Origin of the sequence: Achromobacter agilis, from assembly GCF_900496965.1 — a bacterium.
GTDB classification, from domain to species: domain Bacteria; phylum Pseudomonadota; class Gammaproteobacteria; order Burkholderiales; family Burkholderiaceae_B; genus Achromobacter; species Achromobacter agilis.
Map to the genome: position 1 here is coordinate 1 of NZ_UFQB01000024.1, position 55,867 is coordinate 55,867.

Below are 55,867 nucleotides of genomic sequence, written 5' to 3' on the forward strand. Positions count from 1 at the left end.
ATCAACAAGGATCCGGAAGCCCCGATCTTCGGCGTGGCCGATTATGGCCTGGTCGGCGATCTGTTCCAGGTCGTGCCGGAGCTGGCCGGCAATTTGTAATCCCCGGCCTGCGCCCACGGGAAACCGGCCTTCGGGCCGGTTTTTCCATTGGGGCGGGATTTTCACTATATGGACCGGGTCCCCCGCCTGCTGCGTCCGCAAGGGCTCGCAACTTGCGTAGAGTGTCTACCATGCCGACAGCCTGTAACGCGAGGCGGCCGGATCACGCAAAACATCTCTTTGGGCCTGCACGATGCACACTCCGGACAGCTTGCCATTCGTCATGATGCGCGGCGGCACGAGCAAAGGAATCTTTCTCCGGGAATCCGATGTTCCTGCCGACCGTGAATCGCTGACGGCCCTATTGCTGGACATCTTTGGCAGCCCCGACCGCCGCCAGATCGATGGCTTGGGCGGAGCCGACAAACTGACCAGCAAGGCTGCCATCATGGGCCCGCCACGCCGCGAAGACAGCGACGTCAGCTACCTCTTCGGCCAGGTCGGCATCCTGACCCCGGAAGTCGATTACAACCTGAACTGCGGCAACCTGACGGCTGCCGCCGGGGTATACGCGATTGAAAGCGGCCTGGTGACGCCGCGAAACGGACATACGCTGGTACGAGTCCACAACCTGAACACGGATAGGATCGTCCATGTCAGCGTGCCCACAACGCCGACGCAGGTCATCACGCAGGGCGATTTGCAGATCGGTGGGGTTCCTGGGCATGGCGCGCCCATAGCGCTGGATTTCTCGCGGGCAGTCGGCGCAATCACGGGCCGGCTGCTGCCCTTCGGAGAAGTGCAGACAGAGATCGCCGTTCCAGGCAGAGAAAGCGTGACGGTATCCGTCGTGGATGGCGCGAATCTTGTCATTTACGCCCGCGCGGAGTCTTTCGGACTATCTGGCATAGAAGACCCGCAAACCATAGACGGCGACGTTGCGCTTCGCGCCCACATGGACGCAGTGCGCCGCGAGGTCGCCATCCGCCTGGGATTGAGCGACTATTGGCACCAGCGCAGCGCCCCTTCCACGCCGATGCTGGTAATGCTGCAAAAACCGCGCGACTACCATACGTGCACGACGGGCGAACTGATCAGCGCCGATCGCCTGGACCTCGTGTGCAGACAGTACGCCTCCGGCTCCGCCAGTAAAACCTTGGCCGGCACGGTCACGGTCACGACCGGCATGGCTTGTGGAATCGCCGGCAGCCTGCCCGCCCAATTGTGCGGCGAGCCGGGCCCCAGGCGTTATACCTTTGGACATCCCAGCGGCGTTATCCACGTCGACGCCAGCGTGGCGCGGCGCGGCAACGAATGGCATGTCGAACAGGCCGCAATAGAACGGACCGCAAGGCGCATCGCGGAAGGTCGTGTTTTCCTGCGCGGGAATACCCTGTAATCGGCGGACGGCGAGCACTGGACCGATACCGCCGCCTCGCTGACGGTCTGGTGGTCCGCCCTTCATGCGCTGTTAATTCGAGAAAGGCACGCGGCGGTCTCGGCGATTCAATCACAAAAAAAACTCCGTTATTCACCAACAAATACTCAGCAATACTTTTCTTTTGCTGAGATACGATTTTCTCGTTCCAAGACTCACCACCGCCGCAAGGCGGCGCGAGGCCACAAAGAATGAACGAGACAATCCCCCTCTTGCCGTTGCCCGCGGACGCCTGCGACGCGCACCTGCATCTCTACAATCCGGCGCTGATCGCCGCGCCGGCCGCGCCCAATCCGCTGGCCGGCTGCGATGCCGGGCGTTACCGCGCCATGCGCGAACCCATGGGGTTGCGCCGCGCCGTCGTCGTGACGCCGGCCCCTCATGGCGATGACAACCGCGTCACCCTGGACGCCATCCAGGCGCTGGGCGCGAGCCATACGCGGGGGGTAGCGGTTGTCTATCCCGAGGTTGCCGACGCCGAGCTCCAGCGCCTGCATGCGGGCGGCATCCGCGGCATCCGCTACACCATCGCCATTCCCAAGACCGCCGTCACGCGGATCGCTACCCTGCCGGCCTTGGCGCCGCGCCTCGATGCGCTCGGCTGGCACGCGCAATTGCACATGACGCCGGCGCAGATCGTCGAAAATCGCGACCTGCTGATGGCGCTGCCCTGCCCCCTGGTGTTCGACCATATGGCGCGCCTGGCCAATACGGACGCGGACGATCCGGCCTGGAACATCGTCGAATCGCTGCTGCGATCGGGGAAGACCTGGGTCAAGCTCTCCGGCCACTATCTTGCACGGGATGCCGCCACGGCGCGCGCCACCGCCGGCCGGCTGGCCGCGCTGGCGCCCGATCGCCTGGTGTGGGGCTCGGACTGGCCGCACCCGACCGAGATGCCCTCGCCGCCCGACACGCGCGACACCGTCGCCGCCCTGCACGATTGGCTGCCCAATGCCGCGCTGCGCCAGCGAGTGCTGGTGGAAAATCCGGCGCGGCTCTACGGCTTCGCCTAGGCGGAACGCGGCATGGAACATATCGATTGCGTCGTGATCGGCGCCGGCGTCGTAGGCCTGGCCATCGCGCGGGAGCTGGCCGCCAGCGGCCGCGAGGTCGTCATCCTGGAGGAAGAGAACGCCTTCGGCACGCACACCAGTTCGCGCAATTCTGAAGTAATGCATGCGGGGATCTCGTATCCCGCCGGAACCTGGAAAGCGCGCCTTTGCCGCCCGGGCAACGCCATGCTGGCGCGCTACTGCGCGGAACATGGCATCGCTCACCAGAGGCCGGGAAAACTGCTTCTGGCCGTGGACGCCGAGGAAGAGGACAAACTGGATCTGTACCTGTCGCAGGCGCGCGCCAGCGGCGTCGATGACCTGCGCCCGGTGTCGCAGGGCGAATTGCGGGAGCTCGAGCCTGCGCTGACCGGCCGCAAGGCGCTGTTTTCGCCATCGACCGGCATCATCGACGCGCACGGCCTCATGCTGAGCCTGCTTGGCGAGGCCCAGCAACACGGCGCGGCGTTGGCCTTGTGCAGTCCCGTAATGGCAGGACGGGCGACCTCCGGCGGCATCGAGCTGGAGATCGGCGGCGCGCAGGCCATGCGCATCCGCGCGTCCCTGGCGATCAACGCCGCCGGCCTTCGAGCCGCGGATATCGCCGCTTCCATCGACGGCATTGCGCGGCAGGCGGTACCCAAGGTGCATTACGCCATCGGGCATTACTTCACCTTGCGCGGCCCCAACCCGTTCAGGCATCTGGTCTATCCCGTGGCGCGCTCGAGCTGGCAACGGGTGCACGTGACGCTGGATCTGGCGGGCCAATGCAAATTCGGCCCGGACCTGCAGTGGCGCGACCAGGTGGATTACCGGTTCGACGAGACCCGCGCCGCGGACTTCTACCGCGGCGTCCGGCGCTACTACCCCGCGCTGGCCGACGGCGACCTGGTGCCGGGCTATACGGGCATACGTCCGCGGCTGGCCGGACCGGACGAGCCGCTCACCCTGAGCAATGGAGATTTCTGCTTTCAGACGGCGCGCGAACATGGCGTGTCCGGCCTGATCAACCTGCTGGGCATCGAATCGCCAGGCTTGACGTCCTGCCTGGCGATCGCCAGGCAGGTCCGCCTGCTTGCCCAGTCCGCTGATTGAAGCGCCCTCATCAGAGGCGCCACCCGCCCCATAGGAGACAACCACTATGAACCGCATTTCCCGGCTTGCCCAAAGCTTGCTGCTTACCGCCCTGCTGCCCCTTGGAGCCCAGGCCGCCTGGCCAGACCAACCCATCCGCCTGGTGGTGCCCTATGCCGCAGGCGGCGGCGCCGACAATGTCGCTCGCGCCGTCGCCGGCAAGCTCGGCGAACGCCTGGGCCAATCCATTGTGGTCGAAAACCGCCCCGGCGCGGGCGGCACCATCGCCGAAGGCATGGTGGCCCGGGCCGCGCCGGATGGCTACACCGTTCTCTACGACACCTTCACCTACGCGGTGAACAGCTCCCTGCGCAAGCTCAGCTTCGACCCCGCCCAGGACTTGTCGCCGATCGCGATGGTGGCGACCGCGCCGATGATCTTCGTGGTGAATCCGGCGGTGAAAGCCCAGAACATCGGCGAATTCCTGACGCTGGCCAAGACGCCGGGCAACAACGTGTCGTATGCCTCCTTCGGCGTCGGCAGTTCGGCGCACCTGGCCACGGAAATGCTGGCGCGCGACGCCGGCGTCAGCATGCTGCACATTCCCTACAAGGGCGGCGCGCCCGCGCTGGTCGACGTGGTCGGCGGCCAGGTCAATGCCTACTTCGCCAACGCGTCCTCCGGCCTGCCCTACGTGCGCAATGGTCAGCTGCGGGCGCTGGCCGTGTCGTCGGCCACGCGGCTGGGCACGCTGCCCGACGTTCCGACCGTGGCCGAAAGCGGCTTTCCAGGATTTGAAGTGCTGGACTGGCACGGCATCTTCCTGCCGGCGAAGACGCCTGATGCGATCAAGCAGAAACTGGCCGACGCCGTGCGCGCCACAGTGACCGATCCGGAGGTCGTCGAGCGCCTGAAGGGCCTCGGCATTGCCGCAAGCACCATGGAGCCTGCGGGATTCGGCGGCTTCATCGAAGGGCAGATGGCGCGCTGGTCGGCCCTGATCAAAGACCGCCAGATCGCGTTGGAGTGAGCATCAATGCAAGGCTTCGCTGAAGGCGCGCTGCACGGCCTGTATCCGGCGGTTCTCGCTATCCGCCCGGCGGCACACCAGCACGATATCGCGGCGCGCGCGAGCCCGGTCGAGGGAGATCTGCCTGAAGGGATAAGCCCGCGCAAGTTCGGGCCTGGGCGTCGGGATCACCGAAACGCCGAGCCCGTCGGCCACGCAGGCAATGATGGCGTCGGTGCCTGGCAGCTCCAGGATCGGCCGCTTGCCGGGCACCACGCTCTCGACATAGGCGGCGGCGATCCGCCCGCCGGTCGCGCCACGGTCGAAGCGGATCCATTCGTGCTGGCGCAGCAGCGCCTCGGCCGAATTGCCCCGGCTGTCGGGCGGCGAAACCAGCACGAAGCCTTCGGAGTACAGCGGCAGCCAATGCATGCGGCTGGAGCCCCCGCGCTCGGGGCGCACCAGGATGGCGAGGTCCAGGCGGCCGGCCTTGACCTCCTGCAGCAGGAATTGCGAGACGCCGCGCGTGATCTGCGCCTCGATGCCAGGCGCAAAGGCGCGCAGCCGCCGTATGGCCTTGGGCAGCACGGAAATCATGGCGGATTCGATGATGCCCACCCGCACATGCCCTTCGACCGCGATGTGATCCTGCAGACGCAGGCTGTCGACGCGGTTCAGGGTTTCGGTCACGGCCGCGGCAACCTGGCGCGCGAAGTCGGTCGGCCGCACGTGGCGCGCCGAGCGGTCGAACAGCGGACGCCCGAAGTAGGCCTCCAGCTGGCGCATCTGCAGGCCGATGGCGCTGGCGGTCAGGTTGACCACGGGCGCCGCTGCGGCGTACGAGCCCTCGCGGATGACGACTTCCAGCGTATGTAGAGCATTCAGTTTCATAAGTGGCAACCCGGCACGCGCACAGCTTCATTGACGTGCCCTATTTTATTTTTCGAGGTAGCAAATGTCCAAAGTCGGCTTTCGTGTTTTCAAGAAGATCCATCGCGCGCCGCGCGAACTGGTGGAGGGTTTCCGCGAGATTCCCGTCGCCAACATCGGCGATGTCGTCGGCCGCATGTTCTGCCTGGATGCGCGCATCCGCCCCATGAACAAGGCCCCCCTGCTGGGCACCGCGTTCACGGTGCGCGCCCGCCCCGGCTGCAACCTGATGCTGCACCACGCCATCGACACGGCCCAACCCGGCGACGTGATCCTGGTTGAAGACCAGGGCGACCTCACCAATGCGATTTCGGGCGAGAACATGATGCTGTGGGCCGCCCGCCGCCAGATCGCCGGCGTGGTGGTCGACGGCGCAATGCGCGACGCGGACAGCATCGGCGAAATGGCCTTTCCCGTCTATGCGCGCGGCATCACGCCCCGCGGTCCGCACAAGTCCGGCCCCGGCGAGATCAACGTGCCGATTTCCTGCGGCGGCGTGGTCGTCAATCCGGGCGACATCGTCGTCGGCGACGCCGACGGCGTGATCGTGATCGCCCGCCACGAGGCCGCCTCGGTGCTGGAAGACGCGCGCAAGAAGCTGGCGCAGGAAATCCGCACGCGCCAGGAAATCGAGGACGGGACCTGGAACCGCAAGGCCTACGACGAGGCCGCGCTGGCCGCATTGGGTTGCGAGATCATCGACGCCGCTTACGGGGAGCAACAGCAATGAGCGCGCCGCGCATCGGTTTCATCGGCATGGGCGAGGCCGTGTTCCACATCGCCAAGGGCTTGCATGATGATGGCCTCTCCGGCATCCAGGCGTACGATAAGATGTGGAACGTCGCGCCGCAGTCGGAACTGGTCGGCCGCCGCGCGCAGGAAGCCGGCGTGGCGCTGGCGCCCAGCCTGCAGGCCCTGGTCGAAGGCGTGGACATCGTCATCTGCGCGGTAAGCGCCAGCCTGGCGGTTTCCCTGGCGCGCGAGTGCCTCCCGTGGCTGCGCCCGGACCAGATCTATGCCGATTTCAATTCGGCCGGACCTCAGACCAAGATCGAGATCGCCGAGCTGGTCGCTCCGTCCGGCGCCCGTTTCGTCGACGGGGCCATCATGGGCACCGTGCCGGGCCTGGGCCATAAGGTGCCCACGCTGATCTGCGGCGCGGGCGCGCCGGCGCTGGCCGCCGCGCTCCAGCCATACGGCATGGAGCTCAGCGTTCTTGAAGGCGATGCCGGCCGCGCATCGGCCTCGAAGATGCTGCGCAGCATTTTCATGAAGGGTGTCGTGGCCCTGTTGCTGGAAACCGTGCTGGCAGGCCATCGCTACGGCCTCGAAGACGACTTGCTGCAATCCATCGCCGACACCTTCGCCAACGGCTCCTTCCATGACATCGCCAACGGCTTGATGGCGCGCGGCGTCATCCACGCCGAGCGGCGCGCCCACGAGATGGAGGAAGTGGTGGCGACCCTGCGCGCCGCCAAGGTCGACGCCACCATGTCGGAAGCCACGCACGCAAAGCTGCTCGCCATAGCCGCCGCGGGCTACAAGCAACACTTCGGCGGTGTCGCGCCCAAGGATTTCCACGACATTTTCCAGGTCGCCTATTGACCGGCCTGGGGCCTGCCGCAGGCCCCAGGCAACAATTATCCAGGAGACAACCATGCAATCCCTGAACATCGTGCGCCGGCTTGCCGCCGGCGCACTGTTGGCCGCTGCCGTTCTGCCCGGCCTGGCCGCGGCCGCAGGCTACCCCGAGCGCCCCATTACCATGATCGTGCCGTTTGCGCCGGGGGGCAACGTCGACGCCACCGCCCGCGCGCTGGGACCGGTACTGGCCAAGCAACTCGGCCAGGCCGTGGTCATCGACAACCGCGCCGGCGCCGGCGGCACCATCGGCAGCGCGCTCGTCGCGCGCTCGCCCGCAGACGGCTATACGCTCATGGTGGGCAGCACGGCCACCAACGCCACCGCGCCCGCCTTCATGAACGCCAGCTACGACCCCGTCAAGGACTTTACTTCGCTGGGCGCGATCAGCGTCACGCCTTCGGTCATCGTCGTCGCGGCCGGCAGCCCCGTCAAGACTTACGCCGACCTGCTCGCGCTCAGCCATGCCAGCGCCACGGGGCTCAACATGGGTTCGCCCGGCACCGGCTCGCTCAACCATCTCACCACCGAATTGCTGGAGCAGAAAACCGGACTCAACGCCACCCACATTCCGTACAAGGGCGCCGGCCCCGCGCTGACCGATCTGATGGGCGGGCAGCTGGACGCGATGGTCGACCAGCTGAGTTCCTCCAGCCCCCTCATCGCCTCCGGCCGTCTGCGCGCGATCGCACAGACCGGCGCCGCCCGCTCCCCTCTCCTGCCCGACGTTCCCACGCTGCGCGAACAGCAAGTGCATGACGTGGACGTGGCCGTCTACACCGGCCTCTTCGCCCCGGCCAAGCTGCCCGCCGAGGTGCAGGCCACGTTGGTGCAGGCCCTGCAGCAAGCGCTGCAAAGCCCGGAATTCCTTGAACGCCTGAAGGCCCAGGGATCCGAGCCCATGCCGATGAGCCAGACGGAATTCGCGGACTTCGTTTCCGCGGAAGCCGCGCGCTGGCGCAATGTGATCGAAAGCACCGGATTGGCGGGCAAGGGATAGACCGTGTCGACGGCCAACGTCCCGCCTTTCCCCGGGCCTCCCGCGGCAGGCCCGGTCTGCGATTGCCACCTGCACATCTACGACCCGGCCTTTCCCTATGAGCCGGACGCCGCCCTGCGGCCGCCACCGGCCACGGCCGCCACCTACCGGGCTGTGCGCGATGCCCTGGGGATCCGGCGCAGCGTCATCGTGCAGCCGACCACCTATGGATACGACAATCGCTGCACCCTGGACGCCGTCGCCCGCCTCGGCACGGAAAATGCCAGGGCCGTGGCCGTGGTGCCGGTCATGGTCAGCGACGAGGAGCTGCTCCGGCTCGACCGGGGCGGCTGCCGCGGCGTGCGCATCAACGCGCTGCGCGGCGCGTTGCTGGATACGGAAGCCGTCGGCGCCTTGGCGCGACGCATCGCGCCCCTGGGGTGGCACCTGCAACTGCACGTCGAGGGCGCGACGCTGCCAGCGCTATCGCCTTGGCTGCGCGCGCTGCCAGTGCCCGTGGTGCTGGACCACATGGGTCGGTTGAATCCGGCGCAGGGTCCGGAAAGCCCTCCCTGGCGAGCCTTGCGTGACTTGCTGAACGAACCGCAGATCTGGGTAAAGCTGTCCGCGCCCTATCTGCTGGATCCCGACGGCGCGCCCGGCTATCGCGCACTCGCCCCCTTGGCGGAAATCCTGCTGGGAACCGCGCCTCAGCGCCTGCTATGGGGCTCGGACTGGCCTCACCCCGGCTGGCACGCGCAAGGCCGCCCGCCGTTGGACGAAGCCGCGCTTCATGATTGGGCCTGGCGGCATCTCGACCGGAGCGGCGTCGCGCGCAAGGTGCTGATCGACAACCCCGCGCGTCTATATGGATTCTAGCGACGCTCCGGCCCCCACTACCCTTGCCCAACGCCCATCATCGAGCGCGACAGCCGGCTGGCCGTGGCCAGGATCGACTCCTTGTGCCCGAGGAGCACCGCCTCGGTGAGACGAGAGAGCGGGCCTGAAATGCAGATCGCCCCCTGCAGTGTCCAGTTGATTCCATAGACCGGCGCGGAGATGCTCGAAACCTCTGCGTCGCGTTCCCCCAGCGAAATCATGTAGCCGGCGCGGCGTATCGATTCGTAGGGTTCACCGGCTTCTCCGGAGAACGCCAGCAGGACCCGGCCCGGGCTGCCCAATTCCAGCGGCAGCGCGGCGCCGACGCGCACATGGTGGCGGATGGACTTGGGGCCTTCGACACGCGCCATGCAGATGCGCTGCTTGCCCTCGCGCACATAGAACGTCGCGCTTTCGCCGGTGGCGACCGACAGCTCGCGCAGCACGGGCTGTACCACCTCCACGATATTGAATGTGGCCTGGTAACAGGCGCCCAGCCAGCCTGCGGCGCGCGCCAGGCGCCAGGTGCCGTCCGGCCGCTGCGCCAGGTAGTCGTCCATTGCCAGCGTGCGCGCCAGCCTCAATACGGTGGAGCGGTGGCACCCCGTCCGCCGGCTCAGTTCGGCCAGGGTCAGGTGCGCGTCGTCCACGCCGAAAGCCTCGAGGATTTTCATCGCGCGGCGCACCGCCACCACGCCTTCTTCCGCAGGGGATTCGTCTGAATCCGGGGTTATATCTTCGATCATGGTACGGAACGTGTTTCGTTATACGAACTCGCATTGTATTCCTCGGAACACGCATCCACAATGCTCCCACCAAAAACAAGGATCGGAGACAAACCATGAAGCAGATCGCGCGCGTGCTGTCGGGCCTGGCCCTGATGTGCATGGCGGGCCTGAGCGCGGCTCAGGGCTATCCCAACAAACCCATCCGGCTGATCGTCCCGTTCCCGCCCGGCGGCGGCACCGACGTGCTGGCGCGCGAAGCCGCGCTCAAGGTGGCGACCAACACCGGCTGGAACATCGTCACGGAAAACCGGCCGGGTTCGGGCGGCAATATCGGCGTGGACGCGGTGGCCAAGTCGGCGCCGGACGGCTATTCGCTGGTGCTGGGCCAGACCAGCAACCTGGCGATCAATCCCACCCTCTATGCCAAGCTGCCCTATGACCCCGAAAAGGACCTGACCGCCATCGGCCTGGTCGCCGATGCGCCGCTGGTTATCGTGGTGCCGGCCAACTCGCCGCTGAAGTCCTTCGACGACATGATTGCCGCCGCCAAGGCCAAGCCGGGCGCCCTGAACTTCGCCAGTTCGGGCAACGGCACCGTGGCGCACCTGGCCGCGGTGCAATTGCAGAACGCCGCGGGCATCAAGCTCACTCATATCCCCTACAAGGGCGCGGCGCAGGCTTCCAACGACCTGATCGGCGGCCAGATCGACATGTACCTGTCGTCGGTGCCCACGCTCATCGGCCACGTGCGCAACGGCAAGATGCGGGCGTTGGCCGTGACCTCCGCGCAGCGCGTGCCTGACATGCCGGACGTGCCTACCATCGCCGAGCGGGGCTTCCCCGGTTTCGAAGCGGTGACGTGGTTCGGCCTGGCCGCGCCGGCCGGAACCCCGAAAGACATCGTGCAGCGCCTGAATGCCGAATTCAACAAGGCGCTGCAGGCCAAGGACCTGAGCGTGAAGTACCAGGAACAAGGCGCGCGCGTGCTCACCGGCACGCCGGAGAGTTTCGCCAAGCTGATCCACGACGACCGCATCCGCTGGGGCCAGATCGTCAAGGACTCGGGCGCGAAGGTCGAGTGATCCGCCATGCAGGCCCGCTATCCCTATTCCAGCGGTGACTCGCGGCCGGCCATCGCCGTCCCGGCCGGCGCGTGCGATTGCCACGTCCACGCCTATGACGCGCGCTACCCGGCCGTGGCCGGCGCAAAACTGCTGCCGCCGGATGCGTCGATGCCGCAGTACCGCGGCATCCAGGCCCGGCTGGGAACGCAGCGCGCCGTATTGGTCACGCCATCGACCTATGGCGCCGACAACCGCGCCATGCTCGACGGCCTGGGGCAACTGGGCGAGCAGGGGCGCGGCGTGGCCGTGATCGACGGCACCGAAAGCGATGCGCAGCTTCGGGCCCTGCGCGACGCCGGCGTGCGCGGCATCCGGTTCAATCTTTCGCTGGGCGTGACCAGCTCCGCCGATCAGATCCTGCCTTTGGCGGCCCGAATCGCGCCGCTGGGCTGGCACGTGCAATTGCTGATGGCGCCCGATCACCTGGCCGCCATGGCGCCGGCGCTGTCCGGCCTGCCCGTGCCCATCGTGTTCGACCACATGGGGCGCATCGCCCCGCATCAAGCCGGCGCGCATCCCGCCCATGCGTTGGTGCTGCGCCTGCTCGAGCGCGGCCGCGCGTGGGTCAAGCTGTCCGGCGGCTACATCGTCAGTGCCCGGCATTCCATCGAAGACACCGCTCTCGATGCCCTGGCGCGCAGCTATCTCGACGCCAATCCCGAACGCGTCGTGTGGGGCAGCGACTGGCCCCACGCCTCCGCGTCGTCGGGCATGCAGCCCATGCCGGATGACGCGCGCCAGCTCGACCGGCTGGCCGACTGGACCGGCAGCGCCCGGCTGCGCCAGGTCCTCGTCCACAACCCGGCAGCCCTCTACGGCTTTCCGGCATGAACAGCACACCACGGAGACACCCCATGCAAGCCCCATCCACCCTCTCCCGCCGCAGCTTCCTGGCCGCAACCGCGGCGCTGACCGCGAGCGCCGCCTTCGGCGTGCGCGCCGCGCAGGAATGGCCCGCCGGCAAGACCATCACCTGGGTGGTGCCCTACCCGGCCGGCGGCAGCACCGACGTGCTGGGCCGCGCCATCGCCCAGCAGCTCGACGCCTTGCTGTCCACTCGCGTGATCGTCGACAACCGCCCCGGCGCCACCGGCACCATCGGCGCGGCCCGGGTGGCGCGCGCCGACGCGGACGGCCTGACCCTGCTGGGCACGTCCATCGGACCGCAGGCGATCGCGCCGCACGTGATGGGCAAGCTGACCTACGACCCCGTGGCCGATTTTGCGCCCGTGATCATGATCGGCACCATCCCCCATCTGCTGGTCGTGGGCAAGGAGCAGCCCTTCAAGACGGTAGCCGAACTGGTCGCGGCGGCGAAGAAGGCGCCGAAAAGCCTGGCCTACGCCTCGGGCGGCACCGGCACCATCCTGCACATGCAGGGCGAGCTCCTGCAGCAGAAAACCGGCGCGCGCTTCCTGCACGTTCCCTACAAGGGCGACACACCCGCGCTGCAGGACACGCTGGCCGGCCAGGTCCAGTTCGCATTCATTCCCGCCGCAGCCGCGCTGCCGCACGTGCAGACCGGCGCGCTGCGCGCCCTCGCCGCCACGTCCGCGCAACGTCTGTCCGCGCTACCGGACGTGCCGACCATGGCGGAGGCCGGTTTCGACGATTTCGTGGTCGAGCAATGGCAGGCCGTGTTCGCGCCGGCGGCGACGCCCGCTCCCGTGATCGATCGGCTCAACGCGGATATCGGCCGCGCGCTGCAAAGCTCCGCGCTCGTCGCCCTGGCCCAGCAGCTTGGCATCACGCTGGCCGGCGGCACGCCGCAGGCGCTGGATCAGATCCGCAAGGCGGACTTCGACAAATGGGGCAAGGTCATCCGCGATGCTGGCATCAAGCCGGCCTGATCTCATCGATTCTCTACTCCGAACAGGAAACACTCATGGCCAATCAGGACATCATCAAAGACTTCCCCCGTGTCAGCGCCGACATCGTGCGCCGCGCCGCGGAACTGCAACCCGCCATCCTGGCCGACGTGGCCGGCCGGCGCGGCGCGCTCAACGGCCGCATCCGCCCCCTGCATCCCGGCATGAAGGTGGCCGGCACGGCGCTGACGGTCGAAGTGCGCCCGGGCGACAACCTCATGATTCACGCCGCGATTTCGCTGGCCAAGCCGGGCGACGTGCTGGTCATCGACGGCAAGGGCGACCTCAGCTCGGCGTTGATGGGCACCATCATGATGAACGCCTGCCGCAAGCTGGGCATCGTCGGCGTGGTGATGGACGGCGCCGCCCGCGACACGGTCGAAATCATCGAGATGGACTATCCGGTGTTTGCCGCCGGCACTAATCCCAATGGCCCGACCAAGAACGTGCCCGGCCGCATCGGCCACCCGGTGTCGGTGGGCGGCGTGACCGTCCATCCCGGCGACTTCGTCATCGGCGACGCCGACGGCGTGGTGGTGGTCGAGCGTGAAAAGATCGAGGGCCTGCTGCCCGCCGCCGAGAAAAAGGTGCGCGACGAGGCCGCGCGCATCGCCGCCATCCAGGCAGGCGACACGGAAGCCAAGTGGCTCAACGCAGCCCTGCGCGCAGCCGGCGTCCTGAAGGAAGGGGAAACGCTGTGAGTGCCGCCGCAACGGGCAAGCCCGTCATTGTCGTAACCGCGGCAGACCTTGCGCCGGAAGCGCTGGCGCTGCTGCAGGACTTCGAACTGGCCTTCGCCGGTAAAACCCCCACCGAAGAAGGCATCGTGACGCTGTGCCGCGAGCGCAATCCGGTCGCCATCATCGTGCGATACAGCAAGGTTGGGGCCGCCGCGATGGACGCCGCCCCCGCATTGCGCGTGATATCCAAGCACGGCAGCGGCACCGACACCATCGACAAGGCCGCCGCCGCCGAGCGCGGCATCCAGGTCGTCGCCGCCGTGGGCGTGAACGCCGCCGCCGTGGCGGAACAGGCCCTGGCGCTGCTCCTGGCCTGCGCCAAATCGGTGGTGGGGCTGGACGAGCGCATGCGCGCGGGCCACTGGGACAAATCCACCCACAAGAGCCTGGAGCTGGGCGGCAAGACCATCGGCCTGGTCGGCCTGGGCGCCATCGGCCAGCGCATGGCCGCCATGGCGCACGCGCTGAACATGCGGGTGATCGGCTTCGATCCGTACGCGAAGGACCTGCCCGATTACATCGAAAGCGTGCCTCTGGACGCCATCTGGCGCGAAGCCGACGCGGTGTCGCTGCATTGCCCGCTCACCGACGAGAACCGCGGCATGGTCAACGCCGCGACGCTGGCGCAATGCAAGCCCGGCGTAATCCTGGTGAACACGGCGCGCGGCGGCCTGGTCGACGAGGAAGCGCTGTTGCAGGCAGTGCGTTCGGGCCAGGTGCAGGCCGCCGGCCTGGACAGCTTCGCGGTCGAACCCATGACCGCCGGCCATCCGTTCCAGCAGGAGCCGCGCGTCATCCTGAGCCCCCATATCGGCGGCGTGACCAGCGCGGCCTACGTCAACATGGGCGTGGCCGCGGCGCGCAACGTGCTGGACGTGCTGGCCCGCGCCAGGGCGCAGGCCTGAGGAGGCGCGCCATGGCGCAACGATGGAAGCACGCGCCCGCCGGCAGCAACTGGGGCGAGTTCGGCCCCGACGACCAACGCGGCCGCATGAACCTGGTGGACCGCGCCAAGGTGCTGCAAGGCATCGCCGAAGTCCGCGAAGGGCTGACGTTCTGCCTTTCGCTGCCGCTGGACGTGCCGGGCGGCATGGCGCTGAATCCGCGGCGCCTGCCGCCGCAACGCTACGCCACGCTGCGCGATGGCAAGAGCGCCGGAGTCCAGGGCTTCTGCTGGTCGTATGCGTCCGAAGACCCGCTGCTCACCGACGTGGTGTGCGACGACGTGCTGCTGATGAATACGCAGTACTCGACCCAATGGGACAGCCTGGCGCACATGGGCAGCCGCTTCGACGCCGACGGCGACGGCGAGGCCGAGGCGGTGTTCTACAACGGCTTTCGCGCCGGCGCCGAGATCCGCGCAGCCGGCGAAGACGCGCAAGCGCCGGCGGACTGGGCCCGCTTTCCCGGCCCTGTGGCAGGCGCCCTGGGCATCGAGCAGCTGGCCGAGCACGGCGTACAGGGCCGCGCCGTGCTGGTCGACCTGGAGGCACACGTCGGCCGCACGCGGACCGCGGTCGGCTATGACGCCTTGATGCGGATCCTGGATACCGACTGCGTGCGGATAGAAGCCGGAGACATGGTGTGCCTGCACACCGGCTTCGGCGACACGCTGATGGCGATGGACCGCCGGCCCGATGTCGCGCGGCTGCACGCCACGGGCAGCGGCCTGGATGGCCGTGACGAACGCCTGTTGCGGTGGATCGTGGATTCGCGCCTCGCCTGCCTCATCGCCGACAACCCGGCGGTGGAGCTGGTGCAGCCGGTCAGCCTGCGCGGCGCCGCCACCCCGCTGCGCCGCCCGCGCCTGCCCTTGCACGAGCATTGCCTGTTCAAGAACGGCATCCATCTGGGCGAGCTCTGGTGGCTGACGCCCCTGGCGCGCTGGTTGCGCGCGCACGGACGCCACCGCTTCCTGCTCACCGCGCCGCCGCTGCGCCTGCCCGGCGCGGCGGGCTCGCCCGCCACTCCCATAGCCACCGTCTGACCCTCCAACCCTTTAGCCCATCGGGCGCAGCAGCCGGCACAGGCTGCGCGCCTACCCAACGAGGAGACACTTCGTGAAACGCATCCGCCTTCTGCCCGCCGTCCTGGCGTTCTGCGCCGGCGCTGCAGGACCCGGCGCCGCGCCACAGCCTGCAGGAACTCGGCGCCCAGCCGCGCGAACCCACGCATACGGAGACCTGCCATGAAATCAAAACTGTCCGCCCTGGCCGCCCTGCTGCTTGCAGCCGGCGCCGCCCACGCCGCCTATCCCGAGCGTCCCGTGCGCGTGGTCGTCGGCTTCTCGCCCGGCGGCCCCACCGATGTGGTCGCGCGCGCCTTCGCCTCGTATGCGTCGCAGGCGCTGGGCCAAACCTTCGTCGTGGAGAACCGGCCCGGCGCCAACACCATCCTCGCGGCCGAAGCCGTGGCCAAGTCTGCGCCCGACGGCTACACGCTGTTGTTCGGCGCCACCAACCACACCATGATCCCGGCGCTCTACGCCGACCGGGTCAAGTTCGACGCCCTCAAATCCTTCACGCCGCTATGCGCCGTGGCGGTCAGCCCCACGGTGCTCGTGACCGGCCCGGCCCTGAAGGTGGGCACGCTGGACGCCTTCCTTGCCCGCGCGCGCGCCGAGCCAGGCCGGCTCACCTATGCAACGCCGGGCACCGGCAGCTCCGGCCATTTTGCCACGGAGCAGTTCCTGCGCCAGACCCGCATCAGCATGAACCATATCCCGTACAAAGGCGCGGCGCAGGCCATCTCCGACCTGATGGGCGGCCAGGTCGACAGCTCGCTGGCGACACTGGGCTCGGTGCTGCCGCAAGTGCAATCCGGCAAGCTCACGGCCCTGGCCGTGGCCACGCCCAGGCGCCTGCCGCAATTGCCCCAGGTGCCGACCTTCGATGAGGCCGGCGTGCCCGGATACACCGCCGACGCCTGGTATGGCGTGCTGGCGCCTGCCGGCCTGCCGCCGGACGTGCGGTCCCGCCTGGAGGAAACGGCGCGGGGATTTTCACAGGCCGACGCCACCGCCAAGAGCCTGGACGCCCTGGGCATGCAGCCGCGTCAGACCTGCGGCGACGCATTCACCGCCCAGCTTTCCAACGAAATCGATACCTACCGCAAGCTGGCCCGGGAACTGGGCCTCAAGGCGGACTGATTCTTACACGACAATGGAGGAAGACATGACCTACCGTATTCGAACCTCGCCCGCCGTCCGGTGCGCGGCGCTGGCGTTTGCCGCCGCCTTGCCCCTGCTAGCCTGCGGCATCGCCCAGGCCGCGGAAGCCTGGCCCAGCCGCCCGGTACGCGTGGTGGTGCCCTACGGCCCCGGCGGCGCAGTCGACGTGGCGACGCGCAAGATGGCGCAGATGCTGTCTACGCAGACCGGCCAGAGCTTTGTCGTGGAGAACAAGCCCGGCGCCACCGGCACGATCGGCGTTAGCCAGGTCGCCCGCGCCGCGCCCGACGGCTACACCCTGGTGGCGAACGACACGACCTATTCGCTGCTGCCCCACATCTTCAAGCAGCTGCCCTTCGATCCCGCAAAGGACCTGCAGCCCATCTCCGCCTTCGTGTTCGCGCCGATGGCACTGGCCGTATCGAACGACAGCCCCTATCGCAAACTGGACGACCTGATCGCCCAGGCGCGCGCCAAGCCCGACACCATCACCTATGGTTCCGGCGGCCCCGGCACCACGCCCCATTTCGCCGCCGAAGGCCTGGCGCTGGCAACGAACGTGAAGTTCATGCACGTGCCGTTCAAGGGCGCGGCCGAAGCCACGCAGGCCGTGCTGGGCAAGGTGATCGACTTCCAGTTCGCTTCCACCACGGGCGTCATGGGTCCGGTGCAAGGCGGGCAGTTGCGCCTGCTGGCGGTAAGCGGCGACAAACGCCTGGCCGTGTTGCCGGACGTGCCGACCTTCACCGAGGCTGGCGTGAAGGATTTCGGCGTGGTCAACTGGACGGGCCTGTGGGCGCCCAAAGGCACGCCGCCGGAAGTCACGGAACGCCTGCAGCGCGAGATCGCCAAGGCCATGGCCTCGGAAGAAATGCAATCCTTCGCAACCAAGATGGGCGCCGAACCGCGGGCAGCCGATGCCGCCGAGTTCGGCCGCATCCTGGCCGACAGCAGCGTGATGTGGGGCAACGTCGCCCGCAACATCGGCTACGACGCCAAATAGGCTTCAAGGAGACGCCATGTTCTTGTTGCAGGCGCCCGCGGTGGCGCAATTCGATGTCTGGTCGCCCATGCCCGAGCGCTTCCGCCGTCCCGAACGCAGCGATTGGGCGGACGCCAATCGTGGCGGCGTGCCCGTCGACTCGTTTCTGGAAGGCCCCGTGTTCGACCGGGAGGGCAACCTGTACGTGTCGGACATCCCCTGGGGCCGCGTGTTCCGCATCGGCCCGGATCGCGAATGGTCGCTCGTGGCCGAGTACGACGGCGAGCCCAACGGCATGAAGTTCCTGGACGATGGCAGGCTTCTGATCACCGATTACAAGAACGGCCTGATGGCGCTGGACGTCGCGAGCGGCCGGGTCTCCCCTTACCTGGCCCGCCGCAACAGCGAGCGCTTCAAAGGCGTGAACGACCTGATCTTCGACGCCCAGGGCAATCTGTACTTCACCGACCAGGGCCAGAGCGGCCTGCACGACCCCACCGGCCGGCTGTATCGCCTGCGGCCCGATGGCCAGCTCGACTGCCTGCTCCACAACGTGCCCAGCCCCAACGGTGTGGCCCTGTCGCCCGACGGCAAGGTGCTGTACCTGGCGGTGACGCGCGGCAATTGCGTGTGGCGCGTGCCGCTGATGGCCGACGGCAGCGTCAGCAAAGTGAGCCAGTTCTTCACGTCGTACGGCCCCAGCGGGCCGGACGGCCTGGCCGTGGACCGCGAGGGCAATCTGCTGGTCTGCAATCCCGGACTGGGCTACGTGTGGCTACTCAACCACCGTGCCGAGCCGCTTAACGTCTGGCGCAGCCCCCTGGGCACGTCGACCACCAACCTTGCCTTTGGCGGCGGCGACCGCCGCACGGTGTACTGCACCGAGTCGGTGTCGGGCGCCATCCTGTGCGCGCGAGCGCCACACCCGGGACTGGCATTGGCCAATCCACGACATTGCTGATACGCGGCGGAAGGGGATTTGTTCTCTTCAATATGCCGCCGCGGGCTTGCACGGCGGATGGACCCTGGCGGCCCTTGCTGGCGCAGGGGTCTGGCGCAGGGGCTTGGCGTTTCGTGCCGCGCGATGGCGGTACGCCGAGCCTAAGTCCTTGATTCGATGGCGCGCCCGACAGGAATCGAACCTGTATCAAGAGCTTCGGAAACTCTCATTCTATCCATTGAACTACGGGCGCAGTGCAAGGAGGCGGTATTGTACCTAGTTTTCAGGGAACTGCATGAAGCGGAGCGAATCTTCCGGGAAACTCAGCGAAAACCCCGTCAGTTGCAATGACCCCCTGTCTATGACACCGTTATATAATCCAGCGTTTGCTTGCAAGGCGGGCCCTCATTGCCGCCTACTTGTGCAGTACTGATTTTCTGTTGCCGCCGCCAGGCGCCCCCGGTACCCGTTAGCAGGATTTGGTCATGAGCAACGAGCAGGAACACATAGAAGAGCACTCCTCCCCCATCAAGACCCCGAAACAACTGATCGTCACGGTCGTACTGTCTTTCGTGGTTCCCATCGCCATCATCATCCTCCTGGTGAACATGGTGGCTTCCGGTTCCAAGGTCGGGGCTGGTTCAGATACGCTATCCAACGAAGCCGTCGCCAAGCGCATTGCGCCGGTCGCGGGTTTTGCCCTCGTCGACGCCAACGCCCCCAAGGTCTTCAAGACCGGTGAACAGGTGTTCGCCGCCGTCTGTACGGCCTGTCACACCGCCGGCGTGGCGGGTGCCCCGAAGGTCGGCGATAGCGGCGCCTGGGCGCCGTTCATCAAGGCCGGCTACGACGCCATGCTGAACGTGGCCCTGCACGGCAAGGGCGGCATGCCCGCCAAGGGCGGCAACCCCACGCTGTCCGACTACGAAGTCGCGCGCGCCGTGGTCTACATGGCCAACAAGTCCGGCGGCTCGCTGCCCGAACCCGCCGCTCCGGCCGCGGAAGGCGACCAGAAGGAAGCCGCTGCCGCCCCGGCGGCGGCTCCCGCAGCAGCTGCAGCCGCCGCGCCCGCGCCGGCCGCTGCTCCGGCGCCGGCTCCGGCTGCGCAAGCCCCGGCTCCCGCCGCTGCCGCCCCGCAAGCCGCCGCAGCCGTCAACCCTGCCGGCGAAAAACTCTACAAGAGCGTCTGCTTCGCCTGCCACGCCACCGGCGTAGCCAACGCCCCCAAGTTCGGCGACAAGACCGCCTGGGAGCCCTATATCAAGACCGGCATGGACGCCATGGTGAAGGTCGCCATGCAGGGCAAGCCGCCCATGCCCCCGAAGGGCGGCGCGGCCGATGCCTCCGAAGACGACATCCGCGCTGCCGTGCAATACATGGTGAACGCCGCCAAGTAAAAGGGCCGAGCCCGCGCAAAGAAAAGCCCCTTGAGCGATCAAGGGGCTTTTTTCATGCCGGCTGCGGCGCGTTGCGCGCCCGGGGCCAGCGCCGCGGCGCGTTGCCCCGCGCCTGCCGGCTTCCTAGGCCGTGGCCTTGGTCAGGGACATGCCCAGCTGCACGCGGCGCTGCAGCCAGAGGCTGGGACGGTAGCGGGGGTCGCCGGTCACGCGCTGCATGCTCTTCAGGATCTCCAGGATGCGGTCGGCGCCCAGCTTGTCGCCCAGCGCCAGCGGGCCCACGGGGTAGCCCAGACCCAGCGTGACCGCCTGGTCGATGTCTTCCGGCGTGGCGATCTGTTGCTGCGCGATGTCGCTGGCGATGTTGACGATGGTGGCCACGATGCGCTGCGCGATGAAGCCCGGCGAATCCTCGATCACGGTCACCGGCACGCCATCGGCGGCCAGCAGCGCATGCGCGGCGTCGCGCCACTTGGCTTCGGTGGCCGGCGACACCATGAGGGTGCGGCGCTTGGCGGTATCGAAGGCGTACAGCGTGTCCAGGCCGATGCTGCGGGCCGCATTCAGGCCCTGGGCGGACACGGTCGTGGAGACGTCCTCGCCGAACGGCGTGACGACGATCAGGGCGTCGGCGTCGGGCGTGGAGCCGGTCACCAGCGTGGCGCCCAGTTTCTCCAGCAGCGCCGCGGCGCGCGCGTAGCCTTCCGCATGCTTGGGGCTGACCCAGACCTTCAGGTTGGCGGGCAGCGCGGGCACCGGCGGCTCGGCCGGCACCTGCTTCTGGCCATCGGCGTAGACGTAGAAGCCCTCGCCGGCCTTGCGGCCGATCAGGCCGCCCGCCAGGCGCACGGTCGTGATGGGCGACGGGCGGAAGCGCGGCTCGTCGAAAAACTGTCGGTAGATGGACTCCATGACGGGGTGGGACACGTCCAGCGCCGTCAGGTCCAGCAGTTCGAACGGGCCCATACGGAAACCCGCCTGCTCGCGCATGACGGCGTCCACCTGGGCGAAGGTGGCTACGGCTTCCTGCGCCACGCGCAGGCCCTCGGTATTCATGCCGCGGCCCGCGTGGTTCACGATGAAGCCCGGCATGTCCTTGGCGCGCACGGGCGTGTGGCCCATGCGGCGGGCCAGATCGGCCAGCGCGTCACCCACCTCGGGCGCGCTGCGCAGGCCGTCGATGACTTCCACCACCTTCATCAGCGCGACCGGGTTGAAGAAGTGGTAGCCGGCCACGCGCTGCGGACGCTTGCAGGCGGCCGCGATGGCGGTGATGGACAGCGACGACGTATTCGACGCCAGGATGCAGTCCTCGGACACTACGCCTTCCAGCGCGGCGAACAGGTCGCGCTTGACGTCCAGCCGCTCGACGATGGCTTCCACCACCAGCTGGCAATTCGACATGTCCGTCAGGGCGGTGGCCGACTCCACGCGCTCCAGCGCGGCCTGCGCGTCGGCGGCGCTCAGCTTACCCTTCTGGGCCAGCTTTTCCCAGGTCTGGCGCAGCGACTCGCGCGCGGCGGCGATGGCCTCGGCACTGGTGTCGTACAGGCGCACACGCAGCCCGGCTTGCGCCGCGATCTGCGCAATGCCGCGCCCCATGGCCCCGGCGCCCACGACGCCGATGGTTTGAATCTCCGTCATCAACACTCTCCTGCCTATTGCCTATATTGGATTGGAGTCAGGGCCGGCTTTGCGCCAGCGCCTGGATTTCTTCGGCCGACAGCCCCAGCCGCTCGGACAGGACCTGCCCCGTGTGCTCGCCCAGCATGGGCGGCGGGCGGCGGTATTCGACCGGGCTGCCGGAAAATTTCAGCGGGCTGGCCGCCATCGGCACCTTGCCCGCGGCCGGATGGGGCAGCTCGCGCCTCATGCCGCGCGCAAGGACGTGTGGGTCTTCGTAGACCTGGTCCAGGGTATTGATGGGCCCGGCGGGAACGCCGACGCCTTCCAGCGCAGCCAGCCAGTGGTCGCGCGCGCCCGTGGCCATGCGCTCGGCCAGGAGCGGCACCAGTTCCTCGCGGTTCTTCACGCGCTGCGGATTGGTGGAGAAGCGCGGGTCCGCCGACAATTCCGGCAGGCCGATCGCGCCGCAGTAATTGCGGAACTGGCTGTCGTTGCCGACGGCCACGATCAAGTGGCCGTCGCTGGCCGCGAACACCTGGTACGGCACCAGGTTCTGGTGCGCGTTGCCGGCGCGCTTGGGCGCCACGTCCGAGGTCATGTAGTTGAGGTTCTGGTTGGCCAGCATGGCCACCTGGCAATCCAGCAATGCCATGTCGATGTGCTGGCCCAGGCCGCTGCGGGAGCGTTCATGCAGCGCGGCCAGGATGCCCACCGTGGAATACATGCCGGTCATCAGGTCGGCCACGGCGACGCCGGCCTTCTGCGGGCCGCCGCCGGGCAGGTCGTCGCGTTCGCCGGTGATGCTCATCAGGCCCCCCATGCCCTGGATCATGAAGTCGTAGCCGGGGCGGCTGGCGTAGGGGCCGGTCTGGCCGAAGCCGGTGATCGAGCAGTAGATCAGGCGGGGGTTGATTTCCTTCAGGCTTTCGTAGTCCAGGCCGTACTTGGACAGGCCGCCCACCTTGAAGTTTTCCACCAGGATGTCGCTCTGCAGCGCGAGTTCGCGCACCAGCTCGGCGCCGCGGGGCGAGGCGATGTCCAGCGCCACGGACAGCTTGTTGCGGTTGGCCGACAGGTAGTAGGCGGCCTCGGTGGTGTCGTTGCCGGCCTCGTCCTTCAGGTACGGAGGGCCCCAGGCCCGCGTATCGTCGCCCGAGCCGGGACGTTCGATCTTGATCACTTCGGCGCCGAGATCGGCGAGGTTCTGGGTGCACCAGGGGCCGGCCAGGACGCGGGTCAGGTCGAGCACACGTATGCCGGTTAGGGGAGCGGGACGTTGCGACATCTGTAATCTTTTCGCTAGAAGAGAAATGAGGACGCCCGGCCCGCGGCTGCGCGCGGGCCGGACCGGATCACCGTAGGTCAAGCTGGATATTAGCCCGGACGCGTGTTCAGGAATGCGCCTTGATGGTTTCGCGGGCGATCACGAGCTGCTGGATCTGCGAGGTTCCCTCGAAAATGCGGAACAGGCGCACATCGCGGTAGAAGCGCTCCACCGCGTATTCGGACATATAGCCCGAGCCGCCGTGGATCTGCACCGCGCGGTCGGCGACGCGGCCCACCATCTCGGTCGCGTACAGCTTGCAGCAGGCGGCCTGCATGGTAGTGTTTTCGCCGCGGTCGCGCATGCGGGCGGCGTCCAGCACCATGCAGCGCGCGGCATAGAGCTCGGCCTGGCTGTCGGCGATCATGGCCTGGATCAACTGGAATTCGGCGATGGGCTGGCCGAACTGCTTGCGCTCCAGCGCGTACTTCACCGCGTCGCGCAGCAGGCGGTCGGCGATGCCGACGCAAAGCGCGGAAATGTGCAGGCGGCCCTTGTCCAGCACGCGCATCGAGGTGCGGAAGCCGTTGCCTTCCTCGCCGCCCAGCAGGGCGTCGGCCGGAACGCGGCAGTTGTCGAACACCACATCGCTGGTCAAGGCGCCGGCCTGGCCCATTTTCTTGTCGGGCTTGCCGATGATCAGGCCGGGCGTGCCGGCCTCGACCAGAAAGCAGGAAATGGAATTGGCGCGGCGCTCGGGCGCGGTGCGCGCCATGACGGAGAACAGCCCGGCGATCGGCGCGTTGGTGATGAAGCGCTTGGTACCGTTGAGTACATAGCTGTCGCCGTCGCGCACGGCGGACAGACGCAGGGCCATCGCGTCCGAGCCGGCATCCGGCTCGGTCAGCGCGAAGGAGCCGATCAACTCGCCGCTGGCAAGCTTGGGCAGGTAGCGGTTGCGTTGGTCGTCGGTGCCGGCCAGCACGATGGCCTGCGAGCCGATGCCGATATTGGTGCCCGCCAGCGACCGGAACGCGGGCGAGGTCTGCCCCAGTTCGAAGACCACGCGGACTTCCTCTTCCATGGTCAGGCCCAGGCCGCCGTAGTCCGGCGAGATGGACAGGCCGAAGAGCCCCAGGTCGCGCATTTCGGCGACGATGTCGGGCGGGACCTGGCCGCTCGCGGCCAGTTCGTCTTCGGCGGGGATCAGGCGCTCGTGCACGAAGCGGCGCACGGCGTCCAGCAGCAGGGTCAGGGTTTCGGTGTCGAGGGCCATGATGGAAGTCTCAAAGAAAGGCAATGCGGGTTCGGGGCGGCGCGCTCAGGCGCGCATGCCGCCGACCAATAAATCGAAATAGCCGGCGGCGATGCGTTCGGCGCTGTCGCCCTGGCCCGGCTTGTACCAGCGCACCATCCAATTCAGCATGGACAGCACAGCGCGGCCGGTGGCGGGTACATCCAGCGGCCGGAACACGCCCTCGGCGACGCCCTGGGCGATCAGTTCGCGCAGGCGCTGCTCGTAGCCGTCGCGCAGCCGGGCGGCATCCTCGCGTTCGGGCAGTGCCATGCCGGAATAGCCGATCAGCATGGTGACGAACTCGGCATGGTGCAGCTCGAAATAGCGCGCGTGCCCCACCATGAAGGCCCGCAGCCGGGCGGCCCCGCCGTCGGCCCGGGCCACTTCCTGGCCGACGGTCTGCGTCAGGCCGCTCAGCACGCCGAGGATGATGGCGTCGTAGATGTCCTGCTTGGTGGTGTAGTAGTGATAGATGGCCGCCTTGGACACGCCGAGCGCAGCGGCCAGATCCGACACGGAACTGCCGTCGTAGCCGCTGCGGGCGAAGAGCTTGGCGGCTTCTTCCAGGATGCGTTCGCGCGGCGCCGCCAACGAGGGCGGCCGGCCGGCGCGGGCGCGTTTCTGGGCAGGAGGGGCGGAGGTCGCCATGGCAGCCTTTGAAGAGCCGCGCCCGCGGCTGCCAGGGGTTCGAACGAACCTCCATTGACAGCGCTTCGGCGCATGCCGTTTAATAAAGATTAATTAATTACCGGACGGCCGGTAGGTAATTATAGGCACACCCGCCAACGATGCTCAAGCCCTCTTGGGACCTTTTTCGCGACGACGCCCATGCCCCACTCTCTCGTGACTGATTTGTACGGCCAGATGTCCCTCCCGGTCATCTGCGCCCCGATGTTCATCGTGTCCAACCCGAAGCTGGTGGTCGCACAGTGCACCAGCGGTATCGTGGGTTCGTTTCCGGCGCTGAACGCGCGCCCGCAGAGCCTGCTCTCCGACTGGCTGGACGAGGTCCAGGCCGGCCTGGCCGCCTACCGCGAAACGCACCCCGGCGCGACCGTGGCGCCGTTCGCGGTCAACCAGATCATCCACCAGTCGAACGACCGCCTGGAACAGGACCTGGCGGTGTGCGCCAGCCACCGCGTGCCGCTGATCATCACCGGCCTGCGCGCGCCCGGCGACCTGGTCAAGGGCGTGCACGACTGGGGCGGCAAGGTGTTCCATGACGTGACCACCCTGCGCCACGCCGAAAAGGCGCTCGAGGCCGGCGTGGACGGCCTGATCCTGGTGTGCGCCGGCGCGGGCGGGCACGCGGGCACGCTCAGCCCCTTCGCCCTGGTGGCCGAAGTGCGCCGTTTCTACGACGGCCCGCTGATCCTGTCCGGCGCGATCACGTCCGGCGCGCACGTCCTGGCGGCGCTGGCCATGGGCGCGGACTTCGCCTACATGGGCACGCGCTTCATCGCTAGCGAAGAAGCCAACGCCAGCGACGGCTACAAGTCGGCCATCGTGGACGCCAGCGCCTCCGACATCCTCTATACGCCGTTCTTCACCGGCATCCCGGGCAACTACCTGAAGGCCAGCATCGCCGCCGCCGGCCTGGACCCGGCCAACCTGCCGCTGCCCGAGAGCGGCGCGTCCAATTTCGGTTCGACCCGGGTCAAGCCGTGGAAAGACATCTGGGGCGCGGGCCAGGGGGTGGGCGGCATCGCCAGCGTGCAGCCGACGCGCCGGATCGTCGACGCGCTGCGCGGCGAGTACGCGGAGGCCAAGGCCCGCCTGGACGGCAGGGCCTTCTTCGCATGAGCGCCGGGCTGAAAGTCTCCCGCGAGGGCCCGGTCCTGACGCTGACGATAGACCGCCCGGACCGCCGCAATGCGCTGGACGTCGCGACCTACGCCGCGCTGACCGAACAGATCGCCCTGGCCGGCGCCGACCCGACGCTGTCCGCGGTGATCCTGACCGGCGCCGGCGGGCACTTCACGGCCGGCAACGATCTGCGCGACTTCCAGGCCGAACGCGGCGCGGGCGACAGCGCGGGCCTCACGTTCCTGCGGGCGCTGACAATGGCTGACGTGCCGGTCGTCGCCGCGGTCGAGGGCTATGCCATCGGCATCGGTGTGACCCTGTTGCAGCATTGCGATTTCGTCCACGTCGGGGAAGGCGCCACCCTGCGCATGCCATTCGTGGCGCTTGGGCTGTGCCCCGAAGGCGCGTCCAGCCTGCTGATGCCCCGGCTGGCCGGCGCCCGCCGCGCCGCTGAATGGCTGCTGCAGGGCAAGGCGTTCTCGGCGCAAGAGGCCGTTGACGCCGGGCTGGGCACCTCCGTTACGCCCGCCGGGCAGGCGTTGGCGGCCGCGCAGGCCACCGCCGCCGACCTGGCGCGCCAGCCGCCCGCCGCCCTGCGCCTGACCAAGGCGATGCTGCGGCGGCCGGACCGCCAGGCCATCCAGGAAACGCTGGATTACGAGGCCCAGCAGTTCCGCGCCCGCCTGCAGACCGAAGAGGCGCAGGCGGCTTTCGCCAAGTTCTTCAAGAAATAGCGGCGGGCGCCTCCCGCTGCCCGTCGCCTCAGAAGGGCGAGTCGGGCCGGAAATTCGGCGCCCGGCGTTCGCGCAGGGACTGGATCCCTTCGCGCACGTCCGGTCCGCCGAAGCCCATGAACTCCAGGGCCAGCGAAGTATCGAAGCTCGGCCCCGCCATGCGCAGCCAGTTGTTCAGCGAATACTTGGTCCAGCGGATCGCCGTCTGCGAGCCGGCGGCCAGCTTGTTGGCCACTTCGAACGCGCGGCCGATCAACTCGGCCTCGTCCACGCACAGGGACACCAGGCCGATGCGCTCGGCTTCTTCGCCCGTCACGGTTTCGCACAGCATCAGGTAGTACTTGGCCTTCGCCATGCCGCACAGCAGAGGCCACACGATGGCGGCATGGTCGCCCGCCGTCACGCCCAGGCGGGTATGGCCGTCGATGATGCGCGCATCGCGCGCGGCGATCGAGATGTCGGCCAGCAGGCCCGCCACCAGCCCCGCGCCCACCGCCGCGCCGTGCATGGCGGAAACGATGGGCTTGTTGCAATTGATGATGTTGTAGACCAGGTCGCGGGCCTCCCGCCAAACGCGGGCGCGCACGTCGAAATCGTCAGCCATCTGCTGGACCAGATCCAGGTCGCCGCCGCCCGAAAAGCCCTTGCCCTCGCCACGGATCACGACCACGCGGGTGTCCGGATCGGTATCGATGTCGCGCCAGATGTCCGCCAGCTCGCGGTGCATGCGGTCGTCGGCCGTGGACAGCTTGCCCGGCAGGCCGCCTTTGGCGCCCATGATCAACTCCAGCACGCCGCCCGGATGCCGGCGCAGCTTCAAGGCCTCGTAGGCCGAATAGTGTTCCAGCGTAATGTCGGTCATTGTCTTCTCCACGTTGTCTTATCGTTGCGGCGGGCCGAAAGCCGGTCTCTCCGGGGGGCCCATCTGGGCGCACTATAGTAGATACGGCCCCCCGCGCCATGCCGATTCCACCCGGAGCCTCAGCCCATGAACACCCCTGTCCCGCCCGCTGGCGCCAAGATCGACCGCGCCTCGCTGCCCGCCCTGTTCTCCCCGCGCGGCCCGGACACGCACAAAGGCAGTTTCGGCACTGTCGGCGTGGTGGGCGGCGGCCCGGGCATGACCGGCGCGGCGCTGCTCGCGGCCCGGGCGGCCCTGAAGACCGGCGCCGGCAAGGTACTGGTCGGCTTCGCCCAGGAGGCCCCGCCCCTGGCCTGCGATCCGCTGCAGCCCGAACTGATGCTGCGCGACGCCCGCTCCCTGCTGGAAGAGGACTGGGGCGTCACCGCCTGGGTGGCCGGCTGCGGGATCGGCACCGACACCCTGGCCGCCAATGTGCTGTCCGAGCTGTTCGTCTTGCGGCGTGGAGCGCCGCTGGTGCTGGACGCCGACGGCCTCAATCTGCTGGCGCGGGCGGACATCCAGCCCGGCTGGGGCGCGGGCCCGGTCGTGCTGACGCCGCATCCGGCGGAGGCCGCACGCCTGCTGGCCGCCAGCACGGCAGACGTTCAGGCCGACCGGTCTGGCGCCGCCCGCGAACTCGCCCGGCGCTACGGGGCCTGGGTCGTGCTCAAGGGTGCGGGCACCGTAGTCTGCCCGCCCGAGGGCGAGCTGCGCATCAATACCAGCGGCAACCCCGGGCTGGCCACCGCCGGGACCGGCGACGTGCTGGCCGGCATGCTTGGCTCCCTGATCGCGCAGAATCTGCCGATGGACCAGGCCGTGCCCGGCGCCGTATGGCTGCACGGCGCCGCCGCGGACGCGCTGGTCGCCCAGGGCATCGGGCCCATCGGCCTGACGGCGGGCGAACTCGCGGACGCCGCCCGCAGGCTGCGCAACGGCGGCTGAAACCGTGCCTGCCCAGGGGAAAATGCCCCCACGGGAGGCCTAAGTCCCTGGTAAATAAACATTTTTACAACATCCTAGGGTTTACCCTAGAAAAGGCGTTGCTTTTTCCCTAGGGTTATCCCTATAATGGTTTACCCCATGACGAAACGGACTGGAGAAAGCCATGAGCGAACTCACCCTGAACCACACTGCCCGCCTGACCGACGCGCTGGAGCGTGACCTGCTCCGCGGCGCCCTCGAGAACCAACCGAATGCCCACCCGCTGACCAGCCTGAAGAAGGCCGGCCAAGCCGTGATCGCAGCCGTTGCCGCCGTGTTTGCCTTCATCGACGAAGTGAACGATTCGATGAACAAGGCACGCGCCGCCAGCTCGCGCTTCTCCGGCTCGCAGTGGTAAGCCCTGCCGCGCTGGACTGAACCGCGACCGATCTCCCGCGATTCAGCCTGGCGCGCCGCCGCCGCAACGCCCGCCGGTTTCCCGGCGCCCCTTGCGGCGGATTGCCGGCGTTCCGCCCCTCACAGGAACGCCATCGCGCCGCGCCGGCCCCTCATCCGGGGCCCCCGCGACGCCCTCTTTCCCGCCCCCTCTCGGCGTTTTCCCTAGCGCCCCATTCGCCGTTGCGCATTGACAGCGCGCGAAGCCCCTACCGATAATCGGCCCCTTGCCGTCGTGCCTGGCGCCAAAACTCCCTGAACTCCCCTCCCGAGCGGCCCCGCCGGTCCGGCTGGCGCAGGCGGTTCACACGCAAGCACGATCCGGTTCGTTCCCCATCCGGAGTTGTCACCATGAAGTTGCGCACCACGCTGGCCCTTGCGGCCGCCGCCATCCCCTTGGCCGCCGCCCAGGCCCAGACGCTGAAGATCGGCCTGTCGGCCGAACCCACCTCGGCGGACCCCCACTATCACAAGATGACGCAGAACGACGCGTTCTCCGCGCACGTCTACAGCTCGCTGGTGGGCCGCAGCGCCGATATGAAGCTGGTCCCCGCGCTGGCCACCTCGTGGAAGACCCTGGACGACAAGACCTGGGAATTCAAGCTGCGCGATGACGTCAAGTTCTCCAACGGCAAGCCGTTCACGTCCGAAGACGTGCTATTCACGATCTGCCGCACGCTGAACAACGAAACCAACGTTTCGCAGTCCTACATGGACATGACCAAGCGCATCACCGACGTCCAGACGCCGGATGCGCACACCGTGATCATCAAGACCGGCGATCCCTTCCCGCTGATGCCCGCCGAGCTGGCCCGCTCCCTGCCCATCGTCTGGAATGGCATCGTCGAGCACGGCAAGCTCACGTTCGACCCCAAGAAGGGTTGCGGCGTCACCGGCGCCTGGCCGACCGTCGCCGACTTCAACAACGGCAAGGATGCCATCGGCACCGGCCCGTACACCCTGAAGTCCTACGTCAAGGGCACCGGTATCGAGCTGGTCCGCAACGAGAACTACTGGGGTCCCAAGCCGTACTGGAAGGAAGTGAAGTTCGTGCCGGTGCCGGCCGCTGGGCCGCGCCTGACCGGCCTGCTGTCCGGCGACTTCGACATGATCGAAAACCCCGCCGCGCGCGACCTGCCGCGCCTGAAGGACAATCCCAAGTTCGGTTTCGTGGCCACCCCGTCGACCCGCCTGGTGTTCTTCCAGCCCGATGTCGGCCGCAACCCGAGCCCCTTCGTCAAGAGCGCCGACGGCAAGAACCCGCTGCAGGATCTGCGAGTGCGCAAGGCGATCTCCATGGCCATCGACCGCAAGACCATCACCGCCCGCATCATGGACGGCATGGCCACCCCGGCCTACCAGTACATGCCCGACGGCATGTTCGGCGCGCTGCCCACGGCCCCGGAAATCAAGTTCGACCCGGAAGGCGCCAAGAAGCTGCTGGCCGAAGCCGGCTACCCGAACGGCTTTGAACTGACGCTATCGTCCACCAACGACCGCTACGTCAACGACGGCCAGGTGGCGCAAGCCGTGGCCCAGTACCTGGCCCGTGTCGGCATCAAGACCCACGTGGACGCCATGACGGCTTCCATCTACTTCCCCAAGCGCGCCAAGCGCGAGTTCAGCTTCTCGATGGGCGGCTGGCCGGCGGAAACGGGCGAAGCCTCGGCGCTATTCCAGCTGTGGGTGGCTTCCCTGGATTCCCCCAAGAGCCTGGGCACCAGCAACTACGGCGGCTTCAGCAATGCCGACTTCGACAAGGTGTACAAGGAAGCCATCGTGACGGTGGACGCGCCCAAGCGCGAGAAGCTGCTGCAGGAATCCACCCAGATCGCGCTGGACAACGTGCCGCTGATCCCGCTGCATTTCGAAAGCAGCATCTGGGCCTTCCGCAAGGGCATCACGTATGAAGGCCGCCGCGACCAGTACACGCTGGCCACCTCGGTCACGCCCGAAAAGCAGTAATCAGGTCCGCCTGAACGAAAAGCGGCTGCCTCGGGCAGCCGCTTTTCTTTGCCGCCGGGCCGCCCCAGGGCGAAAGCACCCGGCTGGGGGGATCGGCAAGCACCCGCGGCGTGCCCGGCGTGGGGCTGATTGCATCCGTTAGGCAGCCTCCCTGCCTTGCAACGCGCTGTCCAGCTCGCTCACCAGCAGCGCGACGAACGCTTCCGCCGCAGGCGGCAGCACCCGGCCCGGCATGACCTGGATCTGCAACGTGCGCGACTGCAGTTCCGCATTGGAAATCGGCACGGCGATGAGCTCGTCGCGCCGCAGGCTCCAGGCCACCGAAATGTAGCCGCTGAGCATAATGGCGTCCGAACCGAAGACAAAGCCGTGCAGCGGCGAGGAGTCATTGCAGGTCAGCGCCGGCTCCAGTTGCACCGACTCCAGCGCGCAGCCCATCTCGAAGAGCTGCCGCGTGGTGGTGCCCGGCCCGGTCAGGGCGAGGGGATACTGGCTCAGGTCCTGCAGGCTGACGCTGGCCCGGCCCGCCAGGGGATGGTCGGCCGCCATCACCGCATGCACCGGCGCACGGCGCGAATAGCGTGGACTGACCCCGCCGATACGCTCGGCAATGAACACTATGCCCAGCTCCACGCTGCCTTCCGCCACGCGGCGGCTGACTTCGGCGGGCGACCCCACGAACAGGTCGAAGCGGATATTCGGCCAATCGCGGCGGAAGCGCGCCATCACCGAGGGCAGGAAAATCCGCGCCACGCCTTCCACCGACGCCACCCGGATCTCGTTGCGCGCGGTGCCCTTGATGGCGGCGATTTCCTGCAGCACCGAGTCGGCTTCAAGCATGGTGCGCCGGGCATGCGACAACAGAAGCTGGCCTGCTTCGCTCAGGAGCATGCCCCGCGCGGCGCGCTCGAAGAGCGGCGCTCCCGCCTCCTCTTCCAGCTTGGCGATCTGCCGGCTGATGGCCGACACCGCCACGTGCAGGCGCTCGGACGCCCCGCTCAGGCTGCCCGCCTGGGCAACCTCCAGAAAGTACTTCAACGCTATGCCGTGCACGTTCGCCCCTCATGAGCGGTAGGGATGGATGTCGCGAGCTTTGCCTTTTCTGCAAAGCTTTAGATAAATATTCTAATTGTAGAGAAAGCAGCCAAGCTCCTAGAATTCGCCCAATACTCAAAGGCGGCGCGTGCCTGACGCGCCCCATATATAAGGGAAAACCCGTGCTAGCAGCCCTTTTCAGCGCCCGCCGCGCCGCGGCGCGCACTCATACCGGCCCCTAGCCGCCACCCCAACGCCATCGCCTATACAATCCCGTCGCCTCATTGGAGTTCCCATGCCTACGCCCGCCCCCGCGTCCCTACCGCGCCCGTTTCTTCTTGCCTGTCCGGACTTGTCCGCGGAGCGAGCGGGCAATACGGACACGCCGGGAGTCTGGCATTTCGATTCGGGCGTGCCGGGCAAGCATGTCATGCTCAGCGCGCTGATCCATGGCAATGAACTCTGCGGCGCCTGGGCGCTGAAGGACGCCCTGGCGGCGGGCCTGCGGCCGCGCCGCGGCGCGTTGACGCTGGCCTTTTGCAATCTGGCCGCGTTCGACCGCTTCGACTCCGCCAACTACGCGCCCGCGCGCTTCGTCGACGAAGACATGAACCGCGTCTGGAGCGACGACAAGCTGAGCGCCCCCGTCAGCCAGGAACGCCGCCGCGCGGCCCAGATCCGCCCCTGGGTCGAGCAAGCCGACTGGCTGCTGGACTTCCATTCGATGAGCAATTCCGACGTGCCGCTGCAACTGACAGGCATGGAACAGCGCAATATCGACCTGGCGCTGGCGCTGGGCAATCCCGCCACCATCATTGCCGATGCCGGGCACGCCGCCGGCGTGCGCATGCGCGATTTCGGCCGCTTCGGCGAAGCCGGCGACAACGGCACCCGGTCCCTGCTGATCGAATGCGGCTTCCATGGCGCGCCAGAGGCGCGCGGCGTCGCCGTGGACCAGATGGCGCGCTTCCTCGCGGAAGCGGGTACCGTGGATCGCGGCGACCTGCCCGAGGCCTGGTTCGCCCCCGCTGCCTCGGCGCAGCGCGCGCTGCGGGTGACGCATGCCATCGCCGCCAAGAGCGCCGATTTTCGCTTCGCCCAGCCCTGGAGGGGCCTGGAAACGCTCGAGGCCGCCGGCACCCTGATCGGCTGGTCCGAGGGCGAGCCTGTCGTCACTCCCTATGATGATTGCGTTTTGATCATGCCTTCCACCGCCAATCTGCGGCCGGGCGTGACCGTGCTGCGGTTGGCGCAGCCCATCGCCTGAAGGCCCGCGGCGGCACGCCGCCCCGCGATACAAGACCAATACAAGAAAGGGACAAATCCATGTCTGCCCAGACGTTCTATCGCAGCATACTCACGGCCTGTGCGATGGCCGCCTGTACAACCGCGGCCATCGCGCAGGATGCCGCCAGCACCCTGAAAATCGGCCTGTCGTCCGAGCCGACGTCTATGGATCCGCACTACCACCAGGCCACGCCGAACGACGCGATGACCTCGCACATGTTCGAGACGCTGGTGGGCCAGGACGCCAAGATGAACCTGATCCCGCGTCTGGCGACGGCCTGGAAGCCGGTGGACGACACAACCTGGGAATTCACGCTGCGCGACGGCGTCAAATTCTCCAACGGCCAGCCCTTCACCGCCCAGGACGTGCTGTTCACCTTCTGCCGCGTGGTCAACAACGAGCAATCCATCAGCAGCTCGTACCCGTCCATCGTCCAGAAGTTCGCCGACGTGCAGGTGCGCGACGGCAACACCCTGGTGATCAAGACGCGCCAACCCTATCCGCTGCTGCCCAATGACCTGACCCGCATGGGCATGCTGTGGAACGGCATCGCCGAGCACGGCCCGATCAGTTTCGACCTGAAGAACAAGTGCGGCGTCACCGGAGCCTGGCCCACCGTGGCCGACTTCAACACCGGCCGCTCGGTGATCGGCACCGGGCCGTACACCTTGAAGAGCTACGTCAAGAGCACTGCCATCGAACTGACGCGCAACGACGCCTACTGGGGCGACAAGCCGGCCTGGGCTAACGTGAAGCTGGTCCCCGTGCCGGCTGCCGGCCCGCGCCTGACGGGCTTGCTGGCAGGCGACTTCGACCTGATCGAAAACCCCGCCGCGCGCGACGTGAAGCGCATTTCGGAAACGCCCGGCTTCGGCCACGTCATCACGCCGTCGGTGCGCGTGGTGTACTTCCAGCCCGACGTAGGCCGCAACCCCAGCCCCCTCGTCAAGGCCCCCGACGGCAAGAATCCGCTGCAGGACGCGCGGGTGCGCCGCGCGATTTCGCTGGCCATCGACCGCAAGACCATCGCCGCCCGCATCATGGACGGCGCCGCCACGCCGGCCAACCAGTTCCTGCCCGACGGCATGTTCGGCACCCTGCCCAACCCGCCCGAGCTCAAGTACGACCCAGCCGCCGCCAAGAAGCTGCTGGCCGAGGCCGGCTACCCGGACGGCTTCGAGCTGACCGTGTCGTCCACCAACGACCGCTACATCAACGATGCGCAGATTTCGCAGGCCGTGGCGCAATACCTGTCGCGCGTGGGCATCAAGACCACCGTCGACACCATGACGCGCTCGGTGTACTTCCCCAAGCGCGCCAAGCGCGAATTCAGCTTCGCCATGGGCGGCTGGTCGTCCGAAACGGGGGAAGCCTCGTCCTTCCTGCAGTACTGGGTCAGCGCGTTCGACAAGGAACACGGCCTGGGCACCAGCAACTACGGCCGCTATGACAACCCCGCGTTCGACCGCGTGTTCAAGCGCGCCCTGGTCACCGTCGACCCCGCCGCGCGCGAAAAGCTGCTGCAGGAGTCGCTGACGCTTGCACTGGCCGACCTGCCCAGCATTCCCCTGCATTTCGAAAGCAGCATCTGGGCGTTCCGCAAGGGACTGACCTACGAAGGCCGCGCCGACCAGTACACCCTGGCCATGTCGGCCAAGCCCGCCAAGTAAGTCGATACGCGGCGCCCGCAAACCCTGAGCCCACCAAGGAAATAATCTCGTGGCCTTGTTTATCCTACGCAGACTGATACAGAGTCTGTTCGTGCTGCTGGCCGTATCGGTCGTGGTCTTCTTCGCGGTCTATGCCGTGGGCGACCCGATAGAACTGCTGGTCAGCCCCGAAGCCAGCCAGGCCGCGCGCGAGGCGATGATCGCCCGCCTGGGCCTGGACCTGCCGGTATGGCAGCAATACACAGGATTCCTGTGGCGCGCCTTGCACGGCGATCTGGGCACCTCCTTCGTGCACGGCATCCCCGCCATCGAACTGATCGTGCAGCGCATCCCCGCCACGTTCGAACTGGTCATCGTGGCCATCCTGCTGACCTGTGTCTTCGGCATTCCCCTGGGGCTGATCGCGGGGCTGTACCGCGACCAGCCCCTGGGCCGCGGCATCATGGCGTCCTCGGTGCTGGGCTTCTCCCTGCCGAACTTCTGGCAGGGCATGATGCTGATCCTGCTGTTCGCGGTCTGGCTGGGCTGGCTGCCCGCCACGGGCCGCGGCGATACGGTCACCGTGCTGGGCGTGCGCCTGTCCATCCTGACCGCCGACGGCTGGTCGCACCTGATCATGCCGGCCATCAACCTGGCGCTGGCCAACATCGCGCTGGTGCTGCGCCTGACCGCCTCCGGCGTGGTTGAAGCCCGCAGCCAGGACTACGTGAAGTTCGCCCGCGCCAAGGGCGTAAAGCCCGGGCGCATCGTGCGCCGCCACATCCTGCGCAACATCCTGATCCCCGTGGTCACCGTGATCGGCATGGAGTTCGGCAGCCTCATCGCCTACTCCACCATTACCGAAACCGTGTTCGCATGGCCCGGCATGGGCAAGCTGCTCATCGACAGCGTCTATCAGCTCGACCGCCCTGTCGTGGTGGCCTACGTGATGCTGGTGACCCTGATCTTCGTGATCATCAACCTGGTTGTGGACATTCTGTACGCCGCGCTCGACCCGCGCGTGCAGCTCGTGACCCCTGCTCAATAATCCGCCATGGCTCAATCTCCCAATCCCGGCCGCACCCGCACCGTCCAGCCCCTGGCCGAGACGCCCCAGCGCGCCGCCATCCTGAAGAAACTGCATGCGCGCCCCACGGTGCGCGGCTCCGTCATCGCCCTGGCCGTCCTGGTCATCCTGGTGGTCTTCGCCCCGTATTTCGCGCCCCAGAACCCGTACGATCTGGCCAACCTATCCCTGATGGACGGCCGCCTGGCGCCGCGCCAGGCGCTGATGGACGGCAGCATCGCCTGGCTCGGCACCGATGACCAGGGCCGCGACATGCTCAGCGCCATTCTGTATGGCCTGCGCATCAGCCTGATGGTGGGCCTGTCCGCCGTGGTGCTGGCCACCGCCATCGGCGGCGCGATCGGCCTCGTGGCCGCCTATGTGGGCGGCCTGGTCGACACCGTGCTCATGCGCATCGTGGACTTCATCCTGGGCTTCCCGACCATCCTGGTGGCGCTGGTGCTGCTGGTGGTGCTGGGGCGCGGGGTCGATAAGGTGATCCTTGCGCTGGTGCTGGTGCAGTGGGGCCACTACGCGCGCATCATGCGCAGCCGGGCCCTGCAGGAACGCCGCAAGGAGTACGTGGAAGCCGCCGCCAACCTGGGTTTCCCAGCCTGGCGCATCATGCTGTTCCATCTGCTGCCCAATTGCCTGGGGCCTGTCATGGTGTTCGCCACCATCCAGATCGCAACCGCCATCGCCCTCGAAGCCACGCTGTCGTTCCTGGGCGTGGGCGTGCCCATTACCGAACCCTCGCTGGGCCTGCTGATCTCCAACGGCTTCCAGTACCTGCTGTCGGGCGACTACTGGATCAGCCTGTTCCCCGGCATTGCCCTGCTGGTGCTGATCCTCTCCATCAATATCGTAGGCGACCGCCTGCGCGAAAGCCTGGATCCGCGACGAGCATGAAAGGAAAGCCCACCCCCGAAGCGCTGCGCGCTTCCCCCTCAAGGGGGCATGCCTGCGGACCGGCAAAGCCGGCTCCGCGGCATCCCGATCGGGCAGCGCCCGTTGCAGGCGCTGCGTGTGGCGTAATGGACGAATGAGATGAGTGAAACACTACTTGAGGTGCGCGGTCTGCGCACCGCATTCCATACCGAAGCCGGCGCTTGGCTGGCGGTCGACGGCGTCGACCTGACCGTGCGCCGCGGCGAGATCGTCGGCCTGGTCGGCGAATCGGGTTCCGGCAAATCCGTCACCGGCTTTTCGCTGCTGGGCCTGATCGATCCGCCCGGGGAAGTCGTGGACGGCGAAGTGAAGTTCAAGGGCGCCGACCTGCGCAAACTGAGCGAAGAGCAGATGCGCCAGTTGCGCGGCAACCGCATCGCCATGATCTTCCAGGATCCCCTGATGACGCTGAACCCGGTGCTGCGCATCGGCGAGCAGATGATGGAGGCCATCCTCACCCACGAGAACGTCTCGCGCGCCGACGCCGAGGCGCGCTGCCGCGATGCGCTGGCCATGGTGGGGATCCCCTCGCCCGAGAAGCGCCTGAAGAGCTATCCGCACGAATTCTCGGGCGGCATGCGCCAGCGCGTGGCGATCGCCATCGCCATGCTGAACAAGCCCGACCTGATCATCTGCGACGAGCCGACGACGGCGCTGGACGTCACCATCCAGGGCCAGATCCTCTACCGCATGCAGGAGATCTGCCGCGAACACAACACGGCGCTGATCTGGATCACCCACGACCTGGGCGTGGTGGCCGAGCTGGCCGACCGCGTGGCCGTGATGTACGCGGGTCGCATCGTCGAAAGCGGCCCCGTCGACCAGGTGCTGGACGCCCCGCGCCACCCCTACACCAGGGGCCTGCTCGATTCGATGCCAGGCGCCACACAGCCCGGCGCGCGCCTGCATCAGATCAACGGCATGGCGCCCAGCCTGGCCGGCCGCCCGGCGGGCTGTGCCTTCCGTCCGCGCTGCTCCCATGCCGTCACGCGCTGCACCGAACAAGCCCCCTCCATCACCACCGAAGGCCCGCGCAGCTACCGCTGCTACGTGCCGATTGCCCGCGAGGCCCAGTCCGCATGAGCCAAGCCGATACTCCCGTCATCGAGCTCAAGAACGTCCACAAGCGATTCGAGCAGCGTCCCGACCTGGCCCAGCGCATCCTGGCCCTAGCGGGCCGCCCCATCGACCGCCGCACCGTGTACGCGGTCAACGGCGTCGACCTGTCCATCAAGCGCGGCGAAGTGCTGGGCCTGGTCGGAGAATCCGGCTGCGGCAAGTCCACGCTGGGCCGCGTCGTGGCCGGCCTGCACCGCCAGACCGAAGGCGAGCTGCTGTACCAGGGCCGGGATGCCCGCCACCTGCGCGGCGCCGAGAAACTCGCCTACACGCTGGGCGTGCAGATGATCTTCCAGGATCCGCAGGCCTCGCTGAATCCGCGCCAGCGCCTGCGCCAGATCCTGGGCGAGGCGCTGAAGGTCCACAAGCTGGCGCCCCCTGCCGACATCCCCGCGCGCATCGACCAGGCGCTCACGGAAGTGGGGCTGGACACTGAATATCGCGACCGCTTCCCGCACCAGGTTTCCGGCGGCCAGCGCCAGCGCATCGGCATCGCCCGCGCCCTGATGGTGTCCCCGAAGTTCCTGGTCTGCGACGAGCCCGTGGCCGCGCTCGACGTGTCCATCCAGGCGCAGGTGATCAACCTGTTTATGGACCTGCGCGAACAGCACGGCTTCACGTACCTGTTCATCAGCCACGACCTGGGCGTGGTCAAGCACATCTCGGACCGCGTCGCGATCATGTACCTGGGCAAGATCGTGGAAATCTCCACCTCGGCCGAGATCTTCGCGCGCGCCAACCACCCCTACACCCAGGCCTTGATGGCCGAAGTGCCGGACGTAGGCCGCCGCGGCCGCAAGTTCACGCCGATCAAGGGAGAAATCCCCTCGCCGCTGAACCCGCCGCCCGGCTGCACCTTCAATCCCCGCTGCCCCCACGCCATGCCCCGCTGCCGGGAACAGGCGCCGGCGCTGAAAGAAATCTCGGCGGGCCACTGGTCGGCCTGCCACCTGAACGAGGCGAACGCCTGATGAAACCCTCCGAAATGTCGAACGTCGACCGCATCGCCATCGAACTCGGCCATGCCGGCCGCAACGCCATCCTGTATGTGGACGAGGACCGCAATTCCGACCGTCCCTTCAAACTCCAGACCTACCGCCCCTACGGCTACACGCCGGACCGCCCCGTGGTCATCGTGCAGCACGGCGTGCTGCGCAACGGCGACGAGTACCGCGATTTCTGGGTGGAAGCCGCCGACAAGCACAAACTGCTGATCGTGGCGCTGACCTTCTCCAACGAGATCTGGCCCGGCGTGGAAAGCTACAACAACGGCCGCGTGTTCTCGGCCGGCGGCAATCCGCGCCATATCGACGGCTGGACCTACGCGCTGGTGGGCAACGTCATCAAGGACCTGATCGCCGGTGAAATCACCGACGGCCAGAATATCTACCTGTTCGGCCACTCCGCCGGCGGCCAGTTCGTGCACCGCCTGATGAGCAGCCAGCCGCACGCGCCCTTCAAGGCCGTGGCCGCGGGCAACCCGGGCTGGTACACGCTGCCGACCTTCGACCACCCCTTCCCCGAAGGCATGGACGGCGTCGGCTTGACGGAAGAGCACCTGGTCAAGCTGCTGGCCTATCCCATGACCATCCTGGCGGGCGACCAGGACATCGCCACCAACGATCCCAACCTGCCGTCCGAGCCCGCCGCCATGCGCCAGGGCCCGCACCGCTTTGCGCGCGCCCAGAACTACTTCGAATTTGGCCGCAAGGAAGCGGAGCGCCGCGGCGTGCCGTTCGGCTGGACGCTGCAGGTCGTGCCCGGCATCGGCCATGACGGCCGCGCCATGTCGGCCGTATGCGCCAGCCTCTGGTTCGACGGCAAGATGCCCGACGACGCCGAGCTGGCCCGCCTGGCCGGCCAGCAGGTCGCCTGAACGCCCCCCTTTTTCGTTGCAGAAATCCGCTATCGCCATGTCCAACATCCAGAGCACTGAACAGATCGTCGCCGGCATCAAGAACTGGCTGCAATGCGAATCGCCTTCGAACTTTCCCGAAGGCATTGCCGCCATGGCGCGCATCATCGCCGACTACGCCGCGGCCGCCGGCCTGACGGTGGAGCTGTCGTCGCTGGGCCCGACCACGGGCCCGCTGCTGTACGCGACCAACCGCGCCCCCGGCGACACGCGCCCCGGCATCCTGATCCTGGCACACATGGACACGGTGCATCCGGTGGGAACGCTGCTCGAAAACCCCGTGCGCATCGAGGGCGACCGCCTCTACGGCCCGGGCGGCTACGACATGAAGGCCGGCATCTACCTGGCGCTTTCCGCCTTGTCCGGCCTGGCCCGCCCCGGCGCGACCCAGCTGCCGGTAGATCTGCTGGTGGTGCCCGACGAGGAAACCGGCAGCCATGCGTCGCGCACGCACATCGAACGCTTCGCCGCCAACGCCAAGTACGCGCTGGTCTGCGAACCGGCCCGGCCGAATGGCGGCAAGTGCGTCACGGCGCGCAAGGGCACCGGCATGCTGAACCTGAACGTCAAGGGCCGTCCGGCGCACGCCGGCATGCAGCACGAGAAGGGCCGCAGCGCCATCCGCGAAATGGCGCACCAGGTGCTGGCGCTGGAATCCATGACCGATTATGAGCGCGGCATCACCGTCAGCGTCGGCACAATCTCCGGCGGCACCGTGACCAACACTGTGCCGGCGCTGTGCCGCTGCGTGGTGGACTTCCGCGTTCCCGACATGGGCGCCGCCGAAGACGTGCTGCGCCGCATGCGCGAACTGTGCGCGGTGGGTCCGGACGTCGAACTCGATATCGACGTGGAGCTGAACCGCCCGCCCATGGTGAAGACCGAAGCCGCTACGCAACTGCTGGCGCTGGCGCAGGGTTATGCGGAACGCGCGGGCTTCCCGCTGGAAGACGCGCCGATGACCGGCGGCGGCAGCGACGCCAACTTCACGTCCGCCATGGGAATCCCCACGCTGGACGGCCTGGGCGCCGACGGCGACGGCGCGCACACCTTGAACGAGTACGTGCTGATCTCCACCCTGGAACAGCGCCTGAAGTTCTGGGAACTGCTGCTGAAGGAACTGGCCTGACAGATCCCCACGCCTGAGTGTCCCCCCCCAGTACAACGCCACGGCGCGCCGTGGCGCCCCGGCAGCGCCCGCCGGCCGCTGCTGGCGCCCGCATTCGCCGCGCTGACGCTCGCGCTGATGGCCGAGGGCGCCAGCGCCGCCTGCGCGCCCGAAACGCCCCCGGCCTGCGATCCCGGCGGCCGCGTGCCACCCAGTCCGGCCGCGCCCGGCCCCCAGGGCTGGATCGTCGCGATCGACAACTGGCAGCTGCTCGAGGGCAGCAGCGCGATTGCGCGCATCAAGCAGCGCACGACCGGCGCCTACGCTGGCGGCGAGTTCGATGCCGGGGCCGGCTGGCGCCTGGGCGGCGCGCTGGGCACCACCCGCAGCCGGATCCGCATCGATGCGCTCGACGCCAAGGCGAACGTCGATAGCTATAGCGCCACCCTCTATGGGAAACGGTCTTTCGTCGCCGGCGCGGGCAAGGTGAACCTGCTGGCCGCGGCGTCCTATGCCTGGCACGACATGGACACGACGCGCCATTTCGATGTGCCGGGCATTTCCCAGACCTTGACGGCGGACGTCAGCGCCAACACCGTGCTGGCCTTCACCGAGCTTGGCTATGAACTGGCGCTGTCGCAACGCGCCAGCCTCGAACCGTTCGCCGGCCTCGCCTTCCGCGACGTGCGCACGCGCGGCTTCTCGGAATCCGGCGGCTCGACCGCGATCGATGCCGAGGGCAGCCGGGTGGTCCAGACCACGACGACATTGGGGCTACGCGGGCAGACCGGCCTGTCGCTGGGTCCCGCCGTGGGGCGGGTGCACGCCCTGCTGGGCTGGCGCCGCGCATTCGGCGACGTGGCGCCCGAAACCACGCTGGCGCTCGATGGCGGCAGCGTGCTGACGGTCGCCGGCGCGCCGATCGCCCGCAGCGCGGCGCTGGTGGGGCTGGGCGCCGAGCTAGCCCTGTCGCGCTCGGCGGCGGTCGGGCTGGCTTATGGGGGCCAGTATGGCGACGGCATGCGCGAACACACTGCGTCGCTGAGCCTGCGCTGGGCCTTCGGCAGCCTCTGAACGCGGCGGCGCGCGCCCTCGGGAGCGGGCGCGTTTTCGCCTAGAATTACCCCCCAGACCGCGCTCCCCTGTCCCCGTCATCATGTCCGATTCCCCCACGCCCCTCAGCGCCATCGCCTATGGCATCGCCACGCTGGCCGCCGACGGCAGCATCCTGGACACCTGGTATCCCCGTCCATCGCTCGCCGACAATTCCCCCGCCACCGGCACCCGCCACCTGACGCCGGAAGAAGCCCGCGCAGCGCTGGGCGAACACGTGCCGACGGCGCTGGTCCGGGACACCCGCCGCAAGGTGGACATCGTGGCTGTGCGCACCGCCATCGCGTCGCTGGACGAGCCTCCGGCCGACGCGCATGACGCCTACCTGCGCCTGCACCTGCTCAGCCACCGCCTGATCCGCCCGCACGGCGCCAACCTGGATGGCCTGTTCAACGTGCTGTCCAACGTGGCCTGGACCTCGGCCGGCCCCTGCGCGGTCGACCAGGTGGACGCCCTGCGCTGGCAGTTGCGCGCATCCGGCCAGGTGCTGGAGATCCGCGGCGTGGACAAGATTCCCCGCATGACCGACTACGTCATGCCCAACGGCGTGCGCATCGCCGATACCGCGCGGGTGCGGCTGGGCGCGCACCTGTCGCCCGGCACCACGGTGCTGCACGAAGGCTTCTGCAATTTCAACGCGGGCACGCTGGGCGCGTCCATGGTCGAAGGCCGCATCAGCGCGGGCGTCATCGTCGACGACGGCAGCGACATCGGCGGCGGCGCGTCCATCATGGGCACCATGTCCGGCGGCGGCAAGCAAGTGGTGTCGATCGGCAAGCGCTGCCTGCTCGGCGCCAACTCGGGCATCGGCATTTCGCTGGGCGACGATTGCGTGGTGGAGGCCGGCTGCTACATCACCGCCGGCACGCGCGTGCTGACGCCGGAAGGCGCCGTGGTGAAAGCCACGTCGCTGGCGGGCCAGCACGGCCTGCTGTTCCGCCGCAATTCGCAGACCGGCGCCGTGGAGTGCTTGGTGCGCACCGCCGCCTGGGGCACCCTGAACCCCGATCTGCATACGGGGCATTGACCGGGCGCCGCGCAAGCGGTCCTGCTCAGGCGTATTCCGCCGTCCGTCCCAACTGGTCGTAGACCAGGTTCACGAACAGGTCCGAACTCAGCACGTTTGCGGCCAGGCACGAAAACACGGTCTTGCCGTTTTCGTCATGCAGGCTGATCGTCTCGATCCATTGGTTCAGGTCGATGCGCTTGAGCGATTCGTACGGCCATGTGGCGCCGCCGATATGCAGGCCCTCGGCCGACAAAGCCAGGTCCTGCGTCTGCAGGTCCGGGAAAGCGCCGCTCTGGACATAGCGGAACGCGACTCGGGCGCCATCCGCGATCTTCTCTTCCAGCACGGGCAGGCGCTGCGCCACGTAGCGCGCGCGGAACGCGTCCATCAGCTTGTTGAATTCGCCGACCTCGGCGGGCACCAGGGTCCAAGGCTGCGCCGAACCGGTGCGGTAGGCAAAATGATTGATCAGGCCAGCGCCTGCGTCCGGCCCGGAGGCGAACAGGAACAGGTCCTGGATATCCGCGAATGCGGTGTAGATGCGCACGTCGCCTTGCCGGCAGACAACGCCGTGCTCGTGCAGTTCAAAACAATCCGGGGTGCTCCCCGTGTGGTTAAACACCGCCAGCGCGACAGAGGCTTGCGGGGTTTTGCTATCGGTCATGCAACTTCCTTATTGGAATTAGGGTGCTTTCGCGGCCCAGGACGTCGCAAAGTCATGCGATCTGTATTCTCCCCTATATGGGCAATGCCTGCTTGATGACCCCATTTTCCAGGCACTCCGGCCTGGGTGGCGGTTTTCAGGCCCCCGGCGGCACCGGCGCGAACCGATAGTGCGCCACCGTACCGCCGCCCGCGATGATGGCGGTGGATTCGGGCACTTCCTCCCAGGCGCCGGGCATCTCGGTCAAGGGTTCCGACAGCAGCAGGAAGGCGTCATCGTCCAGCGCCGCGATCTGCGGATTGTCGGGATACAGCTGGCGCAGATGGTGCACGCAGGTGTTGTGGAACAGCGTGCGCGAGTCCGCCTCGCTGGAATAGCGCACCGCGATCAGGCGCTGGCCGTCCAGCGCGCAGACCGTCATGTTGATGGGCTGCGCCACCCCATGCCGCCTGCCCGTCTCTTCCACCGCGCCCACCATGCGGGCCAGCGCCTGCAGCGGGTCTTCCTCCAGGCCGAAGCTCAAGGCCAGCAGGAACATCACCTCGGAATCCGTCGACCCTTCCAGCGAGCCGAAATACGCGGGCGCGATCATCAACATCAGGTCGCGCCTGAGCAGCGGGTAGTCGCGGATGACGCCGTTATGCACGAACAGCCACTGCCCGTGGCGGAACGGATGGCAGTTGGTTTCCTGCGCGGGCGTGTCGGTGGCGGCGCGGATGTGCGCCACGAACAGCGGCGCATGGATGGCGCGCGCGGCCTCGCGCAGATTGCGATCGTTCCAGGCCGGATGCACGCTGCGATAGCGAAATGGCGGTTCCAGCGGCAGGCCTTCACGCTGGCGGCCATACCAGCCCAGGCCGAAGCCATCGCCGTTGGTGGTGGTGGCGCCCAGCCGCGAGTGCAGGCTCTGGTCGATCAGGGAGTGCTTGGCCTTGAAAAGCACGCTCTCCATCTGGATGGGACTACCGGTATAGGCCAGCCAACGACACATGACGCGCTCCTTTTCTCGGCCTGGATCCCGCGCCCGGACGGCACGATAGGCGTTATCCAGTGTAGGAGCAGCCCACGAAATTCCACAAGCGCCCCGCGCGCCGCTACTTCTTCAACAGCGCCTTCAACATGGCCATGCGTTCCTTCGGATTCATGGCGGCCGTAGCCTCGTCCTCCTGGATGCGCACGTCGCCCAGGCCCATTTCCTCGATGAAACGGGAAGGCTCGCGCACCAGGTCCTCCCGCGCGCGGCGCCGGCGCTTGCACCAGCTCAGGTTCAGGCTGCGCTGCGCGCGGGTGATGCCCACGTACATCAGCCGGCGTTCTTCCTGGATGCGCGTCGCCAGGTTCTCCGCCGCGCGCGCCGGGTCCCCGACCTCGTCGTCCTTGCCCAAATGCGGCAACAGTCCCTCTTCGACGCCCGCCAGGTATACGTGCGGATACTCCAGCCCCTTGGAGGCATGCAGCGTGGACATCTTCACGGCGTCCGGCTCTTCTTCCTCGCCGCGCTCCAGCATGGTGACCAGCGCCACGTGCTGCACCAGGTCGAAGAGCGTCATGTTGTCCTCTTCGGCCTTGCGCTTGAGCCATCCGGTCAGTTCCAGCACGTTCTGCCAGCGCGTCTGCGCGGGCCGTTCTTCGAACAGCTCGTACAGGTGGCGCTCGTACTGGATGGCCTCCAGCAGATCGTCCAGGATCACGCCCGCGGGCTCGGCGGGCGCGGCATCCTTGGCGGATGCCGCGCCGCGCCCCGCACGCCACTGCATGCGGCGGATGAATTCGGCGAACGTGCGCAGCGGATCCAGCTGGCGCGGCGCCAGCAGGCTTTCCAGGCCGGTCTCGGCCACCGCCGCCAGCAGCGACAGCTCCCGCGTGGCCGCGTATTGGCCCAGCACCTGCAGCGTGGCCTGCCCGATGCCGCGCTTGGGCGTGGTCGCCGCGCGGATGAACGCGGGATCGTCCTCGTCGTTGGCGAGCAGGCGCAGATAGGCCAGCACGTCGCGCACTTCGGCCTTGTCGAAAAAGCTCTGACCGCCCGAGATCGTGTAGGGAATCTTCAGGTTGCGCAGCGCCTGCTCCAGGATGCGGGACTGATGATTACTTCGGTACAGGATCGCGAAATCCTTCCATTGCGCCTGGCGCTCGAAGCGCGCGGCCGAGACCTTCATCGCGATGGACTCGGCCTCGTGTTCCTCGCCGTCCATCGCCGACACCAGGATGGGTTCGCCCGCACCCAGGTCGGACCACAGCTTCTTGTCGAACAGCTTAGGGTTCTTCTCGATCACCTGGTTGGCGGCCGCCAGGATGCGCTGGACCGAACGGTAGTTCTGCTCCAGTTTGATGAGCTTGATGTTGGGATAGTCGGTCGTCAGCTTCGCCAGGTTTTCGATGGTCGCGCCACGCCAGGCGTAGATGGCCTGATCGTCGTCGCCCACCGCCGTGAACATCGCGCGCGATCCCGTCAGCAGCTGCACCAGCCGGTATTGGCATACGTTGGTGTCCTGGTATTCGTCCACCAGCAGGTAGCGCACGCGGTTCTGCCAGCGGGTGCGCACCTCTTCGTTGCCGGCCAGCAGCTGCGCCGGAATGCGGATCAGGTCGTCGAAATCCACCGCCTGGTAGGCCGCCAGCGTGGCGGCGTAGCTGCGGTACACGTTGGCCGCCTCCACGTCGCCCGGCGTGATGGCCTCGCGCGCGGCGTCGTCCGGTTCCATCAGCGCGTTCTTCCACAGCGAGATGATGCCCTGCACGTGGCGCAGCCGCGCCTTGTCCGTGGTGCCCAGCAGTTCCTGGATGATCCCCATGGCATCGTCGGCATCCAGGATGGAAAACGTGGGCTTCAGGCCGGCGTTGCGCGCTTCCTCGCGCAGCATCTTCACGCCCAGCGAATGGAAGGTGCTGATGATCAGCCCCTTCGACAGCTTGCGGTCCACCAGGGTCTTCACGCGCTCGTCCATTTCGCGCGCGGCCTTGTTGGTGAAGGTTAGCGCCACCACGTTGCGGCCCATGTAGCCGCATTCGCGCAGCAGGTACGCGATCTTCTGCGTGATCACGCGCGTCTTGCCGCTGCCCGCGCCGGCCAGCACCAGGCAGGGGCCGTCCAGGTACAGCACCGCTTCCTTCTGAGCGGGATTCATGCCTTGGCCAATCGGTTCGCTTGCGGACATTTGAGTCGGGTAGTCATGCTGCGCGGCGGCCGCAATGCGGACGCAGCCGGCAAGCGCGGGGCTTGCGGCCGCCCGTCAGCGAGCCGGTAATGCGCGAGAAAATGGGGACGGGCGCAGCCGGCGCAACGGGCCTGCCGCGCCGGCGCGATAGAGGAGAAAGATCATAGAACAATCGCGCCGACGGCGCATGCAAGCCGCCGTCAGATCTCCAGCGGATCGACTTCCAGTTGCCAGCGCACGCGGGCCTCGTTGGCCAGGTACGGCAGGTGGTGCGACCACGACGCCAGGAACGCCTGCAGCGCCGGACGGCTGCTGCTTTCGGCCAGCAGTTGGGCGCGCTCGATGTTGGCCACCCGCAGCACGCGCAAGGGGACGGGGTCGTACAGCATGATGGCGTCCAGGCCCGGGAAATCCGCCGCCCATTCCCCTTCCGGCAAGGCCCGCGCCCGTTCCAGGAATTCCTGGGCCACCTTCAGCTCGCGCGCTTCGGCGGTCAGCAGCGCCTGATAGACGAAAGGCGGCAGGCCGGTGCTTTCGCGCTCGTGCAGGGCATGGCGGGCAAAGCCCGCATAATCGTGCCGCAACAGGGCCTGGTAGACCGGCTGCTCGGGGTAATTGGTCTGGATCAGCACCTCGCCGTTGCCCTGGTGCCGGCCCGCCCGGCCGGCCACCTGCATCAATTGCGCGAACAGGCGCTCCGGCGCGCGGAAATCATGCGCGAACAGCATCGAGTCCGCGTTCAGCACGCCCACCAGCCCCAACCGCGCGAAATCATGGCCTTTGGCCACCATTTGCGTGCCCACCAGGATGTCCACCTCGCCGGCATGGACCGACGCGAACAGCGCCTCGGCGCTGCCCTTCCTGCGCGTGCTGTCGGCGTCGATACGCAGAATGCGGGCCTCGGGGAACAGCTCGGCCAGGTGCTCTTCCACGCGCTGCGTGCCGCGCCCCATGGGCGCCAGGTCCTGGTCGCCGCATTCGGGGCAAGCGCGCGGCACCGGCGCCTGGTAGCCGCAATGATGGCATTGCAGGCGGTGGCCGCGGCCTTCGGTGCGGTGCAGGACGGTAAATGCGGTGCAGCGCGGGCAGTTGCTCACCCAGGCGCAGGACTGGCAATGCAGCACCGGCGAATAGCCCCGCCGGTTCAGGAAGATCAGCGACTGCTCCTTGCGCTCCAGGCGCTGGCCAATGGCGTCCAGCAGCTGCGGCGACATGCCCTGCTTCATCTGCAGCCGCCGCGTATCCACCAGGCGCATGGACGGCAGGCTGCTGGCGCGCGCCCGTCCCGGCAGGCTCAACCGCAGATAGCGGCCGCGCTCGGCGTGCTGCCAGGTCTCCAGCGATGGCGTGGCGGAGCCCAGCACCACGGGAATGCCCAGATCGTGCGCGCGCCACACGGCGAGGTCGCGCGCCGAGTAGCGCAGGCCGTCCTGCTGCTTGTACGACGCGTCGTGCTCTTCGTCCACCACGATCAGGCCCAGTTCGGTCATGGGCGCGAAGATCGACATGCGCGTGCCCAGCAGCATGCGCGCCTGGCCGCGCTGGGCGCGGGTCCAGGCCTGCAGGCGTTCGCCGTCCGACAGCCCGCTATGCATGACGGCCAGCCCATCCGACCCGACCAGCGCCTCCAGGCGCGCGCGCAGCGCGCCCTCCAACTGCGGGGTCAGGTTGATCTCGGGCACCATCAGCAGCACCTGGCGCCCGGCGGCCAGCACCTTTTCGGCCGCCCGCAGATAGACCTCGGTCTTGCCGCTGCCGGTTACACCGTGCAGCAGCACCGGCTTGAAACTATCCAGGGCGCCGATGGTGTCCACGGCGGTGCGCTGCGCGTCATTGAGGGCCGGCGGCTCGTCGGCGGCGGCCGGCGCGCGCGCCGCCTTGCGCTTGCGCCCGTCCAGCCGGGCCACCGGCCCGCCTGCCGAACGCTTGCCCTGGTAGGCGGTCGGCTTGCGCAGGGGCGGCGGCAGCGTGGGCAGCATTACCTCCCCCAGGGGCCGCTGGTAGTAGTCCGCGGCAAAGCGGGCCAGGCGCAGCCAGGCCTCGTCGAACGGCGGCAGGTCGTCCAGCACCTCTTCGATCGGCCGTATCTGCTTGGGGTCGTAGGACGGCTCGGCCGGGTTATCCACCACGACGCCGATAAGCTTGCGGCGCCCGAAGGGCACGATGACCCGCAGCCCGATCGCCACCGGCGCCTCGCTCCGGTAATCGAAGGGGCCGGGCAACGGCACGTCCAGCGCCACCCGCACCCAGCAGACCGCTGGAGGAATCATGGTCGCCTGCGCTTCAGACATGGGGGCTTGGACGGTGCATAGGGAAGGATGAGCCTGCCCGACGCTCTCGTGCCCCGTCCCCGCCTGTGGATAACTTTGGGGAAAAGGCTGGAGCAACGTCGAAAATTGGAATAAGGCAAGATTTCGCGAACATGTGAAATCTTGTTGGAAATCTAAGTTTTCTCTTGAAAAACAATATCTTATGAAGTCTTTCAAGATTGTAAACTAGCTTCTAAAGGGTTTTCCCCGAGATCAATCTTGCTGTGCACAAGTGCGCGCTGCTTCGGCCCTGAGGGCCGAAGCGTTCACTTACTTACCCTCGCAGCGAACGGCTGTGTTGGTGGACTTCATCCACCAATTCGGCTACGGCTTCCGGAGGAGTGAACCGGGAAATGCCATGCCCCAGGTTGAAGACATGCCCGCCCTTGCCCACCGGGCCGAAGGCGTCCAGCACCCGACGCGCCTCCTTGCGGATGGCGCTGGCGCCGCCGAACAGGGCCATCGGATCCAGATTGCCCTGGAAGGCCACGGCGTCTCCCGTACGGCGGCGCGCCGCCGCCAGGTCCACCGTCCAGTCCAGGCCCACGGCATCGCAGCCGCAGGCCGCGATGTCTTCCAGCCACTGGCCGCCGCCCTTCGTGAACACGATGACCGGCACGCGGCGGCCTTCGTTTTCGCGCTTCAGGCCTGCCACGACCTTCCTGGTGTAGGCCAGCGAGAATTGCTGGAACAGTCCGTCGGCCAGCACGCCGCCCCAGCTGTCGAACAGCATCACGGCTTGCGCGCCGGCGGCGATCTGGGCATTCAGGTACTGCAGCGTGGCCTCGGCGTTGATCTCGAGGATGCGGTGCAACAGGTCGGGACGCCCATACAGCATGGTCTTGATCAGGCGGTAGTCGTCGCTACCCTGGCCTTCGACCATGTAGCAGGCGATCGTCCAGGGGCTGCCCGCGAAACCGATCAACGGCACTTTGCCGTCCAGTTCGCGCCGGATCACGCCCACGGCGTCAAAGACGTAGCGCAGCTTGTCCATGTCGGGCACCGCCAGGCGCGCCACATCTTCCTCGGTGCGCACCGGACGGGCGAAGCGCGGGCCCTCGCCTTCGGCGAAGTCCAGGCCCAGGCCCATGGCGTGCGGCACGGTCAGGATGTCGGAAAACAGGATGGCCGCGTCCAGGTCGAAACGCTCCAGCGGCTGCAGCGTGACTTCCGCGGCGTAGTCCGGGTTCTGAGCAAGGCCCATGAAGGAACCTGCGCGGGCCCGCGTCTGACGGTACTCGGGCAGGTAGCGTCCCGCCTGGCGCATCAGCCAGATGGGGGTGTAGGGCACGGGCTCGCGCAGGAGCGAGCGCAAGAACACATCGTTCTTCAAGACGGAAGCAGACACGACTATCCTCGATGATCGGAAGCCGTGATTTTACTTCCCCTGGCTGACAAGGCGCGGGCGCCATCCCTGGCCGGCTTGCCCGAGCGCAAGCCGGCCGCCGCCCGGGCGCTGGCGGCGGCCGGCCCCCGGGGCGCCAACGCCCCGGCGGGCGCGGATTTCAGTCTTCGCCGGCCTGCGCCGCCTGCCGGTAGGGCGCGGCCTCGATGCCGTGCTTGCGCATCAGCGCCCAGAAAGCGCGCCTGTGCTTGCTGCAGGCGCGCGCCGCTTGCGCCACATTGCCGCCATGGCGCGACAACGCCAGGCGGATGTAGTCGCGCTCGAAACCATCGACCACCCTCGCCTTCGCCGTGCGGAAGGATTCCTGCGCGGCGCGGTGATGCTGATTGCGCAAGCGGGACAACGCGTGTTCGACCACGCTGGCTGCCACCCGGGGCCGCGATTCGCCTGGCGGGCAGGCACCGCTGGCGCCCGCGGGCCTGGCCGTTGCGGGATAGTTCGCCGCGGGTTCCCGCAAGGACGCGGACCGGGCATCGCGCAACGCGGTGGATCTAGCCAGGCGGCCCAGCCGCACGCGCATGCTTTCCAGGCATGCGGGCTGCATCATGAAATCCCAGGCGCCCAGGCTCAGCAGATCTTCGATGGCGGGCGCTTTTACGTCGTGGACGAGCAGGAGGACGGGCGTGCTCAGCGCGCCGTCCGCCTGTTGCAAGGCCATCCGCGTCCAGGCGAGCGAAGAGGGCGCCACTGGCAGGATGCAGGCGTCGTAGCGCCTGAGCGCCACCGCCAGCCGCGCGAGCGCCTGCACGTCCGGCGCTTCCGGCGCCGGAGCCTGAAGCGCCGGCCCTGCCCCCGCGTAGCGCAGGGCGTTCAGGGACACCAGGTGCAGCCGCAGACGGGCCGCGCGGACGGGATACCGCTCGACCCAGTCGCGCATGGCCGCTTCATGGCCCGGCGCCAGCAGAACCCCGCAATCCAGGACGTCTCGCACGCTCCCCTCCTACGCTTGATTGAGCCAAGCCGAAGGCTACCGGTCGCGGACACCCCGCGGCTATTCGTACTGAACGCATTGCGGCCCGCACAGGGACCTCGCATTTCGCCACCGCAATGAAAAAAGCGGCCCCGGAGGGCCGCTTTTTGGAATCCGGGGCGAACCCCGGAAGACCATTGCGCCGCTTAGTGCGAACGGCCGCCTTGACGCAGCTTGCGCGCCGCGATGGCTTGCGCAGCCAGCATGGCGAGTTCGGCTTCGACGACGGCGATGTCCGCCTTGTCCTTGGCATTCGCCAGGGCCTCTTCGGCCCGCTGGCGCGCTTCCAGGGCACGGGCTTCGTCCAGGTCGGCGGCACGGATGGCCGTATCGGCCAGAACCGTTACGCTGCCCGGCTGCACTTCCAGAATGCCACCGGCGACGAAGACGTTTTCCTCGCCCTGGTCGGCACGAACGATCTTGACCGTACCGGGGCGTATGCGCGAGATCAGCGGCGTGTGGCCGGGCAGAATGCCCAGCTCACCCGACTCGCCAGGCAGAACCACGAACTTCGCCTCACCGGAGAAGATCGCTTCCTCTGCGCTGACCACATCGACATGCAGGGTAGCCATAGTGGATCCTTATTGCAGTTTCTTGGCCTTCTCGAAGGCCTCGTCGATCGACCCGACCATGTAGAAGGCCTGTTCCGGCAGTGCATCGCACTCGCCGTCCACGATCATCTTGAAACCACGGATGGTTTCGGCCAGCGGCACGTACTTGCCGGGCGAACCGGTGAACACTTCCGCCACGTGGAAGGGCTGGGACAGGAAACGCTGGATCTTACGAGCGCGGGCCACGGCCTGCTTGTCTTCCGGCGACAGTTCGTCCATGCCCAGAATCGCGATGATGTCGCGCAGTTCCTTGTAGCGCTGCAGCGTCTGCTGCACGCCACGGGCCACGGCGTAGTGCTCTTCGCCGACGACTTGCGGGTCGAGCTGGCGGCTGGACGAATCCAGCGGGTCCACGGCCGGGTAGATACCCAGGGCGGCGATGTCACGCGACAGCACGACGGTCGAGTCCAAGTGCTGGAAGGTGGTGGCGGGCGACGGGTCGGTCAAGTCGTCAGCAGGCACGTACACGGCCTGGATCGAGGTGATCGAGCCGGTCTTGGTGGACGTGATGCGCTCTTGCAGCTTGCCCATTTCTTCCGCCAGCGTCGGCTGGTAGCCCACGGCCGACGGCATACGGCCCAGCAGTGCGGACACTTCGGTACCGGCCAGGGTGTAGCGGTAGATGTTGTCCACGAAGAACAGGATGTCGCGGCCTTCGTCGCGGAACTTCTCGGCCATGGTCAGGCCGGTCAGCGCCACGCGCAGACGGTTGCCCGGGGGTTCGTTCATCTGACCGAACACCATCGCAACCTTGTCCAGAACGTTCGACTCTTCCATTTCGTGGTAGAAGTCGTTGCCTTCACGGGTACGCTCACCCACGCCGGCGAACACCGACAAGCCGCTGTGCTGCTTGGCGATGTTGTTGATCAGTTCCATCATGTTGACGGTCTTGCCCACGCCGGCGCCGCCGAACAGGCCGACCTTGCCGCCCTTGGCGAACGGGCAAACCAGGTCAATAACCTTGATGCCGGTTTCCAGCAGTTCCACCGACGGCGACAGTTCGTCGAAGCGGGGAGCCGGTTGGTGGATGCCACGCTTTTCTTCGTGCTGGATTTCGCCAGCTTCGTCGATCGGACGGCCCAGCACGTCCATGATGCGGCCCAGCGTGCCGGTGCCGACCGGCACCGAGATCGGGGCGCCCGTGCCGGTGACCTTCATGCCACGGCGCAGGCCGTCGCTGGAGCCCAGCGCAATGGTACGCACCACGCCGTCGCCCAACTGTTGTTGCACTTCCAGCGTCAGCCCTTTTTCGGCGAACGAGGAACCCTCGTCGGCCAGGGTGAGCGCTTCGTAGATCTTGGGCATTTGATCGCGGGGGAACTGAATATCCACCACGGCGCCGATGCACTGAACGATGGTTCCGTTGCTCATGTCGATTCCTTGCTTGATAGCTTTTGACGGGATGCTGCCTGCCTTAAACGGCGGCAGCGCCCCCTACGATTTCCGAAATTTCTTTGGTGATCGCGGCCTGGCGGGTCTTGTTGTAGACCAGCTGGAGATCGCCGATGACCTTCTTGGCGTTGTCCGACGCCGCCTTCATGGCGACCATCCGGGCCGACTGCTCCGAAGCCATGTTCTCGGCCACGGCTTGGTACAGCAGACCTTCGACGTAACGCTGCAGCAGGTCGTCGATCACGCTACGGGCGTCGGGTTCGTAGATGTAATCCCAGCTGTAGTCCGACTTCACTTCCGCGGTCTTGGCCAGGTTTTCAGCGCCCGTCTGGTACGGATCTTCCAAACCGCTGGCCAGAGGCAGCAGGCGCAAGAACATCGGCTCCTGCTTCATCGTATTGACGAAGCGGGTCGAAGCCACGTACAGCGCGTCGATACGGCCTTCCAGGTAGGCGTCCAGCTGCACCTTGATTGCGCCCAGCAGGCGGTCGAGTTGCGGCTTGTCGCCCAGTTGCACTTCCTGGGAAACCAGTTTGGCGCCGATACGGGTCAGCACACCCACGCCCTTGTTGCCGAAAGCGGTCGCCTGAACGGCAACGCCGTTCTTCTCGAACTCTTTCAGCTTGCCCAACGTCACACGGGTGATGTTGGTGTTCAAGCCGCCGCACAAACCCTTGTCCGTCGTCACCATGACCACGCCGACCGCTTTGATCTCGCGTTCGACCAGGTACGGGTGGCTGTACTCGGGGTTGGCCTGCATCAGGTGCGCAGCAATCTCGCGCACCTTGGTGGCGTACGGGCGGCCTGCGCGCATCCGTTCCTGCGCCTTGCGCATCTTGGATGCGGCGACCATTTCCATCGCCTTGGTGATCTTGCGCGTGTTTTGCACGCTCTTGATCTTGGTTCGGATTTCCTTAATTCCGGGCATTGCGCTTTCCTGTGAAGACTGGCCGATGGGTTCCGCTCGCGCCTCAACCATCCGGGAAGGATGGGCGAGGCGTCGCGGACGCCTAACCCATCACTTTCTTAAAAAGCACCGTGCTTCTTGAATTCCTGGATGGCGGCGGCCAATTCGCCTTCGTCATCCTTGGACAGTTCCTTGGTGTCTTCGACGCGCTGGATCAGGGCCGCATGCTTGGCCTTGAGCTGATCCTTCAGCGACTTCTCGAACGACAGCACTTGGGCAACATCCACGTCATCCAGGTAGCCGTTGTTGACCGTGTACAGCGTAACGGCCAGTTCCCACACCTGCAGCGGCTGGTACTGGGGCTGCTTCAGCAGTTCCACCACGCGCTTGCCGCGTTCCAGCTGGCGGCGGGTCGCGTCGTCCAGGTCGGAAGCGAACTGCGCGAAAGCGGCCAGTTCACGGTACTGCGCCAAGTCGGTACGGATACCGCCTGACAGCTTCTTGACGACCTTGGTCTGGGCAGCGCCACCCACGCGCGACACCGAGATACCGGCGTTGATGGCGGGACGGACACCGGCGTTGAACAGGTCGGTTTCCAGGAAGATCTGGCCGTCGGTGATCGAGATCACGTTGGTCGGAACGAAGGCCGAAACGTCGCCGGCTTGCGTTTCGATGATCGGCAGCGCGGTCAGCGAACCGGTCTTGCCCTTGACGGCGCCGCCGGTGAACTTCTCGACGTAGTCTTCATTGACGCGGGCGGCACGTTCCAGCAGGCGCGAGTGCAGGTAGAACACGTCGCCCGGGTAGGCTTCGCGGCCCGGCGGACGGCGCAGCAGCAGCGACACTTGGCGGTAGGCCCAGGCCTGCTTGGTCAGGTCGTCATAAACGATCAGAGCGTCTTCGCCGCGATCGCGGAAGTATTCGCCCATCGTGCAGCCGGCGTAGGCGGCCAGGTATTGCATGGCGGCCGAGTCGGAAGCCGAAGCGGCCACGACGATGGTGTATTCCATGGCGCCGTGCTCTTCGAGCTTGCGCACCACGTTGTTGATGGTCGACGCCTTCTGGCCGATGGCGACGTACACGCAGGTGACGCCCTTGCCCTTCTGGCTGATGATGGTGTCGACGGCCACAGCGGTCTTGCCGGTCTGGCGGTCGCCGATGATCAGCTCGCGCTGGCCACGGCCGATCGGGACCATCGAGTCGATAGCCTTGATGCCGGTTTGCAGCGGCTGC

The 55,867-nt window shown here is 67.4% G+C and carries 51 protein-coding genes, 1 tRNA gene and 1 pseudogene (1 of these 53 cut by a window edge); 34 read left to right on the forward strand and 19 right to left on the reverse strand.

Going from position 1 to position 55,867, the window contains the following annotated elements; translation table 11 throughout:
- The 5 genes and pseudogenes from AGI3411_RS23260 to AGI3411_RS23280 all read left to right on the forward strand — a co-directional run.
- Window positions 1-99: pseudogene (locus AGI3411_RS23260) on the forward strand (electron transfer flavoprotein subunit alpha/FixB family protein); the annotation flags it as partial.
- A 193-nt stretch (window positions 100-292) separates the two neighbouring features.
- Entirely contained in the window at window positions 293-1,438 is a 1,146-nt protein-coding gene (locus AGI3411_RS23265) for a PrpF domain-containing protein (protein ID WP_129529699.1), read from the forward strand.
- Between the two features lie 230 nt (window positions 1,439-1,668).
- Window positions 1,669-2,493 carry an amidohydrolase family protein gene (locus AGI3411_RS23270; RefSeq protein WP_129529700.1) on the forward strand — a complete coding sequence of 275 codons (825 nt, stop codon included), beginning with the start codon at window positions 1,669-1,671 and terminating at the stop codon, window positions 2,491-2,493.
- Between the two features lie 12 nt (window positions 2,494-2,505).
- On the forward strand, window positions 2,506-3,627 hold the full coding sequence (locus AGI3411_RS23275) for an NAD(P)/FAD-dependent oxidoreductase (RefSeq protein WP_129529701.1): 1,122 nt from the start codon (window positions 2,506-2,508) through the stop codon (window positions 3,625-3,627).
- Between the two features lie 46 nt (window positions 3,628-3,673).
- Window positions 3,674-4,636: a tripartite tricarboxylate transporter substrate binding protein gene (locus AGI3411_RS23280; protein ID WP_129529702.1), complete on the forward strand. Its 963-nt coding sequence runs from the start codon at window positions 3,674-3,676 to the stop codon at window positions 4,634-4,636.
- A 3-nt stretch (window positions 4,637-4,639) separates the two neighbouring features.
- Here the strand turns inward: AGI3411_RS23280 and AGI3411_RS23285 are convergent, their stop codons facing one another.
- A complete protein-coding gene (locus AGI3411_RS23285) occupies window positions 4,640-5,506 on the reverse strand; it encodes a LysR family transcriptional regulator (protein ID WP_043543157.1) in 867 nt (288 codons plus the stop codon).
- Window positions 5,507-5,570: 64 nt separating this feature from the next.
- On the opposite strand from AGI3411_RS23285, the gene AGI3411_RS23290 reads away from it, so the two are divergent.
- The 4 genes from AGI3411_RS23290 to AGI3411_RS23305 are packed head-to-tail and all read left to right on the forward strand — an operon-like array spanning window position 5,571 to window position 9,044.
- Entirely contained in the window at window positions 5,571-6,275 is a 705-nt protein-coding gene (locus tag AGI3411_RS23290; protein WP_129529703.1) for an RraA family protein, read from the forward strand.
- Window positions 6,272-7,150, forward strand: coding sequence for an NAD(P)-dependent oxidoreductase (locus tag AGI3411_RS23295; RefSeq protein WP_129529704.1), 879 nt, complete (start codon window positions 6,272-6,274; stop codon window positions 7,148-7,150). The genes AGI3411_RS23290 and AGI3411_RS23295 overlap by 4 nt, the downstream gene beginning before the upstream one ends.
- A 52-nt stretch (window positions 7,151-7,202) precedes the next feature.
- Complete coding sequence (locus AGI3411_RS23300; protein WP_129529705.1) at window positions 7,203-8,186, forward strand: Bug family tripartite tricarboxylate transporter substrate binding protein; 984 nt, start codon at window positions 7,203-7,205, stop codon at window positions 8,184-8,186.
- 3 nt (window positions 8,187-8,189) lie between these two features.
- A complete protein-coding gene (locus tag AGI3411_RS23305) occupies window positions 8,190-9,044 on the forward strand; it encodes an amidohydrolase family protein (protein WP_244240434.1) in 855 nt (284 codons plus the stop codon).
- 17 nt (window positions 9,045-9,061) lie between these two features.
- Here the strand turns inward: AGI3411_RS23305 and AGI3411_RS23310 are convergent, their stop codons facing one another.
- A complete protein-coding gene (locus tag AGI3411_RS23310) occupies window positions 9,062-9,790 on the reverse strand; it encodes an IclR family transcriptional regulator (RefSeq protein WP_129529706.1) in 729 nt (242 codons plus the stop codon).
- A 95-nt stretch (window positions 9,791-9,885) separates the two neighbouring features.
- Here AGI3411_RS23310 and AGI3411_RS23315 point away from each other — a divergent pair, with 95 nt between their 5' ends.
- The 9 genes from AGI3411_RS23315 (at window position 9,886) to AGI3411_RS23355 (ending at window position 18,616) form a co-directional block, all read left to right on the forward strand.
- On the forward strand, window positions 9,886-10,854 hold the full coding sequence (locus AGI3411_RS23315; RefSeq protein WP_129529707.1) for a Bug family tripartite tricarboxylate transporter substrate binding protein: 969 nt from the start codon (window positions 9,886-9,888) through the stop codon (window positions 10,852-10,854).
- 6 nt (window positions 10,855-10,860) lie between these two features.
- Window positions 10,861-11,727 carry an amidohydrolase family protein gene (locus AGI3411_RS23320; RefSeq protein WP_129529708.1) on the forward strand — a complete coding sequence of 289 codons (867 nt, stop codon included), beginning with the start codon at window positions 10,861-10,863 and terminating at the stop codon, window positions 11,725-11,727.
- A gap of 23 nt (window positions 11,728-11,750) precedes the next feature.
- Window positions 11,751-12,746 (forward strand): Bug family tripartite tricarboxylate transporter substrate binding protein, encoded by a 996-nt coding sequence (locus AGI3411_RS23325; protein WP_129529709.1) that lies wholly within the window; start codon window positions 11,751-11,753, stop codon window positions 12,744-12,746.
- Window positions 12,747-12,781: 35 nt separating this feature from the next.
- On the forward strand, window positions 12,782-13,465 hold the full coding sequence (locus AGI3411_RS23330; RefSeq protein ID WP_129529710.1) for an RraA family protein: 684 nt from the start codon (window positions 12,782-12,784) through the stop codon (window positions 13,463-13,465).
- Window positions 13,462-14,409 carry an NAD(P)-dependent oxidoreductase gene (locus AGI3411_RS23335; protein WP_129529711.1) on the forward strand — a complete coding sequence of 316 codons (948 nt, stop codon included), beginning with the start codon at window positions 13,462-13,464 and terminating at the stop codon, window positions 14,407-14,409. Before AGI3411_RS23330 ends, AGI3411_RS23335 begins: the two co-directional genes overlap by 4 nt.
- An 11-nt stretch (window positions 14,410-14,420) precedes the next feature.
- Window positions 14,421-15,491 (forward strand): cyclase family protein, encoded by a 1,071-nt coding sequence (locus AGI3411_RS23340; RefSeq protein ID WP_129529712.1) that lies wholly within the window; start codon window positions 14,421-14,423, stop codon window positions 15,489-15,491.
- A gap of 201 nt (window positions 15,492-15,692) precedes the next feature.
- The gene (locus AGI3411_RS23345) at window positions 15,693-16,652 is read left to right on the forward strand and encodes a Bug family tripartite tricarboxylate transporter substrate binding protein (RefSeq protein ID WP_129529713.1); all 960 of its coding nucleotides are present in this window, start codon (window positions 15,693-15,695) and stop codon (window positions 16,650-16,652) included.
- A 25-nt stretch (window positions 16,653-16,677) separates the two neighbouring features.
- Window positions 16,678-17,676 (forward strand): Bug family tripartite tricarboxylate transporter substrate binding protein, encoded by a 999-nt coding sequence (locus tag AGI3411_RS23350; protein WP_129529714.1) that lies wholly within the window; start codon window positions 16,678-16,680, stop codon window positions 17,674-17,676.
- A 16-nt stretch (window positions 17,677-17,692) separates the two neighbouring features.
- Window positions 17,693-18,616 carry an SMP-30/gluconolactonase/LRE family protein gene (locus AGI3411_RS23355; RefSeq protein WP_129529715.1) on the forward strand — a complete coding sequence of 308 codons (924 nt, stop codon included), beginning with the start codon at window positions 17,693-17,695 and terminating at the stop codon, window positions 18,614-18,616.
- A 157-nt stretch (window positions 18,617-18,773) separates the two neighbouring features.
- On the opposite strand, the gene AGI3411_RS23360 is transcribed toward AGI3411_RS23355, so the two are convergent.
- A tRNA-Arg gene (locus tag AGI3411_RS23360) sits at window positions 18,774-18,848 on the reverse strand.
- A 232-nt stretch (window positions 18,849-19,080) separates the two neighbouring features.
- On the opposite strand from AGI3411_RS23360, the gene AGI3411_RS23365 reads away from it, so the two are divergent.
- Window positions 19,081-19,992 (forward strand): c-type cytochrome, encoded by a 912-nt coding sequence (locus tag AGI3411_RS23365; RefSeq protein WP_129529716.1) that lies wholly within the window; start codon window positions 19,081-19,083, stop codon window positions 19,990-19,992.
- Between the two features lie 123 nt (window positions 19,993-20,115).
- Here AGI3411_RS23365 and AGI3411_RS23370 read toward each other — a convergent pair whose 3' ends face one another.
- The 4 genes from AGI3411_RS23370 to AGI3411_RS23385 form a co-directional block, all read right to left on the reverse strand.
- A complete protein-coding gene (locus AGI3411_RS23370) occupies window positions 20,116-21,636 on the reverse strand; it encodes a 3-hydroxyacyl-CoA dehydrogenase (protein WP_129529717.1) in 1,521 nt (506 codons plus the stop codon).
- A 37-nt stretch (window positions 21,637-21,673) separates the two neighbouring features.
- The gene (locus AGI3411_RS23375; RefSeq protein ID WP_129529718.1) at window positions 21,674-22,903 is read right to left on the reverse strand and encodes a CaiB/BaiF CoA transferase family protein; all 1,230 of its coding nucleotides are present in this window, start codon (window positions 22,901-22,903) and stop codon (window positions 21,674-21,676) included.
- Window positions 22,904-23,009: 106 nt separating this feature from the next.
- Window positions 23,010-24,158 (reverse strand): acyl-CoA dehydrogenase family protein, encoded by a 1,149-nt coding sequence (locus AGI3411_RS23380; RefSeq protein ID WP_129529719.1) that lies wholly within the window; start codon window positions 24,156-24,158, stop codon window positions 23,010-23,012.
- A gap of 45 nt (window positions 24,159-24,203) precedes the next feature.
- The gene (locus AGI3411_RS23385; protein ID WP_129529720.1) at window positions 24,204-24,827 is read right to left on the reverse strand and encodes a TetR/AcrR family transcriptional regulator; all 624 of its coding nucleotides are present in this window, start codon (window positions 24,825-24,827) and stop codon (window positions 24,204-24,206) included.
- Between the two features lie 180 nt (window positions 24,828-25,007).
- On the opposite strand from AGI3411_RS23385, the gene AGI3411_RS23390 reads away from it, so the two are divergent.
- Both AGI3411_RS23390 and AGI3411_RS23395 read left to right on the forward strand, forming a co-directional pair.
- Window positions 25,008-25,982 carry an NAD(P)H-dependent flavin oxidoreductase gene (locus AGI3411_RS23390; RefSeq protein ID WP_129529721.1) on the forward strand — a complete coding sequence of 325 codons (975 nt, stop codon included), beginning with the start codon at window positions 25,008-25,010 and terminating at the stop codon, window positions 25,980-25,982.
- Window positions 25,979-26,719, forward strand: a complete 741-nt coding sequence (locus AGI3411_RS23395; protein ID WP_129529722.1) for an enoyl-CoA hydratase-related protein — start codon at window positions 25,979-25,981, stop codon at window positions 26,717-26,719. The genes AGI3411_RS23390 and AGI3411_RS23395 overlap by 4 nt, the downstream gene beginning before the upstream one ends.
- Before the next feature lie 28 nt (window positions 26,720-26,747).
- Here the strand turns inward: AGI3411_RS23395 and AGI3411_RS23400 are convergent, their stop codons facing one another.
- The gene (locus tag AGI3411_RS23400; RefSeq protein WP_129529723.1) at window positions 26,748-27,581 is read right to left on the reverse strand and encodes an enoyl-CoA hydratase/isomerase family protein; all 834 of its coding nucleotides are present in this window, start codon (window positions 27,579-27,581) and stop codon (window positions 26,748-26,750) included.
- 126 nt (window positions 27,582-27,707) lie between these two features.
- Here AGI3411_RS23400 and AGI3411_RS23405 point away from each other — a divergent pair, with 126 nt between their 5' ends.
- From AGI3411_RS23405 to AGI3411_RS23415, 3 genes are all read left to right on the forward strand, one after another.
- Window positions 27,708-28,568 (forward strand): NAD(P)H-hydrate dehydratase, encoded by an 861-nt coding sequence (locus AGI3411_RS23405; protein WP_129529724.1) that lies wholly within the window; start codon window positions 27,708-27,710, stop codon window positions 28,566-28,568.
- Window positions 28,569-28,731: 163 nt separating this feature from the next.
- Entirely contained in the window at window positions 28,732-28,965 is a 234-nt protein-coding gene (locus AGI3411_RS23410; RefSeq protein WP_043543104.1) for a hypothetical protein, read from the forward strand.
- 389 nt (window positions 28,966-29,354) lie between these two features.
- Window positions 29,355-30,968: an ABC transporter substrate-binding protein gene (locus AGI3411_RS23415; protein WP_129529725.1), complete on the forward strand. Its 1,614-nt coding sequence runs from the start codon at window positions 29,355-29,357 to the stop codon at window positions 30,966-30,968.
- 138 nt (window positions 30,969-31,106) lie between these two features.
- On the opposite strand, the gene AGI3411_RS23420 is transcribed toward AGI3411_RS23415, so the two are convergent.
- Window positions 31,107-32,021: a LysR family transcriptional regulator gene (locus tag AGI3411_RS23420; protein ID WP_129529726.1), complete on the reverse strand. Its 915-nt coding sequence runs from the start codon at window positions 32,019-32,021 to the stop codon at window positions 31,107-31,109.
- A gap of 277 nt (window positions 32,022-32,298) precedes the next feature.
- Between AGI3411_RS23420 and AGI3411_RS23425 the strand changes: the two genes are divergently transcribed.
- The 10 genes from AGI3411_RS23425 to dapD all read left to right on the forward strand — a co-directional run bounded on the left by AGI3411_RS23425 (window position 32,299) and on the right by dapD (window position 43,236).
- Window positions 32,299-33,270 carry a M14 family metallopeptidase gene (locus AGI3411_RS23425; protein WP_129529727.1) on the forward strand — a complete coding sequence of 324 codons (972 nt, stop codon included), beginning with the start codon at window positions 32,299-32,301 and terminating at the stop codon, window positions 33,268-33,270.
- Between the two features lie 59 nt (window positions 33,271-33,329).
- Window positions 33,330-34,961, forward strand: coding sequence for an ABC transporter substrate-binding protein (locus tag AGI3411_RS23430; protein WP_129529728.1), 1,632 nt, complete (start codon window positions 33,330-33,332; stop codon window positions 34,959-34,961).
- 49 nt (window positions 34,962-35,010) lie between these two features.
- Entirely contained in the window at window positions 35,011-35,988 is a 978-nt protein-coding gene (locus AGI3411_RS23435) for an ABC transporter permease (protein WP_129529729.1), read from the forward strand.
- Window positions 35,989-35,994: 6 nt separating this feature from the next.
- A complete protein-coding gene (locus AGI3411_RS23440; protein WP_129529730.1) occupies window positions 35,995-36,915 on the forward strand; it encodes an ABC transporter permease in 921 nt (306 codons plus the stop codon).
- A 138-nt stretch (window positions 36,916-37,053) separates the two neighbouring features.
- Window positions 37,054-38,037, forward strand: a complete 984-nt coding sequence (locus AGI3411_RS23445; protein WP_129529731.1) for an ABC transporter ATP-binding protein — start codon at window positions 37,054-37,056, stop codon at window positions 38,035-38,037.
- Entirely contained in the window at window positions 38,034-39,044 is a 1,011-nt protein-coding gene (locus tag AGI3411_RS23450) for an ABC transporter ATP-binding protein (protein WP_129529732.1), read from the forward strand. The genes AGI3411_RS23445 and AGI3411_RS23450 overlap by 4 nt, the downstream gene beginning before the upstream one ends.
- Window positions 39,044-39,949: a prolyl oligopeptidase family serine peptidase gene (locus AGI3411_RS23455; protein WP_129529733.1), complete on the forward strand. Its 906-nt coding sequence runs from the start codon at window positions 39,044-39,046 to the stop codon at window positions 39,947-39,949. Before AGI3411_RS23450 ends, AGI3411_RS23455 begins: the two co-directional genes overlap by 1 nt.
- A 37-nt stretch (window positions 39,950-39,986) precedes the next feature.
- Complete coding sequence (locus AGI3411_RS23460; RefSeq protein WP_129529734.1) at window positions 39,987-41,117, forward strand: M20 family metallopeptidase; 1,131 nt, start codon at window positions 39,987-39,989, stop codon at window positions 41,115-41,117.
- 117 nt (window positions 41,118-41,234) lie between these two features.
- Entirely contained in the window at window positions 41,235-42,170 is a 936-nt protein-coding gene (locus tag AGI3411_RS23465; RefSeq protein ID WP_129529735.1) for an autotransporter outer membrane beta-barrel domain-containing protein, read from the forward strand.
- Between the two features lie 82 nt (window positions 42,171-42,252).
- Window positions 42,253-43,236 (forward strand): 2,3,4,5-tetrahydropyridine-2,6-dicarboxylate N-succinyltransferase, encoded by a 984-nt coding sequence (dapD, locus tag AGI3411_RS23470; RefSeq protein ID WP_129529736.1) that lies wholly within the window; start codon window positions 42,253-42,255, stop codon window positions 43,234-43,236.
- Between the two features lie 25 nt (window positions 43,237-43,261).
- Here dapD and AGI3411_RS23475 read toward each other — a convergent pair whose 3' ends face one another.
- The 10 genes from AGI3411_RS23475 to atpA form a co-directional block, all read right to left on the reverse strand.
- On the reverse strand, window positions 43,262-43,882 hold the full coding sequence (locus tag AGI3411_RS23475; RefSeq protein ID WP_129529737.1) for a hypothetical protein: 621 nt from the start codon (window positions 43,880-43,882) through the stop codon (window positions 43,262-43,264).
- 136 nt (window positions 43,883-44,018) lie between these two features.
- Entirely contained in the window at window positions 44,019-44,873 is an 855-nt protein-coding gene (locus tag AGI3411_RS23480; RefSeq protein ID WP_129529738.1) for a class II glutamine amidotransferase, read from the reverse strand.
- A 103-nt stretch (window positions 44,874-44,976) separates the two neighbouring features.
- A complete protein-coding gene (locus AGI3411_RS23485; RefSeq protein WP_129529739.1) occupies window positions 44,977-47,040 on the reverse strand; it encodes a UvrD-helicase domain-containing protein in 2,064 nt (687 codons plus the stop codon).
- Between the two features lie 200 nt (window positions 47,041-47,240).
- Complete coding sequence (locus tag AGI3411_RS23490) at window positions 47,241-49,331, reverse strand: primosomal protein N' (protein WP_129529740.1); 2,091 nt, start codon at window positions 49,329-49,331, stop codon at window positions 47,241-47,243.
- Window positions 49,332-49,623: 292 nt separating this feature from the next.
- Window positions 49,624-50,697, reverse strand: a complete 1,074-nt coding sequence (hemE, locus tag AGI3411_RS23495) for a uroporphyrinogen decarboxylase (RefSeq protein ID WP_129529741.1) — start codon at window positions 50,695-50,697, stop codon at window positions 49,624-49,626.
- Between the two features lie 157 nt (window positions 50,698-50,854).
- Window positions 50,855-51,685 carry a helix-turn-helix domain-containing protein gene (locus AGI3411_RS23500; protein WP_244240435.1) on the reverse strand — a complete coding sequence of 277 codons (831 nt, stop codon included), beginning with the start codon at window positions 51,683-51,685 and terminating at the stop codon, window positions 50,855-50,857.
- Between the two features lie 185 nt (window positions 51,686-51,870).
- Complete coding sequence (locus AGI3411_RS23505) at window positions 51,871-52,296, reverse strand: F0F1 ATP synthase subunit epsilon (protein ID WP_129529742.1); 426 nt, start codon at window positions 52,294-52,296, stop codon at window positions 51,871-51,873.
- 9 nt (window positions 52,297-52,305) lie between these two features.
- Complete coding sequence (atpD, locus tag AGI3411_RS23510; RefSeq protein WP_129529743.1) at window positions 52,306-53,706, reverse strand: F0F1 ATP synthase subunit beta; 1,401 nt, start codon at window positions 53,704-53,706, stop codon at window positions 52,306-52,308.
- A gap of 43 nt (window positions 53,707-53,749) precedes the next feature.
- Window positions 53,750-54,655, reverse strand: a complete 906-nt coding sequence (atpG, locus tag AGI3411_RS23515; protein ID WP_129529744.1) for a F0F1 ATP synthase subunit gamma — start codon at window positions 54,653-54,655, stop codon at window positions 53,750-53,752.
- Between the two features lie 98 nt (window positions 54,656-54,753).
- On the reverse strand, window positions 54,754-55,867 hold the 3' portion of the coding sequence (gene atpA, locus AGI3411_RS23520) for a F0F1 ATP synthase subunit alpha (RefSeq protein ID WP_129529745.1). It continues 428 nt past the right edge of the window; only the last 1,114 of its 1,542 coding nucleotides appear in the window; the start codon falls outside the window, past its right edge; its stop codon occupies window positions 54,754-54,756.

What these genes read in the sequence shown, in the direction of transcription:
- AGI3411_RS23265 (WP_129529699.1), top strand. Translation starts at nt 293, where the DNA reads ATGCACACTCCGGACAGCTTGCCATTCGTCATGATGCGCGGCGGCACG.
- AGI3411_RS23270 (WP_129529700.1), top strand. Translation starts at nt 1,669, where the DNA reads ATGAACGAGACAATCCCCCTCTTGCCGTTGCCCGCGGACGCCTGCGAC.
- AGI3411_RS23275 (WP_129529701.1), top strand. Translation starts at nt 2,506, where the DNA reads ATGGAACATATCGATTGCGTCGTGATCGGCGCCGGCGTCGTAGGCCTG.
- AGI3411_RS23280 (WP_129529702.1), top strand. Translation starts at nt 3,674, where the DNA reads ATGAACCGCATTTCCCGGCTTGCCCAAAGCTTGCTGCTTACCGCCCTG.
- AGI3411_RS23285 (WP_043543157.1), bottom strand. Translation starts at nt 5,506, where the DNA reads ATGAAACTGAATGCTCTACATACGCTGGAAGTCGTCATCCGCGAGGGC.
- AGI3411_RS23290 (WP_129529703.1), top strand. Translation starts at nt 5,571, where the DNA reads ATGTCCAAAGTCGGCTTTCGTGTTTTCAAGAAGATCCATCGCGCGCCG.
- AGI3411_RS23295 (WP_129529704.1), top strand. Translation starts at nt 6,272, where the DNA reads ATGAGCGCGCCGCGCATCGGTTTCATCGGCATGGGCGAGGCCGTGTTC.
- AGI3411_RS23300 (WP_129529705.1), top strand. Translation starts at nt 7,203, where the DNA reads ATGCAATCCCTGAACATCGTGCGCCGGCTTGCCGCCGGCGCACTGTTG.
- AGI3411_RS23310 (WP_129529706.1), bottom strand. Translation starts at nt 9,790, where the DNA reads ATGATCGAAGATATAACCCCGGATTCAGACGAATCCCCTGCGGAAGAA.
- AGI3411_RS23315 (WP_129529707.1), top strand. Translation starts at nt 9,886, where the DNA reads ATGAAGCAGATCGCGCGCGTGCTGTCGGGCCTGGCCCTGATGTGCATG.
- AGI3411_RS23320 (WP_129529708.1), top strand. Translation starts at nt 10,861, where the DNA reads ATGCAGGCCCGCTATCCCTATTCCAGCGGTGACTCGCGGCCGGCCATC.
- AGI3411_RS23325 (WP_129529709.1), top strand. Translation starts at nt 11,751, where the DNA reads ATGCAAGCCCCATCCACCCTCTCCCGCCGCAGCTTCCTGGCCGCAACC.
- AGI3411_RS23330 (WP_129529710.1), top strand. Translation starts at nt 12,782, where the DNA reads ATGGCCAATCAGGACATCATCAAAGACTTCCCCCGTGTCAGCGCCGAC.
- AGI3411_RS23340 (WP_129529712.1), top strand. Translation starts at nt 14,421, where the DNA reads ATGGCGCAACGATGGAAGCACGCGCCCGCCGGCAGCAACTGGGGCGAG.
- AGI3411_RS23345 (WP_129529713.1), top strand. Translation starts at nt 15,693, where the DNA reads ATGAAATCAAAACTGTCCGCCCTGGCCGCCCTGCTGCTTGCAGCCGGC.
- AGI3411_RS23350 (WP_129529714.1), top strand. Translation starts at nt 16,678, where the DNA reads ATGACCTACCGTATTCGAACCTCGCCCGCCGTCCGGTGCGCGGCGCTG.
- AGI3411_RS23355 (WP_129529715.1), top strand. Translation starts at nt 17,693, where the DNA reads ATGTTCTTGTTGCAGGCGCCCGCGGTGGCGCAATTCGATGTCTGGTCG.
- AGI3411_RS23365 (WP_129529716.1), top strand. Translation starts at nt 19,081, where the DNA reads ATGAGCAACGAGCAGGAACACATAGAAGAGCACTCCTCCCCCATCAAG.
- AGI3411_RS23370 (WP_129529717.1), bottom strand. Translation starts at nt 21,636, where the DNA reads ATGACGGAGATTCAAACCATCGGCGTCGTGGGCGCCGGGGCCATGGGG.
- AGI3411_RS23375 (WP_129529718.1), bottom strand. Translation starts at nt 22,903, where the DNA reads ATGTCGCAACGTCCCGCTCCCCTAACCGGCATACGTGTGCTCGACCTG.
- AGI3411_RS23380 (WP_129529719.1), bottom strand. Translation starts at nt 24,158, where the DNA reads ATGGCCCTCGACACCGAAACCCTGACCCTGCTGCTGGACGCCGTGCGC.
- AGI3411_RS23385 (WP_129529720.1), bottom strand. Translation starts at nt 24,827, where the DNA reads ATGGCGACCTCCGCCCCTCCTGCCCAGAAACGCGCCCGCGCCGGCCGG.
- AGI3411_RS23390 (WP_129529721.1), top strand. Translation starts at nt 25,008, where the DNA reads ATGCCCCACTCTCTCGTGACTGATTTGTACGGCCAGATGTCCCTCCCG.
- AGI3411_RS23395 (WP_129529722.1), top strand. Translation starts at nt 25,979, where the DNA reads ATGAGCGCCGGGCTGAAAGTCTCCCGCGAGGGCCCGGTCCTGACGCTG.
- AGI3411_RS23400 (WP_129529723.1), bottom strand. Translation starts at nt 27,581, where the DNA reads ATGACCGACATTACGCTGGAACACTATTCGGCCTACGAGGCCTTGAAG.
- AGI3411_RS23405 (WP_129529724.1), top strand. Translation starts at nt 27,708, where the DNA reads ATGAACACCCCTGTCCCGCCCGCTGGCGCCAAGATCGACCGCGCCTCG.
- AGI3411_RS23410 (WP_043543104.1), top strand. Translation starts at nt 28,732, where the DNA reads ATGAGCGAACTCACCCTGAACCACACTGCCCGCCTGACCGACGCGCTG.
- AGI3411_RS23415 (WP_129529725.1), top strand. Translation starts at nt 29,355, where the DNA reads ATGAAGTTGCGCACCACGCTGGCCCTTGCGGCCGCCGCCATCCCCTTG.
- AGI3411_RS23425 (WP_129529727.1), top strand. Translation starts at nt 32,299, where the DNA reads ATGCCTACGCCCGCCCCCGCGTCCCTACCGCGCCCGTTTCTTCTTGCC.
- AGI3411_RS23430 (WP_129529728.1), top strand. Translation starts at nt 33,330, where the DNA reads ATGTCTGCCCAGACGTTCTATCGCAGCATACTCACGGCCTGTGCGATG.
- AGI3411_RS23440 (WP_129529730.1), top strand. Translation starts at nt 35,995, where the DNA reads ATGGCTCAATCTCCCAATCCCGGCCGCACCCGCACCGTCCAGCCCCTG.
- AGI3411_RS23445 (WP_129529731.1), top strand. Translation starts at nt 37,054, where the DNA reads ATGAGTGAAACACTACTTGAGGTGCGCGGTCTGCGCACCGCATTCCAT.
- AGI3411_RS23450 (WP_129529732.1), top strand. Translation starts at nt 38,034, where the DNA reads ATGAGCCAAGCCGATACTCCCGTCATCGAGCTCAAGAACGTCCACAAG.
- AGI3411_RS23455 (WP_129529733.1), top strand. Translation starts at nt 39,044, where the DNA reads ATGAAACCCTCCGAAATGTCGAACGTCGACCGCATCGCCATCGAACTC.
- AGI3411_RS23460 (WP_129529734.1), top strand. Translation starts at nt 39,987, where the DNA reads ATGTCCAACATCCAGAGCACTGAACAGATCGTCGCCGGCATCAAGAAC.
- AGI3411_RS23465 (WP_129529735.1), top strand. Translation starts at nt 41,235, where the DNA reads ATGGCCGAGGGCGCCAGCGCCGCCTGCGCGCCCGAAACGCCCCCGGCC.
- dapD (WP_129529736.1), top strand. Translation starts at nt 42,253, where the DNA reads ATGTCCGATTCCCCCACGCCCCTCAGCGCCATCGCCTATGGCATCGCC.
- AGI3411_RS23475 (WP_129529737.1), bottom strand. Translation starts at nt 43,882, where the DNA reads ATGACCGATAGCAAAACCCCGCAAGCCTCTGTCGCGCTGGCGGTGTTT.
- AGI3411_RS23480 (WP_129529738.1), bottom strand. Translation starts at nt 44,873, where the DNA reads ATGTGTCGTTGGCTGGCCTATACCGGTAGTCCCATCCAGATGGAGAGC.
- AGI3411_RS23485 (WP_129529739.1), bottom strand. Translation starts at nt 47,040, where the DNA reads ATGTCCGCAAGCGAACCGATTGGCCAAGGCATGAATCCCGCTCAGAAG.
- AGI3411_RS23490 (WP_129529740.1), bottom strand. Translation starts at nt 49,331, where the DNA reads ATGTCTGAAGCGCAGGCGACCATGATTCCTCCAGCGGTCTGCTGGGTG.
- AGI3411_RS23505 (WP_129529742.1), bottom strand. Translation starts at nt 52,296, where the DNA reads ATGGCTACCCTGCATGTCGATGTGGTCAGCGCAGAGGAAGCGATCTTC.
- atpD (WP_129529743.1), bottom strand. Translation starts at nt 53,706, where the DNA reads ATGAGCAACGGAACCATCGTTCAGTGCATCGGCGCCGTGGTGGATATT.
- atpG (WP_129529744.1), bottom strand. Translation starts at nt 54,655, where the DNA reads ATGCCCGGAATTAAGGAAATCCGAACCAAGATCAAGAGCGTGCAAAAC.